Annotated in this window: 57 protein-coding genes and 2 pseudogenes; 33 read left to right on the forward strand and 26 right to left on the reverse strand. The window is 69.2% G+C overall.

The window, feature by feature from the left end:
* Positions 1 to 244 precede the first annotated feature (244 nt).
* The 8 genes from serB (at position 245) to QH470_RS29090 (ending at position 8,921) form a co-directional block, all read left to right on the forward strand.
* Entirely contained in the window at positions 245 to 1,501 is a 1,257-nt protein-coding gene (gene serB, locus QH470_RS29055; protein WP_280275551.1) for a phosphoserine phosphatase SerB, read from the forward strand.
* Between the two features lie 140 nt (positions 1,502 to 1,641).
* Positions 1,642 to 2,409, forward strand: coding sequence for a protease inhibitor I42 family protein (locus QH470_RS29060; protein ID WP_280275613.1), 768 nt, complete (start codon positions 1,642 to 1,644; stop codon positions 2,407 to 2,409).
* 191 nt (positions 2,410 to 2,600) lie between these two features.
* The gene (locus QH470_RS29065) at positions 2,601 to 3,377 is read left to right on the forward strand and encodes a peptidyl-tRNA hydrolase (RefSeq protein ID WP_280275552.1); all 777 of its coding nucleotides are present in this window, start codon (positions 2,601 to 2,603) and stop codon (positions 3,375 to 3,377) included.
* A 298-nt stretch (positions 3,378 to 3,675) separates the two neighbouring features.
* Positions 3,676 to 4,515, forward strand: coding sequence for an ABC transporter ATP-binding protein (locus QH470_RS29070; protein ID WP_280275614.1), 840 nt, complete (start codon positions 3,676 to 3,678; stop codon positions 4,513 to 4,515).
* A gap of 339 nt (positions 4,516 to 4,854) precedes the next feature.
* Positions 4,855 to 5,628, forward strand: coding sequence for an NUDIX hydrolase (locus QH470_RS29075; protein WP_280275615.1), 774 nt, complete (start codon positions 4,855 to 4,857; stop codon positions 5,626 to 5,628).
* A gap of 73 nt (positions 5,629 to 5,701) precedes the next feature.
* On the forward strand, positions 5,702 to 6,466 hold the full coding sequence (locus QH470_RS29080) for an enoyl-CoA hydratase-related protein (RefSeq protein WP_280275553.1): 765 nt from the start codon (positions 5,702 to 5,704) through the stop codon (positions 6,464 to 6,466).
* Between the two features lie 37 nt (positions 6,467 to 6,503).
* Positions 6,504 to 7,484, forward strand: a complete 981-nt coding sequence (locus QH470_RS29085) for a class I SAM-dependent methyltransferase (RefSeq protein ID WP_280275554.1) — start codon at positions 6,504 to 6,506, stop codon at positions 7,482 to 7,484.
* Between the two features lie 252 nt (positions 7,485 to 7,736).
* The gene (locus tag QH470_RS29090) at positions 7,737 to 8,921 is read left to right on the forward strand and encodes a THUMP-like domain-containing protein (protein ID WP_280275555.1); all 1,185 of its coding nucleotides are present in this window, start codon (positions 7,737 to 7,739) and stop codon (positions 8,919 to 8,921) included.
* A 9-nt stretch (positions 8,922 to 8,930) separates the two neighbouring features.
* Here the strand turns inward: QH470_RS29090 and QH470_RS29095 are convergent, their stop codons facing one another.
* A complete protein-coding gene (locus QH470_RS29095) occupies positions 8,931 to 10,346 on the reverse strand; it encodes an outer membrane protein assembly factor BamB family protein (protein ID WP_280275556.1) in 1,416 nt (471 codons plus the stop codon).
* Between the two features lie 216 nt (positions 10,347 to 10,562).
* On the opposite strand from QH470_RS29095, the gene QH470_RS29100 reads away from it, so the two are divergent.
* From QH470_RS29100 to QH470_RS29115, 4 genes are all read left to right on the forward strand, one after another.
* Complete coding sequence (locus QH470_RS29100; protein WP_280275557.1) at positions 10,563 to 11,318, forward strand: acyltransferase; 756 nt, start codon at positions 10,563 to 10,565, stop codon at positions 11,316 to 11,318.
* Between the two features lie 40 nt (positions 11,319 to 11,358).
* Entirely contained in the window at positions 11,359 to 11,898 is a 540-nt protein-coding gene (locus QH470_RS29105) for a DUF1697 domain-containing protein (protein ID WP_280275558.1), read from the forward strand.
* 202 nt (positions 11,899 to 12,100) lie between these two features.
* A complete protein-coding gene (locus QH470_RS29110) occupies positions 12,101 to 12,961 on the forward strand; it encodes a hypothetical protein (protein WP_280275559.1) in 861 nt (286 codons plus the stop codon).
* 85 nt (positions 12,962 to 13,046) lie between these two features.
* Positions 13,047 to 13,466, forward strand: a complete 420-nt coding sequence (locus QH470_RS29115) for a hypothetical protein (RefSeq protein WP_280275560.1) — start codon at positions 13,047 to 13,049, stop codon at positions 13,464 to 13,466.
* Between the two features lie 130 nt (positions 13,467 to 13,596).
* On the opposite strand, the gene QH470_RS29120 is transcribed toward QH470_RS29115, so the two are convergent.
* Entirely contained in the window at positions 13,597 to 14,895 is a 1,299-nt protein-coding gene (locus QH470_RS29120) for an NAD(P)/FAD-dependent oxidoreductase (RefSeq protein ID WP_280275561.1), read from the reverse strand.
* A 111-nt stretch (positions 14,896 to 15,006) separates the two neighbouring features.
* Here QH470_RS29120 and QH470_RS29125 point away from each other — a divergent pair, with 111 nt between their 5' ends.
* Positions 15,007 to 15,864 (forward strand): LysR family transcriptional regulator, encoded by an 858-nt coding sequence (locus QH470_RS29125; protein ID WP_280275562.1) that lies wholly within the window; start codon positions 15,007 to 15,009, stop codon positions 15,862 to 15,864.
* A gap of 4 nt (positions 15,865 to 15,868) precedes the next feature.
* Here QH470_RS29125 and QH470_RS29130 read toward each other — a convergent pair whose 3' ends face one another.
* The 6 genes from QH470_RS29130 to QH470_RS29155 form a co-directional block, all read right to left on the reverse strand.
* Positions 15,869 to 17,080 carry a cytochrome P450 family protein gene (locus QH470_RS29130; protein ID WP_280275563.1) on the reverse strand — a complete coding sequence of 404 codons (1,212 nt, stop codon included), beginning with the start codon at positions 17,078 to 17,080 and terminating at the stop codon, positions 15,869 to 15,871.
* Positions 17,081 to 17,112: 32 nt separating this feature from the next.
* Positions 17,113 to 17,739, reverse strand: a complete 627-nt coding sequence (locus QH470_RS29135; RefSeq protein ID WP_187687466.1) for a GTP-binding protein — start codon at positions 17,737 to 17,739, stop codon at positions 17,113 to 17,115.
* Entirely contained in the window at positions 17,714 to 18,064 is a 351-nt protein-coding gene (locus QH470_RS29140; protein WP_280275564.1) for a DUF742 domain-containing protein, read from the reverse strand. The genes QH470_RS29135 and QH470_RS29140 overlap by 26 nt, the downstream gene beginning before the upstream one ends.
* Positions 18,065 to 18,150: 86 nt before the next feature.
* On the reverse strand, positions 18,151 to 18,558 hold the full coding sequence (locus QH470_RS29145) for a roadblock/LC7 domain-containing protein (protein WP_280275565.1): 408 nt from the start codon (positions 18,556 to 18,558) through the stop codon (positions 18,151 to 18,153).
* Positions 18,558 to 20,123 carry an ATP-binding protein gene (locus tag QH470_RS29150; protein ID WP_400179348.1) on the reverse strand — a complete coding sequence of 522 codons (1,566 nt, stop codon included), beginning with the start codon at positions 20,121 to 20,123 and terminating at the stop codon, positions 18,558 to 18,560. Before QH470_RS29150 ends, QH470_RS29145 begins: the two co-directional genes overlap by 1 nt.
* Before the next feature lie 387 nt (positions 20,124 to 20,510).
* The gene (locus QH470_RS29155; RefSeq protein ID WP_280275567.1) at positions 20,511 to 21,458 is read right to left on the reverse strand and encodes an aminoglycoside phosphotransferase family protein; all 948 of its coding nucleotides are present in this window, start codon (positions 21,456 to 21,458) and stop codon (positions 20,511 to 20,513) included.
* Positions 21,459 to 21,588: 130 nt separating this feature from the next.
* On the opposite strand from QH470_RS29155, the gene QH470_RS29160 reads away from it, so the two are divergent.
* Positions 21,589 to 21,981 carry a DUF1707 domain-containing protein gene (locus QH470_RS29160; RefSeq protein WP_280275568.1) on the forward strand — a complete coding sequence of 131 codons (393 nt, stop codon included), beginning with the start codon at positions 21,589 to 21,591 and terminating at the stop codon, positions 21,979 to 21,981.
* Positions 21,982 to 22,042: 61 nt separating this feature from the next.
* Here QH470_RS29160 and QH470_RS29165 read toward each other — a convergent pair whose 3' ends face one another.
* Together QH470_RS29165 and QH470_RS29170 are read right to left on the reverse strand one after the other, a co-directional pair.
* The gene (locus tag QH470_RS29165) at positions 22,043 to 23,002 is read right to left on the reverse strand and encodes an electron transfer flavoprotein subunit alpha/FixB family protein (RefSeq protein ID WP_280275569.1); all 960 of its coding nucleotides are present in this window, start codon (positions 23,000 to 23,002) and stop codon (positions 22,043 to 22,045) included.
* Between the two features lie 66 nt (positions 23,003 to 23,068).
* Positions 23,069 to 23,854, reverse strand: coding sequence for an electron transfer flavoprotein subunit beta/FixA family protein (locus QH470_RS29170; RefSeq protein WP_280275570.1), 786 nt, complete (start codon positions 23,852 to 23,854; stop codon positions 23,069 to 23,071).
* Between the two features lie 193 nt (positions 23,855 to 24,047).
* Between QH470_RS29170 and QH470_RS29175 the strand changes: the two genes are divergently transcribed.
* The 7 genes from QH470_RS29175 (at position 24,048) to QH470_RS29205 (ending at position 31,130) form a co-directional block, all read left to right on the forward strand.
* Positions 24,048 to 24,833 (forward strand): class I SAM-dependent methyltransferase, encoded by a 786-nt coding sequence (locus QH470_RS29175; RefSeq protein ID WP_280275571.1) that lies wholly within the window; start codon positions 24,048 to 24,050, stop codon positions 24,831 to 24,833.
* Positions 24,830 to 26,353, forward strand: coding sequence for a 1,4-alpha-glucan branching protein domain-containing protein (locus tag QH470_RS29180; protein ID WP_280275572.1), 1,524 nt, complete (start codon positions 24,830 to 24,832; stop codon positions 26,351 to 26,353). The genes QH470_RS29175 and QH470_RS29180 overlap by 4 nt, the downstream gene beginning before the upstream one ends.
* Positions 26,350 to 27,612, forward strand: coding sequence for a glycosyltransferase family 4 protein (locus tag QH470_RS29185; RefSeq protein WP_280275573.1), 1,263 nt, complete (start codon positions 26,350 to 26,352; stop codon positions 27,610 to 27,612). The genes QH470_RS29180 and QH470_RS29185 overlap by 4 nt, the downstream gene beginning before the upstream one ends.
* Positions 27,613 to 27,652: 40 nt before the next feature.
* Complete coding sequence (locus tag QH470_RS29190; RefSeq protein WP_280275574.1) at positions 27,653 to 28,312, forward strand: AAA family ATPase; 660 nt, start codon at positions 27,653 to 27,655, stop codon at positions 28,310 to 28,312.
* A complete protein-coding gene (locus tag QH470_RS29195) occupies positions 28,309 to 29,070 on the forward strand; it encodes an ABC transporter permease (RefSeq protein ID WP_280275575.1) in 762 nt (253 codons plus the stop codon). Before QH470_RS29190 ends, QH470_RS29195 begins: the two co-directional genes overlap by 4 nt.
* Before the next feature lie 258 nt (positions 29,071 to 29,328).
* Positions 29,329 to 30,153 carry a GNAT family N-acetyltransferase gene (locus QH470_RS29200; protein WP_280275576.1) on the forward strand — a complete coding sequence of 275 codons (825 nt, stop codon included), beginning with the start codon at positions 29,329 to 29,331 and terminating at the stop codon, positions 30,151 to 30,153.
* 5 nt (positions 30,154 to 30,158) lie between these two features.
* On the forward strand, positions 30,159 to 31,130 hold the full coding sequence (locus QH470_RS29205; RefSeq protein WP_280275577.1) for a lysophospholipid acyltransferase family protein: 972 nt from the start codon (positions 30,159 to 30,161) through the stop codon (positions 31,128 to 31,130).
* A 44-nt stretch (positions 31,131 to 31,174) separates the two neighbouring features.
* Here the strand turns inward: QH470_RS29205 and iolB are convergent, their stop codons facing one another.
* The 9 genes from iolB to QH470_RS29250 all read right to left on the reverse strand — a co-directional run bounded on the left by iolB (position 31,175) and on the right by QH470_RS29250 (position 36,984).
* On the reverse strand, positions 31,175 to 32,041 hold the full coding sequence (gene iolB, locus QH470_RS29210) for a 5-deoxy-glucuronate isomerase (RefSeq protein WP_280275578.1): 867 nt from the start codon (positions 32,039 to 32,041) through the stop codon (positions 31,175 to 31,177).
* A 5-nt stretch (positions 32,042 to 32,046) separates the two neighbouring features.
* Positions 32,047 to 32,967, reverse strand: a complete 921-nt coding sequence (locus QH470_RS29215; RefSeq protein WP_280275579.1) for a Cgl0159 family (beta/alpha)8-fold protein — start codon at positions 32,965 to 32,967, stop codon at positions 32,047 to 32,049.
* Between the two features lie 58 nt (positions 32,968 to 33,025).
* On the reverse strand, positions 33,026 to 33,877 hold the full coding sequence (locus QH470_RS29220) for an endonuclease/exonuclease/phosphatase family protein (protein ID WP_280275580.1): 852 nt from the start codon (positions 33,875 to 33,877) through the stop codon (positions 33,026 to 33,028).
* A 56-nt stretch (positions 33,878 to 33,933) separates the two neighbouring features.
* On the reverse strand, positions 33,934 to 34,410 hold the full coding sequence (locus QH470_RS29225) for a carboxymuconolactone decarboxylase family protein (protein ID WP_280275581.1): 477 nt from the start codon (positions 34,408 to 34,410) through the stop codon (positions 33,934 to 33,936).
* A 139-nt stretch (positions 34,411 to 34,549) separates the two neighbouring features.
* Positions 34,550 to 35,125 (reverse strand): F0F1 ATP synthase subunit B family protein, encoded by a 576-nt coding sequence (locus QH470_RS29230; RefSeq protein ID WP_280275582.1) that lies wholly within the window; start codon positions 35,123 to 35,125, stop codon positions 34,550 to 34,552.
* Entirely contained in the window at positions 35,122 to 35,580 is a 459-nt protein-coding gene (locus QH470_RS29235) for a F0F1 ATP synthase subunit B family protein (RefSeq protein ID WP_280275583.1), read from the reverse strand. Before QH470_RS29235 ends, QH470_RS29230 begins: the two co-directional genes overlap by 4 nt.
* Positions 35,581 to 35,585: 5 nt before the next feature.
* Positions 35,586 to 35,846, reverse strand: a complete 261-nt coding sequence (gene atpE / locus QH470_RS29240; protein ID WP_280275584.1) for an ATP synthase F0 subunit C — start codon at positions 35,844 to 35,846, stop codon at positions 35,586 to 35,588.
* Positions 35,847 to 35,899: 53 nt separating this feature from the next.
* Positions 35,900 to 36,622, reverse strand: a complete 723-nt coding sequence (gene atpB / locus QH470_RS29245) for a F0F1 ATP synthase subunit A (protein ID WP_280275585.1) — start codon at positions 36,620 to 36,622, stop codon at positions 35,900 to 35,902.
* Entirely contained in the window at positions 36,619 to 36,984 is a 366-nt protein-coding gene (locus tag QH470_RS29250) for a hypothetical protein (RefSeq protein ID WP_280275586.1), read from the reverse strand. The genes atpB and QH470_RS29250 overlap by 4 nt, the downstream gene beginning before the upstream one ends.
* A gap of 508 nt (positions 36,985 to 37,492) precedes the next feature.
* On the opposite strand from QH470_RS29250, the gene QH470_RS29255 reads away from it, so the two are divergent.
* From QH470_RS29255 to QH470_RS29265, 3 genes are all read left to right on the forward strand, one after another.
* Positions 37,493 to 38,722 carry a cysteine desulfurase family protein gene (locus QH470_RS29255; protein ID WP_280275587.1) on the forward strand — a complete coding sequence of 410 codons (1,230 nt, stop codon included), beginning with the start codon at positions 37,493 to 37,495 and terminating at the stop codon, positions 38,720 to 38,722.
* A complete protein-coding gene (mnmA, locus tag QH470_RS29260; protein WP_280275588.1) occupies positions 38,719 to 39,837 on the forward strand; it encodes a tRNA 2-thiouridine(34) synthase MnmA in 1,119 nt (372 codons plus the stop codon). Before QH470_RS29255 ends, mnmA begins: the two co-directional genes overlap by 4 nt.
* Positions 39,838 to 39,968: 131 nt before the next feature.
* Positions 39,969 to 41,006, forward strand: a complete 1,038-nt coding sequence (locus QH470_RS29265; protein ID WP_280275589.1) for a methionine synthase — start codon at positions 39,969 to 39,971, stop codon at positions 41,004 to 41,006.
* Positions 41,007 to 41,012: 6 nt separating this feature from the next.
* Here QH470_RS29265 and QH470_RS29270 read toward each other — a convergent pair whose 3' ends face one another.
* Complete coding sequence (locus tag QH470_RS29270) at positions 41,013 to 41,378, reverse strand: hypothetical protein (RefSeq protein ID WP_280275590.1); 366 nt, start codon at positions 41,376 to 41,378, stop codon at positions 41,013 to 41,015.
* Positions 41,379 to 41,471: 93 nt separating this feature from the next.
* Positions 41,472 to 42,701 (reverse strand): AAA family ATPase, encoded by a 1,230-nt coding sequence (locus QH470_RS29275; RefSeq protein WP_280275591.1) that lies wholly within the window; start codon positions 42,699 to 42,701, stop codon positions 41,472 to 41,474.
* 129 nt (positions 42,702 to 42,830) lie between these two features.
* Between QH470_RS29275 and QH470_RS29280 the strand changes: the two genes are divergently transcribed.
* Positions 42,831 to 43,616 carry an ArsR/SmtB family transcription factor gene (locus QH470_RS29280; protein ID WP_280275616.1) on the forward strand — a complete coding sequence of 262 codons (786 nt, stop codon included), beginning with the start codon at positions 42,831 to 42,833 and terminating at the stop codon, positions 43,614 to 43,616.
* A 176-nt stretch (positions 43,617 to 43,792) separates the two neighbouring features.
* On the opposite strand, the gene QH470_RS29285 is transcribed toward QH470_RS29280, so the two are convergent.
* Positions 43,793 to 44,104, reverse strand: coding sequence for a hypothetical protein (locus QH470_RS29285; RefSeq protein WP_280275592.1), 312 nt, complete (start codon positions 44,102 to 44,104; stop codon positions 43,793 to 43,795).
* 423 nt (positions 44,105 to 44,527) lie between these two features.
* Between QH470_RS29285 and QH470_RS29290 the strand changes: the two genes are divergently transcribed.
* The 3 genes from QH470_RS29290 (at position 44,528) to QH470_RS29300 (ending at position 46,812) form a co-directional block, all read left to right on the forward strand.
* Positions 44,528 to 45,784 (forward strand): NsdA family TPR-like regulatory protein, encoded by a 1,257-nt coding sequence (locus QH470_RS29290; RefSeq protein ID WP_483243953.1) that lies wholly within the window; start codon positions 44,528 to 44,530, stop codon positions 45,782 to 45,784.
* A 52-nt stretch (positions 45,785 to 45,836) separates the two neighbouring features.
* A complete protein-coding gene (locus tag QH470_RS29295; protein WP_280275594.1) occupies positions 45,837 to 46,403 on the forward strand; it encodes a flavoprotein in 567 nt (188 codons plus the stop codon).
* Positions 46,404 to 46,656: 253 nt separating this feature from the next.
* Positions 46,657 to 46,812, forward strand: coding sequence for a hypothetical protein (locus QH470_RS29300; RefSeq protein ID WP_280275595.1), 156 nt, complete (start codon positions 46,657 to 46,659; stop codon positions 46,810 to 46,812).
* Positions 46,813 to 46,855: 43 nt separating this feature from the next.
* Here QH470_RS29300 and QH470_RS29305 read toward each other — a convergent pair whose 3' ends face one another.
* A complete protein-coding gene (locus QH470_RS29305; RefSeq protein WP_280275596.1) occupies positions 46,856 to 47,275 on the reverse strand; it encodes a PPOX class F420-dependent oxidoreductase in 420 nt (139 codons plus the stop codon).
* 176 nt (positions 47,276 to 47,451) lie between these two features.
* On the opposite strand from QH470_RS29305, the pseudogene QH470_RS29310 reads away from it, so the two are divergent.
* From QH470_RS29310 to QH470_RS29320, 3 genes and pseudogenes are all read left to right on the forward strand, one after another.
* Positions 47,452 to 47,670, forward strand: a pseudogene (locus tag QH470_RS29310) (DNA ligase LigA-related protein); the annotation flags it as partial.
* 131 nt (positions 47,671 to 47,801) lie between these two features.
* Positions 47,802 to 49,700, forward strand: a pseudogene (gene ligA / locus QH470_RS29315) (NAD-dependent DNA ligase LigA); the annotation flags it as partial.
* A gap of 77 nt (positions 49,701 to 49,777) precedes the next feature.
* Positions 49,778 to 50,275 carry a GNAT family N-acetyltransferase gene (locus QH470_RS29320; protein ID WP_280275597.1) on the forward strand — a complete coding sequence of 166 codons (498 nt, stop codon included), beginning with the start codon at positions 49,778 to 49,780 and terminating at the stop codon, positions 50,273 to 50,275.
* 27 nt (positions 50,276 to 50,302) lie between these two features.
* Here the strand turns inward: QH470_RS29320 and QH470_RS29325 are convergent, their stop codons facing one another.
* Positions 50,303 to 50,953, reverse strand: coding sequence for an ACT domain-containing protein (locus QH470_RS29325; protein WP_280275598.1), 651 nt, complete (start codon positions 50,951 to 50,953; stop codon positions 50,303 to 50,305).
* A 282-nt stretch (positions 50,954 to 51,235) separates the two neighbouring features.
* Between QH470_RS29325 and gatC the strand changes: the two genes are divergently transcribed.
* Both gatC and gatA read left to right on the forward strand, forming a co-directional pair.
* Complete coding sequence (gene gatC / locus QH470_RS29330; RefSeq protein WP_280275599.1) at positions 51,236 to 51,532, forward strand: Asp-tRNA(Asn)/Glu-tRNA(Gln) amidotransferase subunit GatC; 297 nt, start codon at positions 51,236 to 51,238, stop codon at positions 51,530 to 51,532.
* On the forward strand, positions 51,529 to 53,004 hold the full coding sequence (gene gatA / locus QH470_RS29335) for an Asp-tRNA(Asn)/Glu-tRNA(Gln) amidotransferase subunit GatA (RefSeq protein ID WP_280275600.1): 1,476 nt from the start codon (positions 51,529 to 51,531) through the stop codon (positions 53,002 to 53,004). The genes gatC and gatA overlap by 4 nt, the downstream gene beginning before the upstream one ends.
* A gap of 15 nt (positions 53,005 to 53,019) precedes the next feature.
* On the opposite strand, the gene QH470_RS29340 is transcribed toward gatA, so the two are convergent.
* On the reverse strand, positions 53,020 to 53,469 hold the full coding sequence (locus QH470_RS29340; RefSeq protein WP_280275601.1) for a MarR family winged helix-turn-helix transcriptional regulator: 450 nt from the start codon (positions 53,467 to 53,469) through the stop codon (positions 53,020 to 53,022).
* A 131-nt stretch (positions 53,470 to 53,600) separates the two neighbouring features.
* On the reverse strand, positions 53,601 to 55,016 hold the full coding sequence (locus tag QH470_RS29345; RefSeq protein ID WP_280275602.1) for an alpha/beta-hydrolase family protein: 1,416 nt from the start codon (positions 55,014 to 55,016) through the stop codon (positions 53,601 to 53,603).
* Between the last annotated feature and the right edge of the window lie 105 nt (positions 55,017 to 55,121).

Consider the following 55,121-nt stretch of genomic DNA (forward strand, 5'->3'; position numbering starts at 1 on the left):
GGCGGGGGGCCCCCCCCCCCCCCCCGCTCGCTCACACGTCAATGTTTCTCCCCTCGGGGGGCCTCCTCCGGGGGGCGGCCGCCCCCCCCCCCCCCCCCCGCGTTTCGGTTTTCGGGTGGCCGCCGAGGCGCCCGGACCGACCTGAGACAATGTGCGGGCCGCCATCGGCGGCCGAGCATGTCACGAGAAACGGAGTTTTCGCTTGAGCACGTCCGAGTCTGATGGCGGTACCCACGAGCCCTCCGTGGTTACGCAGGCTGCCGCCTCCGGGCCTGGCGCGGGTACCGCGGCGACGACCGTGCTGATCACCGTCACCGGTCCCGACAAGCCGGGCGTGACCTCGGTACTGCTGACCGCGTTGGCGCGCAACGGCGTGAGCCTGCTCGACGTCGAACAAGTCGTGATTCGCGGCCGACTGACCCTCGGCGTTCTGGTGAGTTGCCCTCGCGATCCGGAGGATCTGCAGGATCAGCTCGAGGACGCCATGGCCACGGTCGGCATGCAGGTCGACGTCGAGATCGGCGCGAATTCGGTGAGCGGCGCCCGGCTCTCGACCCACGCGGTGGTGGTGCTCGGCAGTCCCGTGACGGCGCGGGCGTTCAGCGTGATCGCGCGCAAGCTGGCCGAGCAGAACGTCAACATCGACTCGATCCGCGGCATCGCCGACTATCCGGTGATCGGTCTGGAATTGATGGTGACCGCGCCGACCGACCCGGCGGCGGAGACGGCGATGCGCACCGTGCTGTCGGTGGTGGCGGCGAAGGAGAACGTCGACGTCGCTGTCGAGCGCGCGGGTCTGGCGCGACGGGCCAAGCGGCTCATCGTGTTCGACGTCGACTCCACCCTCATCCAGGGCGAGGTGATCGAGATGCTGGCCGCGCACGCCGGCGTCGAGGACGAGGTCCGCAAGGTCACCGAGGCGGCGATGCGCGGCGAGATCGACTTCGCGGAATCGTTGCGGCAGCGGGTCGCGACGCTGGCCGGGCTGGACGAGGCGGTTATCGATGAGGTCGCCGAGGTCATCGAGCTGACGCCGGGCGCCCGCACCACGATCCGCACGCTGCGGCGGCTCGGCTTCCGCTGCGGCGTGGTGTCCGGGGGTTTCCGGCAGGTGATCGAACCGCTGGCGCACGACCTGGAACTGGACTTCGTGCAGGCCAATACGCTCGAGGTGGTCGGCGGCAAGCTGACCGGCAAGGTGATCGGCGAGATCGTGGACCGGCCCGGAAAGGCCGTGGCGCTGCGCCGTTTCGCCGCCGAGGCCGGGGTGCCGATGGAGCAGACCGTCGCGGTCGGCGATGGCGCCAACGACATCGACATGCTCAACGCGGCCGGGCTGGGCATCGCGTTCAACGCCAAGCCCGCACTGCGCGAGGTCGCCGACGCCGCGCTCTCGCACCCGTATCTGGATGCCGTGCTGTTCATTCTCGGTGTCACCCGCGACGAGGTGGAGGCCGCCGACGCTCGCGACGGGCTGCTGCGCCGGGTGCCGTTGACCTGAGTCTCCGTGAACGATTGCGAGAGCAGGGATTAGCTGGATGATCGCTCCGGCGCGGTGAAGATCGGCCGATGCGTGCCGCCGATACAGTCTGCCCTGAGTTTGCTCGAACGCCGGAACGATGACTGGAGAACAACGTGCGGATGCCCCTGCTGGTGTTGGTGTCGGGCCTCGCGCTGGTCGCGTGCGGAAACGATGATTCGGGGAACGCGGCGACGGATTCCGCTACGCCGCAGCCGGTTTCGTCGGACGTCCGGATCCCGCTCGGCGGGACGGCTCGCGTGCCTGTCCCGGCCGATGCCCGGATGGTGATCCTGGTCCCCTCCGCGTGGGGCGAGGCCGCCTCCGCGCTGCGCTGCACCGCTGTCGACACGACCACCGGACAGCAAGCCGGACTGCACCCGGCTCCCGCCGATCCCGGCGCCGCCGACTGGGTATCGCTGTGGGCGATCTCGGCGGCCCCGACGGCGACGCTGGAGATCGGCTGCACCGACCCGCAATCGAAGGTGCCCGCGGACGGTGTGCGGGACATCCGGGTGGAGCCGCGCGGCGCCTCCCCATCGCCCCCGGAGGCCGGGACGCCACTGACCGTCACCGGCGACTCCGACGGCAAGGAAATATCGCTCGCGCCCGGCCGCCGGCTCGAGGTGTCGCTCGCGGCCAACCCGAGCACCGGCTACCAATGGGAGCTGGACCCCCTCGACCCCGCCGTCCTCCAACAGACCGGCGACCCGGAATACCGCTCCGCCCCGGGCGCCGACACCGCCGTCGGCGTAGGCGGCACCTCGATCTGGCACTTCGTCGCCATAGCCCCCGGCAAGACCGAACTGCGCCTCGCCAACGCCCGCCCCTGGGAGCCGGGAATCGAACCAGCACAACGCTTCACCCTCCACGTGACCGTCACCGACTAACCCGCAAGCCACCATCCGCAGCGGGTCTTGACGTGACGGTCGCACGGTGGGCGGTGCTGGGTGATGGGAATTTCGGGGTGGGTGCGCTCGCTGTAGGGGCGGGGCGTTCGTCGGGCGGCGATACGCTGAGCAGGGTTGTTCGCGTGATCGGAGTGAGGGTTGGGTGTGGTGGGCGTACGGGGAGCCCTGGGATGACCGATTCGGTTGATGCCGTGACGCGCGGGCTGGACGCGGGATTCATCGCGCGGCACGCGGAATTGGCGCAGGGATACGGCGGTGGCGGCGACCCGGACGACCCCGCGCTGGTGCAGGCGATGCAGATGGTGCTGCACGTGCCCAAGGTCGACCCGCCGGAACGCAGCGCCCTGCTGGCGGCCGCCGCCACGGCGGTGGTGCGGCTGTGCCTGGACCCGCGGGTCGGTCCGGACGGGGAATGGGCCGACCGCTACCTGACGTGGAAGCGCTCCCGCATCCGCAAGGTAGCTCGGCGGGCGAGGGGCGCCCAGTGGCTGGCCGCGGGCGAGGTCGACGGCGTGACCGTCGAGGTCGGCGGGGCGCAGGCGCGTGCCCTGGTGCCCGGACCGGTCGGTGATATCGACCCGCGTATCCGGAAACTCCAGATCGGCGGCACCGACCTCGAGCCCGACGAGCCAGGTCCGCCCGATCCGGAACTTCCGGTGCTATGGGTGAATTCGGATCTGGGTATGACTGTGGGCAAGGCCGCCGCACAGGTCGGGCACGCGAGCATGCTGCTGGCCGGTGCGCTGCCGGTGGAGTGGGCCTACGCCTGGTCACTGCGTGGCTTCCGGTGTTCGGTCCGCGACGCCGGTCCGCGGCAGTGGTCGGCGTTGTGCGACGAGGTTCGCCAGGGTTCGGCGACCGCCGTCCGCGACGCCGGTTTCACCGAGGTGGCGCCGGGTTCGACGACGGTGATAGCCGTCCCGCCCGGCACCGCGCCGGCGGCCTGACGTACCTGCGCCGAGCGGTCGACGCGGCGGCGTGATTGCGGCAGTATCGGGGCACGACTCGCGGAGGTGCGACGGATATGACGACACTGTGGATAGTGCTCGGTATCTGGGTCGTGTGCTCGATTCCGGTGGCATTGCTGCTGGGCCGATTGTTCCGCCGCCCGCGTCCGCGCCCCGGTAGGAGTCCCGAATCACACCGTCACGACGACGATTTGGCACGCGGCCGGCCGCGCGGCCGACTATGACACTTAAGGTGCAAACCGACCACGTTGGGCGCGGTTCGAAGGCGTGGGCCAAGATGGAGCCCGTGCCGCAACCGGATCCCGATCTGCTCATCGACTTCAACGAGGTGACTGTCCGGCGCTCGGGTCACACCCTGGTGGGTCCCGTCAGCTGGCAGGTGGAACTAGACGAACGCTGGGTCGTGCTCGGCCCCAACGGCGCCGGCAAGACCTCACTGCTGCGGATGGCCGCCGCCGAGGTTCATCCGACGTCGGGCACGGCCAACCTCCTGGGCGAGGTGATAGGCCGGACCGACCTCACCGAACTGCGCCCGCGCATCGGGATGTCGTCGGCGGCCGTCGCCAGCCGGGTGCCGCTCGACGAGAAGGTTTGTGACCTGGTGGTGTCCGCGGGTTACGCGGTGATCGGGCGCTGGCGCGAGGAGTACGCCGACATCGACACCGACCGTGCCATCGACATGCTGGAAAGCCTGGGGGCCGAACATCTTTCCGACCGCGCCTACGGCACCCTGTCGGAGGGCGAGCGCAAGCGGGTGCTGATCGCGCGGGCCCTGATGACCGATCCGGAGCTGCTGCTGCTCGACGAGCCGGCCGCGGGCCTGGACCTCGGCGGCCGCGAGGAACTGGTCGAGAAGCTCGGCGATCTCGCGGCCGACCCCGACGCCCCGGCGACGGTGCTCGTCACCCATCACGTCGAGGAGATCCCGCCCGGCTTCACCCACGCGCTGCTGCTGAACGAGGGCAGCGTGGTGGCCCAAGGGCTGCTGGAGGAGGTGGTGACCGCGGAGAACCTCAGCGAGGCCTTCCGCCAGTCGATCACCCTCGACCGCATCGACGGCCGCTACTTCGCCCGCCGCTCACACCGCTTCGGCCGCCACCGCCACCGCCGCGGCTGAACGGGCTCGCGACCTTGCCTGCGCTCACCGCCGTGAGTGCACGAGATCGGCGTTGCACCGGTTTGTCTGCGTTCACTGCTGTGAGTGCACGGGATCGGCGTTGCACCGACCTTGCCTGCGCACACCGCCGCGAGTGCACGGGATCGAACCGGCCTGCCTGCGCTTGTCCGGCCGGGCTTGGGCCTATCGGCTGCGGACATCTGGACGGCTGGGTGGGTTTTGTACGGCGCATACCTGTCGGCGGGTGGCGACCAAGCAGGCGTTAGGGTGCGAGATGTGAGCGAGACTGTTGCCGAGCCCGATTCGACGCCGCCGGAGCCGAGGGACGCGTCCACGGTGATGCTGGTGCGCGACGGCGCGTCCGGTCCCGAGGTGTTCCTGCAGCGGCGGGTGCAGGCGATGGCGTTCGCCGCGGGGATGACGGTGTTTCCCGGCGGCGGGGTGGACCCCTCCGACGCCCAGGCCGAAATCGCCTGGGCCGGACCCGATCCGGTGTGGTGGGGCCGGCGGTTCGGCACCGACGCGGCACGAGCGCAGGCGCTGGTGTGCGCCGCGGTCCGCGAGACGTTCGAGGAGTGCGGGGTGCTGCTCGCGGGACCGACCGCCGACACCGTCGTCTCCGACACCGCCGTCTATCGCGAGGCCCGCGGGCGACTGGAACGCCGGGAACTGTCGCTGGGAACCTTTCTCGCCGAGGCGAACCTGGTATTGCGCGCGGATCTGCTGCGGCCCTGGGCGAACTGGATCACGCCGATCGTCGAGGAACGCCGCTACGACACCCGGTTCTTCGTCGCCGTGCTGCCGACCGGCCAGCGCGCCGACGGTGCGACGTCCGAGGCGCACGAGGTCGCCTGGCGCACGCCCGCCGAATCCCTGCGGCGCTGGCGCGCGGGCCACGACGTGCTGCTCCCGCCGACCTGGTCACAGCTGGTGATCCTCGGCGAATTCGATTCCACCGCAGACATTCTCGCCGCCGATCCGGTCATCGAGCCGATCCAGCCCGTGCTGGGAACGCTCGACGGCAAGCCCAGACTGCAATTCCCGCACAACGACCGCTATTTCGCCGATCTGCCCGACGCCTCCCGGCTCCAAGGCTCGCGCCGTCCGAGCTGAGTGGCGTCCCGCCGGTTCGGGTCCGCCCCACCGCCTCCGGAGCGGGCGTCGTTGCCCAGTAGGCTCCTGCCCCGTGGCCGAATACGTGACCGTGGACCGCGCCGAAGCGGGGATTGCCGTGCTGCGCTTCGCGCGGCCGCCGCTGAACCTGATCGACGTGCAGTCGGCGCTGGAGCTGGCCGAGGCCGCCGACCGGATCGCGGGGGACCCCGAGGTGCGGGCGGTGCTCGTCTACGGGGACGAGCGCGTGTTCAGCGCGGGAGACGAACTGGCGGAACTGGCCCGGCTCTCTCCCGACCAGGCGCGGGCCGTCGCCGGTGACCTGCAGCGGGCGCTCGGCTGCCTGGCCCGGCTGCCGCAGCCGACCGTCGCCGCGATCAGCGGGTACGCGCTCGGCGCCGGACTGGAACTGGCCCTGGGCGCCGATCGCCGGATCATCGGCGACAACGTCAAGCTCGGCCTGCCGCAGATCCACGCGGGCCTGATCCCCGTCGCCGGAATCCGGCGGCTGAGCCTGCTGATCGGTCCGGCCCGCGCCAAGGACCTGGTGTACACCGGTCGTTTCGTGGAGCCCGAGGAGGCCGCGGCACTCGGCCTGGCCGACGAGATCGTCGCCCCCGACGACGTCTACACCGCCGCCCTGCGCTGGGCGCGGCGCTTCACCGAGGGCCCGGCCCGTGCGCTCGCCGCCGCCAAACGGGTCTTCGAGGCCGGTACGCACGGCCACGATCGGGCCCGCGCCGAGTGGTCGGAGCTGTTCGAAACCGAAGACCGCAGCATAGGAACACGTTCCTATTCGGCGTCGGGTCCGGGTTCCGCCGAATTCGTGGGCCGCTGATCTCGGCCCGCCGATCGCTCGAGTACGCTAGCGGACCATGACCGCACGTCCTGCTGACGACCCCGCGCCGAACCCGCACGCCACCGAGGCGGAGGTCCAGGCGGCGCTTGCCGACAACAAGCTGGCCCAGGTGCTGTATCACGACTGGGAAGCGGAGACCTACGACGACAAGTGGTCGATCTCCTACGACGAGCGTTGCATCGAGTACGCCCGTGGCCGCTTCGACGCGGTCGCGCCGAACGCGCCGCTGCCGTACGAACGCGCCCTGGAACTCGGCTGCGGCACCGGCTTCTTCCTGCTGAACCTGATGCAGGCCGGAGTCGCGAAACGCGGCTCGGTCACCGACCTGTCCCCGGGCATGGTGAAGGTGGCGCTGCGCAATGCCGAGCACCTCGGCCTGGAGGTGGACGGCCGGGTCGCCGACGCGGAGACCATCCCGTACGAGGACGACACCTTCGATCTCGTCGTCGGGCATGCCGTGCTGCACCACATTCCGGACGTGGAATTGGCGCTGAAGGAGTGCCTGCGGGTGCTCAAGCCGGGCGGGCGATTCGTCTTCGCGGGCGAGCCGACCACGGTGGGCAACCTGTACGCCCGCAAGCTGGGCCAGGTCACCTGGAAGGTCACCACCGAGGTCACCAAGCTGCCGTTCCTGCGGGAGTGGCGGCGTCCGCAGGAGGAACTCGACGAGTCCTCGCGCGCGGCCGCGCTGGAGGCCGTCGTCGACCTGCACACCTTCGATCCGGCTCAGCTGGAGGGCATCGCCCGCGCGGCCGGCGCCACCCAGGTGCACGCCGAGACCGAGGAGTTCGCCGCCGCCCTGTGGGGCTGGCCGGTGCGCACCTTCGAGGCCGCCGTCCCCGCCGAGAAGCTCACCTGGCGCTACCGGCTCGCGCAGTACCGCGCCTGGCTGGGCTTGAGCTGGGTCGACGAGCGCGTCCTCAAGCACATCGTCCCCCGCCGCTTCTTCTACAACGCCATGATCACCGGCGTGAAGCCGCTCGCCTCCGGGAAGTAGTGCGTCCCAGCATCATTCGCCCGATAGGTGGGCCGTGAACGTGCCGTCGCGCCGCTCTCGGGAGGAAGGACTGTCGGGAGCTGCGGTCGCCCGGCTGGTGCGGATCGGCATCGGAAGTGGTTCGGCGGCTTCAGGGGCTGTGGAATCGGCGGAGAGAAGCGGGCAGGAGTGGACCGCAGCGGGACATCGGAGTGACTCGGTGAGTGGGTACGCGCCCGGTGGCTGGTCGGCCGTCGCGGAGGGAAAGCGGTAATGGGGTATCGGTTCTCGCCGGACGATGTCGCCTATTTGCGTAGTGGCCCTGGGTGTTCCGCATTGGGAGAGGTGGAGCGGCTCGCGTTGACGGCGGGGTCGCTGGTGGGCGATCTGGAGCGGGCGCGGCGTGACCACGGGGAGCGGGCGGCGGCACTCGTGGAGACCGTACGGTTGCGGCGGCGGGCCGCGGCGAAGCTGGAGCGGCCGGGGGAGTGGCTGCTTTCCGACGACGCCCTGCAACAGGCCACGCCGAGTGTGGTCGCGCGACACCGCGCACAGCGGCTGGCGGGCCGGGCCGTCCACGACGTGACCTGTTCGATCGGCGCGGAACTCGTTGCGCTGCAACAGGTCTGCCCGGCGGTGATCGGCAGCGACCTCGACGACGTCCGGCTGGCCATGGCCGCGCACAACCTGTCCGGGTCCGGGAACGTGCTGCTGGCCCGGGCCGACGCGCTCGCTCCGTGTACTTCCGGCACCGTGGTCGTCGCCGACCCGGCCCGGCGCGCGGACGGCCGCCGCACGCACGATCCCGCCAAGCTGCAACCGCCGCTGCCGGACCTGCTCGACGTCTATCGCGGCCGGGATCTGGTCGTGAAGTGTGCTCCCGGACTGGATTTCGACAGTGTCGCGCCGCGCGGGACATGGGACGGCGAGGTGGAACTGGTCTCGCTGGACGGCGCTGTCCGGGAAGCCTGCCTGTGGTCGGCGGGCCTCGCCGAACCGGGCGTCACCCGCCGCGCCACGGTACTCGGCTCCGATGGTTCCTCCTGGTCCCTCACCGACGCCGAACCCGACGACATCCCCGACCGTGCGCCCGGCGAGTGGATCATCGATCCCGACGGCGCGGTGGTGCGCGCCGGACTGGTCCGCCACTACGCGGCGAAACACGCTCTGTGGCAATTGGATCCACGTATCGCCTACCTCACCGGCGACAGCGTCCCCGACGGCGTGCGCGGCTTCCGCGTCATCGACCGCCTCGACTTCCGCGAGAAGCCCCTCCGCGCCGAACTGCACCGCCGCGACTGCGGCGCACTGGAAATCCTCACCCGCGGAGTAGATCTCGACCCGGACGCCCTACGCGCCCGGCTCAAACCCCGCGGCACGCACCCCTACACGTTGGTGATCACCCGAATAGGCCGCGCCCCTACGGTTTTCCTCTGTGAGACTCCGCCGCCCCGTTGAGTCGCCGTTCTACTCGTCCGGCTTGAACGCGAACAGCTCGCCGATGCGGGTCGTCACGACCACATCGCCGTTGGCGCTCACCGCGGTGCCGACGGTCGTGCCCTGGGCGCCGGGGAGGGCCATGGAGGCGAGGGTATTGCCGTCGCTGGTGTCGAAGGTGACCAGGCTCAGCGAGTCGCCGAGCGGGGCTACCGCGTAACCGGTGTTTCCGGCGGTCTGTACCGGCCGGCCGCGCAGTGGCAGATCCTTACGCTCCCAGGCGATCTCGGCGCTGTCGCCGTTGTCGCGCAGCGCCAGCAGGTGGCCTTCGTCGCCGCCGGGGATCAGCAGCCCGTCCTGCGCCGAGACCGCGCCCTGGGGCGCGAAGCCCAGCGGCTGCGTCCATTTCGTGTGCCCGTCGGCGGCGTCGACGGCCAGCAGGCGGCCGCTGTTGTCGCCGACGTACACCGTCTCGCCGTCGCCGGACAGGGTCGGGCTGGTGGCGCTGCCGTCGGTGAGGATGTCGACGCTCCACTCCTGCCGGATCTGCTTGTCCGCGTAGCGCAGCGCGACCAGCGCGCCGGTGGTCGCGCCGGGCCGTCGCACGGTGAGATAGAAGCGGCCGGAGTTCTGTTCCAGCGCCGACACATTCGCGACCGGGCACTGCGGACCGCCGGTGGGGCAGTCGCCGACGCCCTCGCCGTCCGGCGGCCGCGGCAGGCCCGGTTGGCGCAGGAAGTCGGGCTCGCCCAGGGTTTGGAAGGTGGCGGCCGCCAGATTCCCGGTCTGCCGTTCGACCACATCGATCTGTCCGGACTGGGTCACCGACAGCACGTTGCCGTCGCTGGTGAACTGCACCGACACCGGCACGCCCGCGACCGGGGTGCGCCAGCGCGGCTGTCCGAGCGCGTTGAAGGAGAACAGGCCGCCGTTGTCGCCGACGTAGACGTTGTCCAGCCCGTCGACCGCCGCGCCCGCCGCGGCGACGTCCGGCCCCATGGCATTGCAGAACCGCTTGCGGCCCGTCGGCATCTGCAGGGACACGATCGCGCCGGTGACGCCTGGCGTGCCGACACAGTCGGTAGCGAGGCGCGTGGTGACGAACATCTGCCCGCCGGGTCCGATGATTGTCGGCGTCGCCGCCGGTCCGCCGAGCGGCCGGGCCCAGCGCGCGACCAGGTGCCGCGACCCGGTGACCGGGCTGGCGCCGCTGTTGCGGGCGTCGTGATACGCCACCGGCCAGCCCTTGCCGGGGCCCACCTTGATGTCGTCCAATGTGGTGCTGCCGCATCCGGTCAGCGCGAGCAGGCCGCAGGCGCCCGCCAGCGCGGCCGCTCGGCGCGCGGTACGTCGTGCGCGCGCGGGACGGCGCGACGCCGCGCGGTGGTCTGTGGCTGTCCCCCGGTCGTGCTCGCTGCGCGGGGATCGCCGGTTGCCGCTTCGCACCTGCTGGACTCCCATCTGCTTGTACGGGCCTGCACGAGACTAGAACATCGACCCCGCTACCACCGGGCTGGGTGAGCCCGGCCGCGACCGTGTCCGCCGCCGGAATTTCTCCGAGGGCAGCGGGTGCCCGGGCGCGGGGCGAAAGTACCCTGGTACCTCGACGACGACACCGCTGGACGACCGCGGTCGCCCGCTGGACTCTAGGGAGCAAAGTTCGTGACGAGCATGTGGGGCGCACCGTTGCACTCGCGATGGCGGGGGTCGCGCCGGCGGGACCCCGAGCAGGCGCGTTTCCTGACCATGGCATCGCTGCGCTGGGTGCTCGCCAACCGCGCCTACACCCCCTGGTACCTGGTGCGGTACTACCGGTTGTTCAAGTTCCGGCTGAGCAATCCGCACATCGTGCTGCGCGGCATGGTCTTCCTGGGCAAGCGGGTGGAGATCCACGCGACGCCGGAGCTGAGCCGCATGGAGATCGGCAAGTGGGTGCACATCGGCGACGGCAACGCCATCCGCTGCCACGAGGGCTCGCTGCGCATCGGCGACAAGGTGGTGTTCGGCAAGGACAATGTCGTCAACACCTACCTCGACATCGAGATCGGCGAATCCACGCTGGTCGCCGACTGGTGCTATATCTGCGACTTCGACCACCGCATGGACGACATCACGTTGCCGATCAAGGACCAGGGCATCGTGAAGAGTCCGGTGCGCATCGGCCCCGACACCTGGATCGCGGCCAAGGTGACCGTGCTGCGCGAGACCCGGGTCGGCCGCGGCTGCGTGCTCGGCGCGCACGCGGTGGTCAAGGGCGACATCCCCGATTACGGCATCGCCGTCGGCGCGCCCGCGCGAGTGGTCAAGAACCGCAAGGAGGCGTGGGAGGCCGGAGCGGCGGAGCGCGCGAAGTACCTGGCGGCGCTGGAGGACATCGAGCGCAAGAAGAACGGGGTCGGCGCGCCGCAGGCCGGCTGACACTCCGAACCTGTCGGAGGTCGCGAGTACGGTCTGCCCCATGAACCGGTACGCCGCCCTGCTACGCGGGATCATGCCCAGCAACCCGAACATGCGCAACGAGAAGTTGCGGAGCGTGTTCGAGGGGCTGGGCTTCGAGGCGGTGGGCTCGGTACTGAGCAGCGGCAACGTGGTGTTCGGCAGTCCCGAATCCGATGCTGCCGCACTGGAATCACGCATCCAGAAGGCACTGAACGCCGAGCTGGGAATCGGCGGCGGCACCATCCTCCGCAGCCGTGCGGAGCTGCGCGCACTGGTCGATTCCGACCCCTTCCCGGGGCTGACCCACGGGCGCGGCACCTACCTCACGGTGACATTCCTGAAAGACCGCGCGGCGGCCGCACCGGACGCGCTCCCGGCGGGCCTGGCTCCCGCGGTACGCATCGTGGGGTACGACGAGGCGGCCGCGGCCGTGCTCGCCGTCATCGACAACACGGCGAGCACCACGCCCGATCACATGGCGTGGCTGGAAACCGTGTACGGCAAGGACATCACCACCCGTACCTGGCTGACGGTGCAGAAGGTACTGGCGAAGCTCTGACGCCTCGCCCGCGATATCCCCTCCGGCAACAGCTTTCGGGGACGTAGACATCGGCCGGTCCGGGCGGACCGATGGGAACACGGCCGGTACGGCGTGTAATCGATGATTGCCGAGGAGTGCACCTCGGGGGGCCGCGATCGATTCTCGATCGCGGATAGCGGTTGACCACTCATATCCATCGGGAATCGCAGGGGGAATCACGATGAAGGCCGTTCCGCGTGCTCTGCGCGCCATGCTCATCCTCACCATGTCCGCTCTCGTGGCCGGTTCCACCGCAGCCGCCACCCCGGCAACCGCCGAACCGGTCCCACCCTCACTACTGACCACCCCGAAACAGCTGAGCGTGAACACGCACGGCTCGATCCGCCAAGTCATTCCCGCCCAGGCGATTCCGGCCCCACCGACCCGAGGCGACGACCCGACCCGCCTGGACAGCCCTGGGTATTCGGCCGCCCCTGGGGTTTCAGTGGGTCCTGGTGGTCCGGTTAGCCATGGATATTTGGAGGGGGGTTCGATCGTCCCTGACGCTTCGGGTGGCCCCGGGGCCGCGGCGGCGCATGCCGGTGGGATCAAGCAATTGTTCGGTGCCGCAGGCGATCTCGTCGTGGCGACGGTGTCGAAGCGAGCGGGTGGCAGCACGGTGCGGCTTGCTCAGCGGATCGCGGGCATCCCCGTCGACGGCGCCCGTGTCGCACTGGCGCTGCGGGCCGACGGCAGCCTGTTGTCCGCGACAGGTGCGCTGTCGGAACGCACGAGCGGCGAATATTCGCCGGACGGAACCGTGCCCAGCGCCGCCGCGCGCCGGAGCGCCGTGGCGCAGGCGTCCGACCTGTCGAGGCGGCCCGCCGAAGAGGTACGGATACACGCGGAATCGGCGTCATGGTTCGACCCGACCCTCACAGACGACGGTGGTGAAAGCGACACTGACGCCGTCGACGGCCATGGCCACGGTCCCGACCACCGAGACCGCTGCGATGAGCGTGCGGGCCACGGAGAGGGGTGTGACCGGGTGCGCAAGGCCGTCGAGGCCGTCCGCATCCCGCTGCTCGCGAACCGGGTCTGAGGCTCCGGCCCGCCACGGGCCGGATTTCGCCCGCTTCGCCGCGGGCGTCGATTGGTAATATCTCCCGCAACCGAGAGGACCCCCAGTGACCACTGCCCCACTCGAAGACCGCGTGACCAACCTGGAGCGGCTGTCCGCCACCAATGCGTCCGCCTCCCAGGTGGCAGAACTCCGCGTCCGAGCCGACCAACGCCACGATGCCGTCCTGGAAGAATTCGGCCTGGTCCGCGGCGACATCGCCGCCCTCCAACAGGACGTCTCGGCGATAAAGCAAGACATCGCAACCATGCGGCACGATGCCGCGAACATGCAGCATGACATTGCGACGATCCTGGTCCGATTGGACGGCCACGATGCTCGATTCGATGCCATCGATACCAGGTTCAGTGGTGTCGAAGCCAGGCTCGACGCCGTCGAAGTCCGGCTCGATGGTGTGGACGCCACCTTGAAAACCCACACGGAGATGCTGAACAAGATCATTGCCTTGCTGTCTCCGCCGAATTAGTGCCATCCGGGACAACAGTTCTCGGTACGGCATGGGGTGCACACCTGTGTGCGGGCGCGAGAACTGTTGTCCGGTAAGCACGAACGAGCCCTCCGGCGCGTGGTGGCGGCGGAGGGCTCGGGAGTGACGGTCAAGCTGCGCGGCGTTCCGAATCCGACGGCGGCGGCACGGCGGCGGGCTTCTCGGCCTCGGTGAAGCCCGGACGGCCGGTACCGATGAAGGCCACCAGCCAGGACACCACCGCGACGAAACGGTTGCGGAAGCCGACCAGGTAGAACAGGTGGACCGCGAGCCAGGTCATCCACGCGAGGAAACCGGTGAACTTCACCTTGTCGTTGAGCTTGGTGACCGCGCTGAACCGGCTGATCACCGCCATGGAACCCTTGTCCCAGTAGACGAACGGAGTGCCCGGTTGCTTCTTGCGGCGAATGATGTCGGCGACGTGGCGTCCCTCCTGCATCGCCGTCGGCGACTGCCCGGGGTAGCCGTTGAGCGAGGTCATGTCGCCGATGGCGTAGATATCGGCGTGCCCGCCGACGGTGCAGTCCGGGTTGATCAGCAGCCGCCCGGCCCGATCGGTCTCGCATCCGGTGGCCTCGGCCAGCATCCGCGCGAAACCGCCGGCCTGCACACCGGCCGACCACACCACGGTCTCCGCGCCGATACCGCGCTCGACACCGTCCTTCGTCTTGACTGTCACCTTCCCGGCCTCGATGTCGGTGACGAACGTGTCCAGCAGCACCTCGACGCCGTTGCGGGCCAACGACTCCCGCGCGTACTCCGACAGGCTCCCCCCGAACGGCGGCAGCACCGCCGGCGCGCCCTCCACCAGCGACACCGAGATCTCCTGGTGGTAGTGCCGTTTCGCGAGTTCCTTGAGCTGGCCGGCGACCTCGACACCGGTCGGCCCCGCGCCGACCACCACGAAGCTCAGCAGCCGTTCCCGCGAGTCGGGATCGGCCGTCGCCGCCTCGGTGAACACGCGCTCGATCTGCGCGCGCAACCGCTTGGCGTCATCGATCGTCTTCAGCGAGAACGTCTTGCGAGCGAAGTCGTCGCGCCCGAAGTAGGACTGGTTGGCGCCGGTCGCGGCGATGAGCGAGCCGTAGCGGATCCGGCGCGGGCCGGCCGCCGTCTCGTAGGTGAGCACCGCGTCCTCGGCGTCGATGTCGACGACCTTGCCCAGGCGCACATCGGCGCCCTTGTGGCGGTGCAGAATTCCCGCGATCGGCGGCGCGATATCCGTGCTGGGCAGCACACCGGTCGCTACCTGATAGAGCAGCGGCTGGAACAGGTGCTCGGGCGTGCTCGAGATGAGTACGTAGTTGACCCCCGACTTGCTCAGCTGCTTCGCGGCGGCGAGTCCGCCGAAGCCCGAGCCGACGATGACGACCTCAGCGGTTTCGATCCCCGCATCCACGTGTTGCATGACAGCCTCCTTCTGTCATTACTAACCGTGATTCGTAATCCAGATGTTCCAGGGGTCAGGGCGCATAATTTAGATGAGTCTTATCTCGTTCGGTCATGAATGGAGATCTTGATGGAACTGCGGCAGCTGTCCTACTTCGTTGCTGTCTGCGAGGAACTCAGCTTCAGCCGAGCCGCGCAGCGGTGCTTCATATCGCAATCAGCTATAAGTCATCAGATCGCTCGGCTCGAACATGATCTTGGTGTGCAACTCTTCGAGCGCTCCACCCGATCGGTGGTACCGACAGACGCAACGATGCGGCTACTTCCCCTTGCGAAGCAAATGCTGAGCCTCGAATCGGCCATTCGCGCAGCTGTGCGGTCCTCCGGCCCGCGAATTCGCTTGGCCGCCAACATGTCCTTCGCAACAAGATCACTCTCGGCCATCGCGGGTGCGCGGGAGGCGCATCCGGGCGCGGAGATCGAGTTCGTGATCAAGCCGTTCCGGCAGCGCATCGCCGCGGTGGCGGACGGCGATTGTGATCTTGCCCTCATTCGCGGCCGGGTCGATCAGCCGGGTCTGACGGTCGAGCAACTCTGGGTGGAGGACCTCGTGATCGCCGTCTCGACGGCTCACCCACTGGCCGGTCGCGATGACGTGACGCTCGCGGAATTGGGAAACTATCCGCTGCTCCTGCCCCCGGAACAGGAACAGGTTCTGTTGCACAACGTGGTCCGGCGCGCGTTCGCGGACCTGCCCGCCCCGCCGACCTACGGCCCGCCGATCCCGCCGGACCACACCGCCACCATGGAACTGATCAACCGCCCCGACGCGTGGACCATCCTCTACGCCGACACCCCCGCCGAGGGCATCGCCGGACTGCGGCTCTCGGGCCGCCCGCTGCGGGTGCCGGTCTCGGCGGTGCTGCGCAGCGACCTCCGCCCGTCACCCATCCTCACCACGCTGCTGGCGGCATTGCACAGCGCGTGACGGTTTACACGCGCAGCGGCGGTGACTTCGGGAAGCTGACCGGCAGCGCCGTCAGTGCGCGATGGAAAGGCCCGGGCCGCCAGGTCAATTCGTCGTCGCGCACCGCCAGCTGCAACTCCGGCAGCGCGTCGAGCAGCTGATCGATGGCGTCCTGCGCGACCAGATAGGCCACCGAACGGGCCGGACAGGAGTGCGGCCCGACGCTCCACGCCAGATGCGAACGATTGTCGGTGAACTCGCGCACCCCGACTCCGGGGTCGTTGTTGGCCCCCGATATGCTGATGATCACCGGATGGTTCGCGGGCAGCCAGACATCGTCGATCAACACCGGCTGACGCGGGTAGGTGACGCAGTAGTTCGCCATCGGCGGGTCGGTGAACAGCACCTCGTCCAGCGCCTCGCGCGTCGACAGGCTGCCGCCCAGCAGGTTTCCCGCGAAGCGGTCGTCGGTCATCATCAGCAGCAGCGTGTTCACGATGAGGTTCTGCTGGGGTTCGATGCCCGCGCCGTAGAGGGTGATCAGCTGGTGGATCATCTCCGTGTCGTCGAGGCCGACCGGATGAGCCAGCAGCCGCGAGACGATATCGTCGCCCGGGTGGGCTCGCTTGAGCGCGACCAGCTCGATCAGCGCCTGGGTGAGCATCGCGTTGCCGCGCTCGGCCTCGACGAGCTCGAACATCATTGCCATACCCTGCGCCACGCGCTGCCCGATCTCGGCGGGGCAGCCCAGCATCACGTTGAGCACCTCGAACGACAGCGGGAAGGCGTAGTCGTGGATCAGTTCGGCCGAGCCGCTCTCACAGAACGTGTTGATCAGCCGGACCGCGATGCGCTCGACGGTGCTGTGCGTCGCGTGCAGATCCACCGCATCGATCGCCGCGACGTTGGCCTGGCGATACCGCTCGTGCTCGGCCCCCGCGTTGCGGAGCGCGTTCGCGCGCCACTCCAGCATCGGCATGATGGGGGAGTCGGCCGGCGCGGACTGCTGCCAGGCGCGGGGGTCGGCCGGAAAGTGCTCGGGGTCGTTGAGGATCCGCACCGCCGTCCGGTATCCGATGACGAGCGTGGCCGGCACGCCCGGCGCCAGATCGACCGGCACCAGCGACCCGTAGCGCCGCCGCATGTCCCGATAGGCCGCGTGGGGATCGGCGGCGAATTCGGGGACGTGCAGCGGAACCCGCGGGCCGTCGGTGTCGATCGGGGAGCCGTGGCGCACCGGGCACCCCTGGGCCTGTGCCGGTGGCCGGGTCAACCCTGCGACTCCAACCGCTGAAACAGGAATTCGACGAGCGTGATGAGCGACCGCAGGCACGGACCGCGGTCGCGTGCGTCCAGGGCCGTCAGCGGAGTGTCGGGCTCGAGGTCCAGCGCTTCCCGAATCTCATGCAGCGGAAAGCGTTGCGCGCCCTCGAACTCGTTGACCGCGACCGAGTACGGCACCCCGCGCTCCTCGAGCACCGCGAGCACCTCGTCGGCCTTATCGATGCGCCGGGTGTCGACGAGTACCAGCGCGCCGAGCGCACCGCGGGACAGCTCCTCCCACAGGGGTAGGAACCGCCGCTGCCCGGGTGTGCCGAAAAGGTACAGCGCCAGTTGGGGATTCAGCGTGATGCGGCCGAAGTCCATGGCGACGGTGGTGGTCACCTTGCCAGGCAGGTCGGCCATGTCGTCCACACCGATGCTGGCCTCGGTGATGGTCTCCTCGGTACGCAGCGGCCGGATCTCGGACACGCTGTTCACGAACGTGGTCTTACCGACGCCGAAATTACCCGCCACCAACAGTTTGACCGACCGGGTGACGGTTTCGGGCACGTAGTCGACGGTGCGTTCGGTGAGGGCAGACGGGCGCTCAGACGGCGAGAGCGCGGAGCCCATTGAGTACCTCCTCCAGCAAGGCGAGTTCCGGAACCTGGTCGGCGGGTGCCGGATTGACCAGATGGCCGCTGTCCAACAGATCGGATGCGATGATCTTGACCACCGAGGGCGGAAGATCGAGATAAGCGGCGATCTCGGCGATCGACAGGGCGCCGCGCCGGCTGCACACGCTCATCACCCGCCGCCCGTCCGGGCTCAGCCCCGGCGGCGGGTCCTGCGCCACCACGACCAGGGTGACGAGATCGAGCAGCCGGGTCGCGCGCGAGCGTCCACCCGTGCGCACATACGCCCGTACCAGGTCGGGGTCGCGACGATGCCTGCTCATATCACCGCCTCGCTCGGGCTCGGCGTCATCACGAGCAGGCGCCGGGCTGTGCCGTCAGTTCGCTCGCTGCGCGCTCCCATGGCCCGCTACCGCGTGCGCGGCAGGCTGCCGAGCTCGCGGCCCACCCGCGCCGCGAGCTCGTTCATCCGATGCGCGACCAGACTGACGTCCACCTGTGAGGTGGTGGATACGCCGATCAGCGCGCCTTCCCCGGCGGCGGTAATGAAGATCATCCCGTCGTCGTATTCGGTCATGTTCTGCCGCACCGAGTTCGCGGCGCCGCAGAATTCACCGAGCGCCTTACCCAGCGACCGCAGGCCGGAAGCCGCGGCGGCGAATCGTTCGGCGTCGTCGATGGAGATCTCGCCGATCTGCGCGATCCGCAGGCCGTCTTCGGAGAGCAGGACGGCGAAGCGGACGCCGGGAACGTTGAGGTCCTCGAGCATCCAGGCCAGTTTGTTGCCGTCACTGACGGCTGTACCGGGTGTGCCCATCAGGATGTCATCCCTTCGGTGTTTTCGTGCGTGGCGGAGGTGCGGCCGCTCTGGGTGCCGCTCTGCCACGCGGCGGCGATATCGGGGCGGGGGAGTTCGGTATCGGTGTCCGGCCCACGCGACAGCGTGGACACCGACACGGTCCGGCGCCGGCGACGCGGCAACCCGCCCGGGGTGATTTCGTGGACGGTCGATATGGATTCGGATTCGTCCTCGGCTTCGTTCGCTGTCACAAACTGATCATCCGTCGCTGCGGCGTGCGCGCCGCTGGTGGTCAGAGGCCGCGGGCCCGATGCGGTGGCCCGGATGTCGTCCGTCCCGCCCGTACGCAATCCCTCCGTCGTCACCGTGTGTGCTCCGCCCGTCATCCGGACGGGGGCCTGGCCGGAATCCGCGGTCTCCCGGTCGAATCCGTGTCGTGCCGACGGCGAGGTCGCCGGCTCGGGTGCCGCGGAGATCATCGGCGGCGTGCTGGTCTCGACCTCCGGAGTGGAGGATTCGCGCGGGGCCAGCAGCGCCTCGGGGACATAGACCATGGCCCGCATGCCACCGTAGGTGTTGGGTCCGTCGATGTACACGGTGAACCCGTAGCGGCGGGCCAGTGCGGCGATACCCGGGAAGCCCACCCGCGGAGCGGGTCCGAGCTGGTGGATGTCGACCACGCGCTCGCCGGCGAGTACCTGCCGGGCCTCTTCCATCTGTTCGGCGTTCATGCGCACACCGGCGTCGTCGACGATCACGGTGACGCCGTGGTGACCTTCCTGGAAGGTGACGTCGACGAACGAGGTGGGCGGCGAGTAGCGCAGCGCGTTGTCCAGCAGCGTGGCCAGCGTGTGCACCAGCGGCTCCACCGCGCGGCTGATCACGACGCGGTCGAGCTGGTGCGGCCGCACCCGGGTGAAGTCGCGAACACGGCCGACCGCGCCACCGACGACATCGGTGAGCGCCTGCTGCGGCCAGCGGCGACCGGGCAGGCCACCACACACGATCACGTAGGACTGCGCCTGCCGGATCATCTGCTGGACGCTGTGGTCGATGCGGGTCAGCGTTTCGTACACATCGTCACCGCGGTGCTCGCGCAGCGCGGTGCTCACCACCTGGCTCACGTCGGCGCCGAGGCTGACCACCGAGGTGCCGAAGGCACGCACCGCGGCACTGGTCGCCTCGCGGGCGGCGTTCTCGGTATCGGTGCGGGCCTTGGCCTCGGCCCGGGCGGCCGCCTGCTGCGCCTCGTAGTCGGCTTCGCGGCGGGCCCGGTCGCGGGTCTCGGCCTGCATCATGCGGAGATCACCGATATAGCGCTCGCCGAGCGCGTGCAGCAGCTGCCCTAGGCGGGTCTGCCCACCGGCGACCGGTATCTCCACCGTCACCTCGGACCGGCGTACCGCATCTGCCACGTAGGGCATGGTGCTGGTGGTGAACTGTTCGAGTTCGTCCTCTTGCCCGCGCAGTGCCTGTTCGGCCGTCTCGGCGCGAGAGCGCTGATGTACGGCGTAGTACGCCGCATACAGCGCCGCCGCGACGGCCAATATGAGAACTGCAGCGAGGATCCACGAAATCGTCACGGCGGTAGATTGATTCATCAGGTTCCCTTGTTGCCGGCTGCCCGGCCGCCTCGTCCTTCCTCAACTCGCCGACCACCAGACACCAGGGCCGGATGACGCTCACGTGGGCACCGGCTCGAAGTTGCTTACCGGACAGTAGGTTTCGATTTCGAAATCCTGCCCGAGCGGGCCGTATTCGGCCCCAGTGCCCGACGACGGCAAACATTATCAGTAATTTCGAGCAACAGCGACCGATTCGTTATGGACTTCCCGGTCTGCATGGAGTCGGTGCGAAGGTTGCAAATGCCTTGTCTGGTAGCCGATCACGGCAAATCCACCGCACCGCCAGGCGAGTCGCGGCCGGGCGGGCGATGAGCGGCCATTCGCTCGGGCACACCCGGCGACGTGTCAACTATCGGCGAGGGCGTGCGCGACGGCCAGATGCAGGCGCATGAGGTCCGGTTCGTCGTCTTCGATCGCCCACGCGATTTCCTCCAGGGCGCGCATGAATGCCCAGCCCCGGGCACGTTCCGGGTCGACCTCCAGGGCTCGCGCGGTGTGCCGGACGACCCGGCGGGCCTGCTCGGGCGTTGGTGCGCACTGCGTTTGGATCATGATCAGGAAGCCGGCGTCGAAGGCGGCCTCGCCCAGGTACGGCTTCGGGTCGATGAGCAACCAGGGTGCACGTTCGGCGGCCAGGATATTGCCCAGATGGGTGTCGCGGTTGACGATCAGCAACGGCCCGTCCGGGACGGCGAGCGTCTCGCACCAGGTCGCCGCCCGGTCGAGCAGGGCACGCGGAACCACCTGCGCGACTTCGGGTTCCGGGTGAATGAACCGTACCGTCCAGTCGGCGACCATGGCGGCCGCCTCCGGCAGCGCGGGAAACTCCGGGGGGATTCCAGTCGGCGGCCGCCGCAGGCGCCGATACAGCCGACCGGCCAGTTCGATCTTGTCGGCGTGCTCGGGACGACCCTCCAGGCTCGGGAACCCGGGCTGGTGGAGCAGCGGCGTGCCCGGCCGCGCCCATTCCAGCAGCAGCGCTCCGGTGGCGGCATCGAAGTCGTACAGCCGCACCGCGCCGTCGCCGCCGTAACAGAACAATCCGGCCGGTTCGCCGACATTCTCGTCGTCGACCACCGGAACCTTCAGCACCGCGACCGATCCGTCCGCGCGCCGCACCGGCGCCACGAAGGAATGCGTGCCCCCGCGAAACGAATCCCCGATCAGCTCCAGACCCCAGTCGGCGCGGAGTTTGTCCACCACCGCGGGCAACCGGCGTAACCACTGTTCACCCCGCTGTGCGAAGACGGTGCGAATTGTCGACTCGACCTCGGGCGGCAGCGCGATCGGCATCCGCCCAGCATTCCCGCCGAAGTTCGGGCCGCGCAATCGAATTCTTTCGCCGCCGCATGATCTCCCCGTGATCTGCGTGCGCGGGCGTGATCGGGCAGCGCCGACGGCCTTGTCGACTTAGGCTGACGGCGTGGGGAACGAGAACTTGCGGGCGTCCGACGCCGATCGCGAGAAGTATGTCGCGCGCCTGCGCCTCGCCATGGACGAGGGCCGGCTGAATCTGCCCGAATTCGACGAGCGGGTGCAGCAGGTCTATACCGCCCGGACGTACGGCGAACTGGAGCCGCTGCTGTCCGACCTGCCCGCCCAACGTCTTTCGCCACACGCCGAGCGGTCGCCCGGGAGCCGCGTGCCGACGTGGGTGCTGATCATGTGGACCCCATGGATCTTCGTCAATCTGCTGTGCGTCGTGATCTGGCTGGCCACGGGGATGGGCTACTTCTGGCCGTTCTGGGTCGAGATCCCCTGGGGCCTGGCGCTCTGCATCCCCACCGCGATCGGCCTCATCACCAACCGCCGCTGAAAAGAGCCGGACATGCGAACGGCCCCCGGGCATCTGCCCCGGGGCCGCTGACGACGGTGGATCAGCCCTTGTGGGTCTTGACCGCCTCGGTCAGCTGCGGCGCGACGTTGAACAGGTCGCCCACGATGCCGTAGTCGCTGATCTCGAAGATCGGCGCCTCTTCGTCCTTGTTGACGGCGACGATGGTCTTCGAGGTCTGCATACCGGCCCGGTGCTGGATCGCGCCGGAGATGCCCAGGGCGACGTACAGCTGCGGCGAGACCGTCTTACCGGTCTGGCCGACCTGGAACTGGCCCGGGTAGTAGCCGGAGTCGACGGCGGCACGCGAGGCGCCGACCGCGGCGCCCAGCGCGTCGGCCAGCGGCTCGACGACCTTGTGGAAGTTGTCCTCGCTGCCGACACCGCGACCGCCGGAGACCACGATGGTGGCCTCGGTGAGTTCCGGCCGGTCGCCGCCGGCGACGGGCTCGCGGGAGGTCACCTTGGTGACGCCCTCTTCCTGCGCGGGGACCTCGAAGGTCACCTTCTCGCCGGCGCCGGCCTGCGGTGCGGCCTCGATCGCGCCCGGGCGCACCGAGATCACCGGCACGTCGCCGGTGGCCTTGTAGTCGACGGTGAAGGCGCCACCGAAGATGGAGCCGGTGACCGAGCCGTCGGACTTGACGTCGATGACATCCACCAGCAGACCCGAGCCGATGCGCGCGGCCAGGCGACCGGACACCTCCTTGCCCTCGGCGGAGGCCGCCACCAGCACGGCGGCGGGGGAGGCGGACTCGACCAGGCCGGCCAGCACGTCGACCTTCGGGGTCACCAGGAAGCCCTCGACGTCATCGGACTCGGCGACGTAGATCTTCTCGGCGCCGGCCGCGGTCAGGGCGTCGGCCAGCTTGTCGGCGGTGCCGGCGGCGCCGAGCACGACGGCGGCCGGGCTGCCCAGCGAGCGGGCGGCGGTGAGGAGTTCGGTGGTGACCTTCTTCGGCGCACCGTCGGCGTGCTCGACGAGCACGAGTACTTCTGCCATTTGTTCTCTTCTCCTAATGAGATTCTCGTCCGGCGGTCGAAAGCCGGCGCAGCGTACGGGCGCGAATCAGATGACCTTCTGGCCGACCAGGTACTGAGCGATCTGGTTGCCGCCCTCGCCCTCGTCGACGATCTTCTCGCCCGCCGTGCGCGGCGGCTTCGGGGTGACACCGGTGACCACGGAACCCGCGTTGCCCACACCGACGGTCGACGGGTCGATGCCCAGGTCGGCCAGGGTGAAGGTCTGCACTTCCTTCTTCTTCGCGGCCATGATGCCCTTGAAGGACGGGAAGCGCGGCTCGTTGATCTTCTCGGTGACCGAGACGATGGCCGGGAGACTGGCCTCGAGCTTGAACACGCCCTCGTCGGTCTCGCGCTCGCCGGAGATCTTCTCCCCGTCGACGCTCAGCTTCCGCAGGTGGGTGAGCTGCGGGATGCCCAGGTACTCGGCGATGATGGCCGGCACCGCGCCGGAGCGGCCGTCGGTCGCCTCGTTGCCGGCGATCACCAGCTCGACGCCCTCGATCTGGCCCAGCGCACCCGCCAGGACCCACGCGGTCTGCACGGCGTCGGAGCCGTGGATGGCGTCGTCCTTGACGTGGATGGCCTTGTCGGCGCCCATGGACAGCGCCTTGCGGATGGCCTCGGTCGCGCGCTCCGGTCCCATGGCCAGCACGGTGACCTCGCCGCCCTGGGCTTCCTTGATCAGCAGCGCCTCTTCGACGGCGCGCTCGTTGATCTCGTCCAGGATCGCGTCGGCGGCCTCACGGTCGAGGGTGTAGTCACCGTCGGTCAGCTTGCGCTCGGACCAGGTGTCGGGAACCTGCTTGATCAGTACGACGATGTTCGGCATTGGTCTTCGTCGACCTCCTGTTCTGGTGGCACGTGAGGTGGGGTCGCACGATCGGGGTGGCCGTACGTCCACGAAAAGTCTTCGTGCGGGACATTACCCTACGTTAAGTTACTCGTGGGTAACTTAGGGTGTGATGTTCTGCATCACTACTCCGAACGCAGGTGTGATAGGGACAACCGCTAACGTCGGTCGAATGAGTGAGGCCGTTTTCTCCCCGGCGAACGGGGAGTCCGCCGCGGTGGATCCGCTACCCCTGACCGGTGAGCGGACGGTGCCGGGCATCGCGGAGGAGAACTACTGGTTCCGCCGCCACGAGATCGTGTACGCGCGGCTGCTGGAACGCTGCGCCGGCCGGACCGTGCTGGAGGCCGGATCGGGAGAAGGCTACGGCGCCAACATGATTGCCGGGGTGGCCGCCCGGGTGATCGGACTGGACTACGACGTGAGCGCGGTCGAGCACGTGCGCGCGGCCTATCCGCGAGTGGAGATGATCCAGGGCAACCTCGCCGAGCTGCCCTTCGACGACGGCTCGGTCGATGTGGTGGTCAATTTCCAGGTCATCGAACATCTCTGGGATCAGGCGCAATTCCTGCGCGAATGCCTGCGGGTGCTGCGGCCGGGCGGTGAACTGCTGATCAGCACGCCGAACCGGATCACCTTCTCGCCGGGGCGCGACACCCCGCTCAATCCCTTCCACACCCGCGAACTGAACGCCGCCGAACTCGCGGAGTTGTTGGTGGACGCGGGTTTCCGGGTCGACCTGATGACCGGCGTGCACCACGGTCCCGCGCTCGCCGCGCTGGATGCCAAGTGGGGTGGTTCGCTGATCGACGCGCAGATCCAGCGCGCGCTGGCGGGGGAGCCCTGGCCCGCGGAGCTGGCCGCCGACGTCGCCGCGGTGCGGATCGACGATTTCGCACTGACGCCCGAGGATATCGATGCGAGCCTCGATCTGGTCGCCGTCGCGGTGAAGCCTTGACCGCAGTACCCGGCCAGTTCACCCTGGTGCTGCACTCCCATCTGCCGTGGCTGGCCCATCACGGCCGCTGGCCGGTCGGCGAGGAGTGGCTGTACCAGTCCTGGGCGGCGTCCTATCTGCCCGTCGCGCGGGTGCTGAGAACCCTTGCCGCCGAGGGCCGTTCGCATCTGCTGAGCTTCGGTATCACGCCGGTGCTGGCGGCGCAGCTCGACGACCCGCACAGCCTGGCGGGCATGCATCACTGGCTGGGCAACTGGCAACTGCGCGCCGACGAGGCGGCGATGGCGGGCAATGTCGCGCTGGGCGCGCACGAGCACCGGCTGGCTGCGGCGGCGCTCGCCGATTTCGAGCGGCGCTGGCGGCACGGCGGCTCGCCGGTCTGGCGGGAGTTGATCGATGCCGAGACCATCGAACTGCTCGGCGGGCCGCTGGCGCATCCGTTCCAGCCGCTGCTGGATCCGCGGCTGCGCGCCTTCGAGCTGACCGAGGGTCTGGCCGACGCCCGGCACCGCTGGGGGCACACCCCGTCGGGCATCTGGGCGCCGGAATGCGGTTTCACGCCGGGCATGGAGAGCGGGTACGCGGCGGCCGGTGTGACGCATTTCATGGTCGACGGCCCGGCGCTGCGCGGGGACACCACGCTGGGGCGGCCTGTGTGGGATTCGGAGGTGCTCGCCTTCGGGCGTGACCTGCAGGTCAGCTACCGGGTGTGGTCTCCGAAGTCCGGCTATCCGGGTCACGCCGCCTACCGGGACTTCCACCACTACGACCACGACACCGGTCTCAAGCCGAGCCGGGTGACGGGCAAGCAGGTCGCGGGTCCGGACAAGGCCCCCTACGACCCCGAATTGGCCGCCGCCGCCATCCGTACCGATGTCGAGGACTTCGTGGGCACCGTGCGGGAGCGGCTGCTCGCCGAGTCCGCGCGGATCGGCCGCCCCGCGCTGGTGGTGGCCGCCTTCGACACCGAACTGTTCGGGCACTGGTGGCACGAGGGTCCGCAGTGGCTCGAGCAGGTGTTGCGCGCGCTGCCCGAGGCCGGGGTCACCGTCGGCACGCTGGCCGACGCGCGGGCGCAGGGTTTCGTCGGTGAGCCCGTCCAGCTGGCGGACTCCTCGTGGGGTTCGGGCAAGGACTGGCGGGTGTGGGCCGGAGACCCGGTGCGGGACCTGGTGGAGCTGAACGCCGAGATCGTCCGGCTGGCCCTGGACACGCTGGACAAGGTGCGCTCGCAGGGGCACAGCCTGCGCGATCCGGTGGCCGACCAGCTGCTGCGCGAGGCGGTGCTGACCGTGTCCAGCGACTGGGCGTTCATGGTCAGCAAGGACTCCGCGGCCGGTTACGCCCGCGACCGCGCGCACCAGCACGCGCACGCCGTGCGCGAGATCGCCGCCGCGGTCGCCGCCGGACAACTCGCCAAAGCCCGGCAGTTGGCGGCAGGATGGTACGCGGCCGACGGTTTGTTCCCGGCGCTCGACGCGCGCCGGCTCGCCGCGTCCGATACAGAAGGACCCGCATGAAGATTCTGATGGTGTCGTGGGAGTACCCGCCGGTGGTGGTCGGCGGGCTGGGCCGGCACGTGCATCACCTCGCCACCGAACTGGCGAGCGCCGGGCACGAGGTCGTGGTCTTGGCGCGTCGCCCGATGGGCACCGACTCCTCGACCCATCCCACCTACACCTTCATCGAGGACCGGGTGCTCGTGGTCGCCGCGGCCGAGGACCCGCCGTGTTTCGACTTCGGCGAGGACATGCTGGCGTGGACGCTGGCGATGGGCCACGCGATGGTGCGGGCCGGGATCGCGCTGAGCAAGCCGGGGATCGCCGAGGGCTGGACCCCGGACGTCGTGCACGCGCACGACTGGCTGGTCGCGCATCCGGCGATCGCCCTGGCCGAGCACTACGACGTGCCGCTGGTGTCGACCATTCACGCCACCGAGGCCGGCCGGCACAGCGGCTGGGTGTCCGGGCGGGTGAACCGGCAGGTGCATTCGGTGGAGTGGTGGCTGGCTCGCGACTCCGACGCGCTCATCACCTGCTCGGCGTCGATGCAGGACGAGGTGGAACGGCTCTACGGTCCGGAACTGTCGCCGGTGACCGTGATCCGCAACGGAATCGACGTGGGCGCGTGGAGCTTTCGCGAGCGCGCCCCGCGCTCCGGCCCGCCGAGGCTGCTGTATGTCGGGCGGCTCGAGTACGAGAAGGGCGTGCAGGACGCGATCGCCGCGCTGCCGCGCATCCGGCGCGCGCATCCCGGCGCCACGCTGACCATCGCCGGTGTCGGCACCCAGTTCGAATGGCTGCGCGAGCGCGCCCGCGCCCACCGGGTGGTGCGGGCGGTGAACTTCACCGGGCGCCTGGACCACACCGAGCTGCTGGGTTGGCTGCACGGCGCCGACGCCATCGTGCTGCCGAGCCGCTACGAGCCGTTCGGGATCGTGGCGCTCGAGGCCGCCGCCGCGGGGACGCCGCTGGTGACCTCCAATGCGGGCGGGCTCGGCGAACTCGTCATCGACGGAGTCACCGGTGCGTCGTTCGAGCCCGCCGATGTGAACGGGCTGGTCGAGGCGGTCTGCGCGGTCCTCGACGACCCGCCCACCGCCCAGGCCCGCGCGCACGCCGCCCACGCCCGTCTGACCGCCGACTTCGCCTGGGACGTCGTCGCCGCCGAGACGATCCAGGTCTACCAGGCCGCCAAACGCCGCGTCCGCAACCCGCTGGGGCGTCCGGTCGTCGTGGAACGTCCACTGCCGGAACGGGATCCGAACAACCCGTACTGAGTTCTCCGAACGCTCCGTCGGCCGCGGTGCGTGCCGACCGGTGGACCGGACGGGAGCCGTTGCCGACGTTGGTGGCAGAATTTCGGAGGCGCTGCTGGGCGCGCTGGACCTCGACGGGCTCGGCGGCCGCAAGTGCGGTCAGCTCTCCGGCGGTCAGCGTCGCCGCGTCGATATCGCTCTCGGGCTGGTGCACGGGCCGCGGCTGATCTACCTGGACGAGCCGACCACGGGGCTCGATCCGCAGAGCCGCGCCAACCTCTGGGAGCACATCCGCGCGCTGCGGGCGCGCGGCACCACCATCGTGCTCACCACCCACTACCTCGAGGAGGCCGACGCGCTGTGCGATCGCATCCTCGTCATGGACCACGGCCGGATCGTCGCCGAGGGCGCGCCGGACGAACTCGAGCGCCGCATCTCCGGCGATGTCGTGAGCATCGAAATAGCCGATGCGAGAGCGGATCTCGCGCTGGAGGTGGCCGAATCGGTGCTCGACGTGCGATCGCGGGTGCGAGCCGAGGGCGCCGGGGCGACGATGCTGCACCTGACGGTCGAGCGCGGCGACGCCGCCGTGGTGCCGCTGCTGCGCGCGCTGGACGAGCACGGCATCGCCGCCGACGCGCTGACCGTCAAGCGCCCCAGCCTCGACGACGTGTTCCTGACCATCACCGGGCGTTCACTGCGAGAGACGAGCCGATCATGACATTCCTGCGCGACACCGGACTGATCTTCTGGTCCCAGCTGCGCTCCAACCTGCGCAATCCGGTCTGGGTGCTGATCGGGCTGTCGCAGCCCGTGTTGTATCTGGTGCTGTTCGGTCCGCTCGTGAAGGGCATCGCCCCGTCGCTCGGGCCGGGCGCGGATCCGTGGGAGGTGCTGACTCCGGCGCTGGTCATCCAGATCGGGTTGTTCGGTGCGATCTACGTCGGCTTCGGCCTCGTCATGGAATTGCGCGCGGGAGTCGTGGAGCGGCAACGGGTTACGCCCGCGAGCCGCGCGGCGCTGCTGCTGGGGCGGGTGGTCAAGGACATGGTGGTGCTGATCGTGCAGGCGTTGCTGCTCGTCGCGGTGGCGGCGCTGGCGTTCGGGCTGCGGCCCGATCCGCTGGGGCTGGTGCTGTCGGTGCTGCTGATCGCGGTGATGGGCGCGGGCCTGGCGGCGGCCTCCTACGCGGTGGGTCTGTGGGCGCGCTCGGAGGACACGCTCGCCTCGATCCTCAACACGCTGTCGGTGCCGCTGATGCTGCTGTCGGGCATTCTGCTGCCGCTCAGTGTCGGTCCGACGTGGTTGCAGACCATCGGAAAGGTGAACCCGTTCTCGCGCACCGTCGAGGCGGCGCGGGCCTTGTTCCGTGGTGATCTCGGCGCCTCGGAGGTCTACTGGGGGACCGGCCTCACGCTGGCGGTGGCGCTGGTGCTGCTGGTACTCGGCGCCCGCAGCTTCGCCCGCGAGAACGCCTGATCATGGCCGGCGGCGCAGTCGGGATACGCCGCCACGCATGCCCGTCCGGTCGCGACGGGCATGCGCGTGCGAGTCGGTGCGTCGGCCGGTCGGCATTCGGGGCGCGGCGCGGTCCAGTTGTGCAGCAGGCAAACTGAGCGAACCCGGCGCATCGGGACGGTGAACGGCGAGTGTGACCGCCGTCTCGTTCACCGGACTGGCATCGGCCGGACACGCGATGGTAGCCGCGACGCCGATTCGGACTGGCTTCATCGGGACATGACAACAATGTCCGTGCTGACAGCGCCGGCCCGCACGACGGACACGGGGGTGGAGCCGCCGCGGTACTCGCTGGTCGTCTCCGCCGACGCGGAGCACCGCCGGGCGGCACAGCGGCTGCGTTACCGCGTCTTCGCCGCCGAGCCCGGATTCCACATCCCCGAGAGCGCCGACGGACTGGACGCCGACCGCTTCGATGAATACTGCGACCACCTGCTGGTGCGCGACGACCCGACCGGCGAATTCGTCGGCTGCTACCGGATGTTGCCGCCGCATCAGGTCGTGGCCGCGGGCGGCTACTACACCGCCACCGAATTCGACCTGGCCGCAATGGATCCCGAGGGGCGGCGGATCGTGGAGATGGGCCGCGCCTGCGTGGTCCCCGAGCACCGCAACGGTTCCACGCTGACCCTGATGTGGGCGGGCATCCTGCACTACATCCAGCTCACCGGTTACGACTGGGTGATGGGCTGCGTGTCGGTGCCGATGCAGGACAGTCCCGGCGATCCGGCCGGTGTCAACGTGCGCGGCGTCCGGGATCTGTTGCTGGACAAGCACGGCGGCGATCCGGCCCGCAGGGTGCGACCCTATCGCCCGGTGGTCGTGGACGGGCGCCCGCTCGACGAGCTGCCTGCGCCCGCGCGCGCGAAACTTCCGCCGCTGTTGCGCGGCTACCTCCGGCTGGGTGCGGAGATCTGCGGCGAGCCCGCGCACGATCCGGACTTCGGCGTCGCGGATTTCGTGGCGCTGCTCGGCCTGGAAACCATCAACCGGCGCTACCTGGACCGCTTACAGAGCGCCGCGAACACCTTCGACGAACGGTGAGATAGATGCCCGCTCTGGTTGCGCCCGGAACTTCCGCGCTGTCGTGCCCACCGGCGGCGCCCGTGCATGCCTGGATGCCGTCGAGCCCGTGCGGGCCCCGCTGCGTCGACGTGCCCGACGCGGCCGGGACCGTGCGGATGGCGGTGCGCGTGGCGAGTGTGTTCGCGCTGCTGGCCAGTTTTCCCGTGCTCAATCTGGCTACCCCGCGTAGTCGGCGCACCGGGCTGCACAAGCGCTATGCCCGTATGGCATTGCGGTGCTGCGGAATAGGTTTGCGGATTGTCGATCAGCGCGTCGGGGCACCGGCGGGACCGCGCGCGGCCGGCGGCGGGCCACGCGCAGTCGATGAGGGGCTGCTCGTGGTCGCCGGTCATGTCGGGTGGACCGATGTGCTGGCGCTGGCGGCGGTGCAGCCGATGGGGTTCGTGGCGCGGGCGGACCTCATCGACTGGCCCGTGCTGGGCAGGCTCGCTCGGCTGATGCGGGTGATCCCGATCGAGCGGGAACGCCTGCGGCAGTTGCCCGATGTGGTCGCGACGATGTCGCAGCGGTTGTCGGCGGGGGAGCGGGTCGCCATGTTCCCCGAGGGCACCACCTGGTGCGGCCGGGCGCACGGCCGCCTGCGGCCCGCCCTGTTCCAGGCGGCGCTGGACTCCGGCGCGCCCGTGCAGCCGATCCGGGTGCGGTACCTCGACCGCGACGGCGAGCTGTCGACGGTGCCGGGTTTCGTCGGCCTGGACACCTTCGTCGATTCCGCCCGCCGCGTGTTGCGCTCCAAGGGCGTCGTCGCCGAGATCGTTCTCCTTCCCCTCGAACACCCCGGCCCCGACCGCCACGAACTGGCCCGGCGATGCGAGCGCGCGATCCGCGGCCGGGAAACTGTCGACATCGATGCCCACGCGACCGCGGTCGGCACCGGCCCCACCCGCGACATCGTGCCGGACCGAACGGCCGAACCCGCCCTGCCCGCACGGTAACCGCGCCGTTCACCGGAGTGCGGTCGATGCCCGACGGCTTCGACTCAGCGGCGAATGTCTGTCGTGCCCAACGGAAGCCGCGGGTCGATGGGCGTATCGCGCCAGGTGTCGCGGAGCCAGGCGTGGGCCGGGTCGTCGCAGCTGCGCCAGGCGCGTTCGGGGCCCGACATGATGTTGAGGTAGTACATATGGTGGCCGGGGGCGGCGATGGACGGGCCGTGGTAGCCGTGCGGTACCAGCACCACGTCGCCGGTGCGGACCTCCTCGAGGACATCGATCGGTCGAGTGGCCGTCCCGTACACGCGGTGGTAGCCGAATCCAGGTGAACCTCCTGCGCCCGAGGCGAATTCGAAGTAGTAGATCTCCTCCAGCGGCGTCTCGTGCTCGGAGTGCTCGTCGTGCTTGTGCGCGGGATACGACGACCAGTTGCCGCCCGGCGTGAGCACCTCGCAGGCGAGGAGGGCATCGGCGTCGAACGTGTCGGTCATCGCGAAATTGTGCACCTGGCGGCTGGCGTTGCCCGCGCCGCGCAGCTCCACCGCGACGCCCGCGGCCGGCACGTATCGGAACGGCAGCGACCGCCGGGCCACCGCGCCACCGAGGGCGACCCGCCCGGTACCGGTGACGGTGTAGTCGCTGTCGCGGCCGATATACGCGAAATCGGTGGGGCCGTCGAAAACGCTGCTGCGGCCGGATAATTCGTGCGCCTCGCCGCCACAGGACACCAGGAACGATCCTGACAGCGGCACCACCACGATCTCGTCTTCGCCGCTGTGCGCCCGAAGCGACTGTCCCGCGGCCAGTTCGGCGACGTGCAGGCTGCAATGGTCCCAACCGGCGGATTCCCGGGTGACCGATACGGTGTACGGGGCGGCGGCACTGCCCGCCGGAAGGTAATACCTGCTGCTCATCGCGGTCACCGCACCAGCGATACGGCGGTGTCGACGGCCCGGGCGACATCGCCGTCGCGCGGATACAGCAGGGCCCTGCCCACGACCAGCCCCCGCACCCCCGGCAGCGCAAGGGCCTCCGCCCACCGCGCGTAGGTCTGCCCGGGCGCGGACTGCGGATCGCCGCCCAGCAGCAGCGTGGGCAGGGTGGTGGCGTCCACGACCCGCGCCATGTCCTGGACGACGGGCAGCTTCAACCAGGTGTAGGCGGACGTCGACCCGAGACCCTGCGCCAAGTGAATGCTCTTGATGACCGCGTCCGGGGACAGGTCGTTGACGACCGCGGTGCCCGGACCGCCCGGCCGCGTGGACAGGAACGGCTCCACCAGGGCGACCAGGCCGAGGGCGGCGAGGTCATCGATCGCGGCCGCGCACGCCGTCATCGTCGACAGTGTGCCCGGGTCCGTCAGGTCGAATCGGTTGAGCATCTTCGCGCCGTTGAGTCCGGCGGCCGCGGTGGCGCGGGCGGTGTAGCCGGTCATCCGGTCGTCGAGTTCGAAGGTGGCTCCGGCGAGGCCGCCGCGGTTCATGGAGGTGAACACGACCTTGTCCTCCAGCGCGCCGAGTAATAGCAGGTCCTCGATGATGTCGGCGGTGCCCAGCACGCCGTCCACCCCGGGCCGCCGCAGCGCCGTCACCAATCGGCCGAGTAGATCGGTGCGGCTGTTCATCGCGAACGGGTCGCCCGCCGCCGACAGCGCCCCGCGCGCGGGATGGTCGGCGGCGATGATCATCAGGCGCCCGTCGCCCCGCACCAGTGGTCGGCGGCGGCGCTCGGCGAAGGCGCGAGCGACGGCGCCCGGATCGGCCGCCCGCAGGTCGGTCAGCTCGGCGGGAGTACGCACCGGGGTCGCCGGTGGTCTCGTCCGATCGATGGTTTCGGTCACTGCGGGCCCTTCCGGTCGGCCACGGCGCGAGCGGCATGTGTCAGGACATGATTATGTGTCAGGACATATGATGTACGCCCCGACGGCCGTCCCGACCGATTTCGACATCGACGACCACGCCGTAGTGGTCACTCGGGTGGACACCATCGGTGGGCTGGTCGAAAGCCAGTGTCGCGGAGCGGATCTCGCAGCGGGCGCGGGGGTGTGCGTGCCAGGAACCGGTGAACACGTAGTCGATCCGGCGGCGATGGCCGGGCTGGCGGACGATCTGATCGAGCAAGGCGGCGGCGTTGGCGTTGTCGGAGCTCCAGGTGTGGCCCGGTCCGTCGCCGGCGACCTCCCAGGCGTCGTGGTAGTGCACGCTGCGTCCCGAAAGTGACTGGCGGCCGGTGAGATAACGGATGCTGGCCGCCTCGGGCGCGGCATTGAAATCACCCGCGATGATCGTCGGCAGCTCGGTGCGGTGGCGGGCATCGAGATCGCTGAGCGCGACGGCCTGCTGTTCACGGACGGCTTCGGCATCCAGCCGCCACGACGCGGTGGCCGAGATGAACAGCACCTCGCCCTCGTCCGGCAGCGTGACCCGGGCCGCCAGCGTGCACCAGGGCACGTCCGCCGCACCGGCCAGGCGCAGGTCGAGCACCTCCACGATCCGATGTGGCAGGCGCGAGGCTATCGCGTTGCCGCCGTAGCGATCCGCGAAGGGCGGCGTGTACGCCATGGCCTCGGACTGATGAGTGCCGTGCAGCCCGGTGCCCTCCAGCAACTCGGCAAGGTGGTCGGCGTCGAGGACTTCCTGCAACGCGACGATATCGGGGTCGAGGCGGCGCAGCTCCTGGTTCAGCAGGCCGAGTCGCCGGGGATCGCCCTCTCGGTTCTGGACGTTGATCGTGAGGATCCGAAGGTGCACAGGGGAACTCCAGCTTCTGGTGCGAATGGTGGTGTGAACGGCCGACGACGCGGTCCTCAGACGACGTACTGCCCTGCCCGGTAGCTGCCGCCGTGCTGCCGGGTGAGGACGTTGAGGCGGTTGAAGGCGTTGATATTGGCGATGAGCGCCACCAGCGCGCCGAGTTGCTCCTCGTCGTAATGCTCGGCGGCGTTCGCCCACACTTCGTCGGTCACCCCGTCGGCGGAGTCGGCGAGGCGAGTGCCCGCCTCGGCCAGCGCCAAGGCCGCGCGCTCGGCGGCGGTGAACACCGTGGCCTCGCGCCAGACCGCGACCAGGTGCAGGCGCACCGCGGTCTCCCCGGCGTGCGCGGCCTCCTTGGTGTGGATGTCGACGCACGCGCCGCAGCCGTTGAGCTGGCTCGCGCGCAGCCGCACCAGTTCCTGCGTGGACCGCGGCAGCGCCGTTTCCCCGAGCGCCGCGCCCGCCGAGACGAGGTACTTCAGCGACTTGGCCGTAACGGGGTTGTCGAACAGGTTCATGCGAGCTTCCATGACGGACTCCTACGTGTTGCGAATCGGTACACCCCTCCGACGGGACAGCCCGGCCGGATGTGAGGTGCGCCAGGCCCCGGCCTCCGGGACTACGCCGTCGGCGGTCCCGGATAATTCACAGCACGGTGTTCGAAGCCGGTTATGTACGGCCGGCCGAGCGTTCCGGATTCCCTGCGCGCACGGCTGGGCAAGTCGCCGACCTGGGCTGGGTTGCCAGTACGGCGAGGAAGCGGTCGATGCTTTGTGACCGGGCGAGGGCGGAACGCTGGTGGTCACGCACGATGGATTCGGCGCGGTCGATCACGGCGTTGGTGAGTTCGTGGGTGAGATCGTCTTCGAGTTGCCGACGGACCTGTGCGAGGTTGAGTAGTCCCTGTCGGTGTACCCGGTCGGCTTCGAGGGCGGCGGTTTCGCGCAGTGAGCGGAGGATTTGCTCCGCGTCCTTGCGTGCCTCGCGTCGGATGGCGGCCACTTCGGTTCGTGCGTCGGCGATCGACTGGGCGAAAGCGCGTTCCGCGGCGGCGAGTTCGTCTACTGCCTGTGCGCTTTCCTCGAGTTGGCTGCCGACGGCGTCCTGTGCTCGCCGCGCCATAGTCCGTAGCTGTGGCGCAACCCATTTCGCGAGCACGCCCACAATGACCGTGAAGCCGAGGAGCTGGCTGAGGAAGACCGGCCAGTCCCAGGTGATGTCGTAGATGCCGCCGGTCTCGCTCATCGGTGTCCGCCTCCGGTCAGTCGCTCGGCGAGGTCGGCGGCGAGTGGGTCGATTTGTGCCTCGAAGCGTTGTGCCGTCTCGGCGGCGTGGGCTCGCAGTCGGCTGGTGGCGGCGGCCACCATGTCGTCACTCTGTGCCTGTGCGCGCTCTCGGGTCGTGGTCACCATGGCCTGTCCCTCCTTCCGGGCGTGCTCGCGCAGTTGTGCCGCATCGATACGGGCTTGTGCGAGCGACGTGTGGTAGCTGTCCTGGGCGGCTGCGAAGGTGTCGGCGGCTCGTTGCCGATGGGCGATGGTGTCGGCGACGCGGGATTGCCGTTGCTCGAGAATGTCGCGGAGAGGCGGCACCACGAACAGCCGGATGACGGCGAACACGATCAGGAAGATCGTCAGCTCGACGAAAAATGTGCCGTCCGGGATCAGGAAGTTTTCTTTCGCAGAAGTCTTCTCGGTCATGCGCGCTACTTGCCCGGCGCCGCGAAGGCGAACAATGCCATGAACGTCAGATTGATGAAGTACACGGCGTCGACGAGGCTGACCGCCATCAGATAGTTGCCGCGCAGCTTGGCCTCGGCATCCGGTTGCCGGGCGATGCCGTTGATCAGGGCCGAGCCCGCCATTCCGTTGCCGTAGCCCGCGCCGATGGCGCCGCCGACCATCATCAGTCCGCCTGCGACCAGCGCTGCCGCCTGGACGATCGTCTCATTGGTTACCGCAGCCATGGGTATTCCTTCCGTTCGAACGACCCGCCACATGCTTGTGGGGGCGTTGGCTTTCAATGGTTTTCGTGCTCGCTCTCGGTGGCTTGACCGAAGTAGAGGATGGTCAGCAAGGCGAAGATGAATGCCTGAATGAATCCGACGAACAGGTCGAACAGTTTCCAGATCGCGTTCGGTCCCCAGCTCAGCCAGGCCGGTAGCAGGGCGATCACCGAGATCATCACTCCGCCGGCGAACATGTTGCCGAACAACCGCAGTGCGAGTGACAGCGGTTTGGCGACTTCCTCGATGACGTTGATGACAATCATCGGGCCCCAGCCCATATGCCCTTTGAGAACCTGCTTTACGTGCCCGATCGGGCCGCGCCGCGCCATGCCCGCTGCCTGATAACAGACGAAGACGAACAAGGCCAGTGCATAGGTGAAGTTGACATCGGCGGCGGGCGGCGTGATCAGCTCGCCGTCGCCGTACTTCACCGGCAGTACGGACAGCCAGTTGGACAGCAGCACGAAGACGAACAACGTCACCGCCAGTGGTAGGACGAACGGCGCAACCCGTAGTCCGACGGCGGTTTCCACCTGCGCGCGCATCTGAACGGTCACGGTCTCGAAGAACAACTGCACGCCGCGCGGAACCCCCGACGTCAACCGGATGCGCAGAGCGATCGCGAGCCCCACCACGACGGTCGCCGCGACCGCGGTGGCGACGATGGTGTCGACATGGAAATCGCAGCCGAGCACGTGTGCGGTCTCGTGGTGTCCCACTTCGATTTTCGTCATCGCGCCCCCCGCAGTACCGACACGGAGTTCCATAGCAGAGCGCCGAATTGAACCGTCACCAGGCCGAACAGGATGCCCAGCCCGTCCGGCCGCGTCAGGACGCCGACGATCAGCGCGAAAGCGCTGACCACGAACAGCCGCATTCCCGCCAGCGCCGTCGAACGGCTTCTGCCGGAGGCGCTGTCGCCGTCCAACCGCACCATGCCGATCCGCGTGAGCCACGCGTTGATCAATCCCAAAACGATTCCAGCGCAGATGAATACACCCAGCGGCAGCCGATCCTGCGTTCCGGCCGTCACGAGAACCACTGTTCCCGCTAGGACGGAGGCGACGATCGGGCGACGGGCCACATTGACCGGCATATGCCCTCCCTCGGCGAAGCGTGATCGTGGATGACGAAGTCGCAGTCCACATCTCGAGGCCATTCTGTCCTACTACGGCTCGTAGTACAAGAGCGGACAAATAGTGCATATCGGACAACCGAAACCATCGCCGCCGGCCTCTTTATGGTATGTGTATACCATAAAAAGCGTGAGGGGGTGCAACACGGCGGGCAGGGCGGATCACCGGCGCACCTCGACACGAGCAACGCGCCTGCCGCATCCGGATGGCTGGTACCGGTGTGCCTGTCGGCGGAGGTCGCTGCCGGGCGGGGCGCCATGAACAAACCTGGCGCTACATCCCCGCCGCCCGGGTCGAGCCCACCTTCACACCGTGAACCGTCCTGGTCGGAGCGTGCTCGCCGCCGATCCAGGAATACAGATACGTGATACCCGTGTTGTGGATCTCGGGTAAATCGTAGAAAAACGTAGAAGGCAGGGGTGGACCCCGAAGATGACCAGGTCAGCGGTGGTATAGGCTTTGTCGGTCATGAAGTCGGCTTTCCCGGGTCCGGTCGGTGCGGTGCCCAAGACGGTCTACCTCGATCACGCGGCCACGACACCCATGTTTCCTGGCGCGGTCGAGGCGATGACGGCTGCCCTGCGCGGGGCGGGTAACGCGTCGTCGCTGCACGGTTCCGGGCGGTCGGCGCGGCGGCAGCTGGAGGAGGCGCGGGAGTCGATCGCGGCCGATCTGGGCGCGCGGCCGTCGGAGGTCATCTTCACCTCCGGCGGGACGGAGAGCGACAACCTCGGCGTGAAGGGGATCTACCGGGCGCGCCGTGACGCCGATCCGCAGCGGAGCCGGATTCTGGTCAGCGCCGTCGAACACCACGCGGTGCTCGATGCCGTCGAGTGGCTGGAACAGCACGAGGGCGCGCGGGTCACGCTGCTGGAGGTCGACGGAACCGGCACGGTATCGCCGCGCACGCTGCGCGCGGCGCTGTCCGAGCACGCCGCGGAGACGGCGCTGGTCACCGTCATGTGGGCCAACAACGAGGTCGGCGCCATCGAACCGATCGAAGAATTGGCCGCCGTCGCACAGGAATTCGATATCCCGATGCACAGCGACGCGGTGCAGGCCGCCGCGCAGCTGCCCATCGGGTTCGGCGCCAGTGGCCTGTCCGCGGCCAGTTTCGCGGGCCACAAGGTCGGCGGACCGCACGGCATCGGTGTGCTGCTGCTGGGCCGGCAGGTGCCGTGCGTGCCGATGATCCACGGCGGCGGCCACGAACGCGACCTGCGGTCGGGCACCTCCGACGTGCCCGCGGCGCTCGGCCTGGCGGCGGCGCTGCGCGAGACCGTGACCAGATTGCCCACGCGTACAGACGAATTGGTGCGGCTGCGGGACGCGCTGATCGCGGGTGTGCGGACGGCGATTCCCGACGCCGTCCTCAACGGCCCGGAGGGCGTGCGCCGCCTGCCGGGCAACGCCCACTTCACTTTCCCCGGCTGCGAGGGCGATTCGCTGCTGATGCTGCTGGACGCCGCCGGGATCGAATGCTCCACGGGCTCGGCCTGCAACGCCGGGGTCGCCGCGCCCAGCCACGTGCTGCTGGCCATGGGCGTGGAAACCCGGCAGGCGCGCGGTTCGCTGCGATTCTCGTTGGGGCACACCACAACCGAATACGACATAGCGAGACTGCTGGAAGTGCTGCCGCCGGTGGTGGAGCGGGCCAAGGCGGCCGGGCTGGCCGGTGCGAAAGGAGGTACGCGATGAGAGTGCTCGCAGCGATGAGTGGCGGTGTGGATTCCGCCGTGGCGGCCGCCCGCGCGGTCGAGGCCGGTCATGAGGTGGTCGGCGTGCATCTGGCGCTGTCGGCGACGCCCGGAACGTTGCGCACCGGGTCGCGCGGCTGCTGCTCCAAGGAGGACGCCGGCGACGCCCGCCGCGCCGCGGACGTGCTCGGAATCCCTTTCTACGTGTGGGATTTCGCCGACCGCTTCAAGGAAGACGTGATCGACGACTTCGTCGCCGCCTACGCCGCCGGTGAGACCCCGAACCCCTGTCTGCGCTGCAACGAGAAGATCAAGTTCGCCGCGCTGGCGGACCGGGCGGTGGCACTCGGCTTCGACGCGGTCGCGACCGGCCACTACGCGCGGCTCGAGGACGGCGTGCTGCGCCGGGCGGTCGATGCCGACAAGGACCAGTCCTACGTGCTGGCCGTGCTCACGGCCGAGCAGCTGGGCCGCGCGATGTTCCCGGTGGGCGACACCCCGAAGCCGCAGATCCGCGCCGAGGCCGCCGAACGCGGTCTCGCGGTGGCGGACAAGCCCGACTCGCACGACATCTGCTTCATCCCCTCCGGCGACACCCGCGCGTTCCTGGGTGCCAAGATCGGCGTCCGGCCGGGGGCGATCGTCGATTCCGACGGGCGCAAGCTGGCCGAACACGAAGGGGTGCACGGCTTTACGATCGGTCAGCGCAAGGGGCTCGGGTTGCCCGGGCCCGCGCCGGACGGCCGTCCGCGCTACGTCACCGAGATCGATCCGGATTCCGGCACCGTGCGGGTCGGCGGCGCCGAGGACCTCGAGGTGTCCACGGTGCTGGCGGAGCGGCCGATCTGGACCTCCGGCGCCGCGCCGGACGGGCCGATCGAGTGCGTGGCCCAGGTGCGCGCGCACGGCGGCACCGCGCCCGCGGTCGCGGAGGCGGTCGACGGTGGCCTCGTGGTGCGGTTGCGGGAGCCGCTGACCGGGGTGGCCCGCGGCCAGGCCGTGGTGCTGTACCGCCCGGACCCGGCGGGCGACGAGGTGATCGGCAGCGGCACCATCAGCGGCACCGCCCGCGCCGAGGCGGATCTGGTGCGGTCGACGCCCGACTCGGCCCGCTGAGGCGGGTGCGCCGTAGGCTGTGGGTATCGCGTCCGGACGCGCGGTGACGTCGACGTCCGCGGTCCGCGACGATTCCGCAGTGGCGCTTCGCGCGCGCCGACATCGCAATCGAACGAGCTGGATGGTGCACGGTGACCTCGGGTGAACAAGTACTGCAAGGCGGCATCGCGACCGGTGTCGGGTCCTGGCCGGGCACCGACGTGCGCGAGGCGGCGGCGACCATCGTCGGCGAACTGGGCAACCTGCCGCACCTGGTCGAATTGCCCGCCCGCGGAGCGGGTTCGGATCTGATCGGGCGCGCCTCGGCGCTGCTGGTGGACATGCAGTTCGAGACCTCGACCCGCGCCTACCGGATGGCGCCGCGGCCCGGCTCGGTCTCGCGGCGCGCGTTCGATCTGCTGCGCACGGATCTCGACGCGCTCGAAGAGGCTTGGGAGACAGCGGGTCTGGCCGGGACCGGCCGATCCGTGAAGGTGCAGGCGCCGGGCCCGCTGACGCTCGCCGCACAGGTCGAACTCGCCAACGGACATCGGGTACTCACCGATCCCGGTGCGGTGCGCGATCTTTCGGCGTCGCTGGCCGAGGGCCTCAGCGAGCACGTCGCCGAGGTCGGCAAGCGGCTCGGCGCGAATGTCGTGGTGCAACTGGACGAACCGTCGCTGACCGCGGTGCTCGAGGGCGCCATCCGTGGCGCGAGCGTACTGCACACCGTGCGCGCGGTGCCGGAGCCCGAAGCCCTCGACATCCTCGAAACCGTCGTGACCGCGCCGGACGCGCCGGTCCTGGTGCACACCTGTGCCGCACCGCCCGCACTCGGCCTGCTGCGCGGAAGTTCCGCCGCCGCAATCGGTTTCGATCTCGCCGTGATCGGCCCCGCCGACCTCGACGGCGTCGGTGAACTGCTCGATTCCGGCAAGCTCCTGGCTCTCGGGCTGGTGCCGACCGCCGCCCCGGCCCGCCCCGTCACCTGGCGGGAGGTCGCCGAGCCCGGCGTCCGGTTGATCGACCGACTCGGCTTCCCCCGCCGCCTGCTGCGCGAGCGGATCCTCGTCACGCCCGCGTGCGGGCTGGCCGACGCCTCGCAGGCCTGGGCACGCCGCGCCCTCGAGCTGGCGACCGAAACCGCCCGGATCTTCTCTCAGGAACCGGAGTCGATCACCTTCGAGTGACGGCCGTCAGCCGCCGAAATAGGGGCGGGCGCCCGGGTGGCCCAACTGCCAGTTCTGCGGTTTGCCAGGCGGATACTCGACCGGGATCTGGTCGCCGGGGGAGGGCCACTGGTTCACGTCCCACGCGAACCGGCCGTAGACCGTCTCGCCGCCGACCGACGGACCCGAGATCGTGCCGGTGATGGTCACGTATTGATTCCCCTGCGCGGCCGGGCGCGGACTGACCCCGGTCACGTGCAAGGTCCCCACCTCGGGCTGCGGTCGATTCGAGCCCGCCCCGCCCCTCGTCCCGCCGCCCCGCCCCCGCCGATACGCCATGACCAGCGCCACGAGCACCACGACAGCGGTCACCAGAAACGCGATCTCCAACATGCCACCATGGTATGCGGGCGCGCCTGCGGCTACGTTGCTCAGCGGGGTCTCGCGGCAGTCCCGCGCCGCGTCCGCTCGCTGTTCACGCCTGGGTCAGTGCGTGGTCAGTTCGGTGGCGCCCTGGGGTGTGCGGCGTAGTTGCCAGACGGCGGTGCGGCGGGATTGGGAGCGGCCGTTGCCGCGGTCGATCAGGGTGCGGTTGCGGGTGGTGAAGATCAGCTGGGCGCCGCGGGAGTTGGTTTCCGGGTTCTGGAACAACTGGATCAGGCGGTCGGTCGCGTCGCCGGTGAGGTGGGTGTCGATATCGTCGACGGCCAGCACCCGGCCGGTGTCCAGGGCGTCCAGTATGGGCGGGAGCAGGCGCAGCAGGGCCAGGGTCGCGGTGGACTCGTCGGTGATGTCGAACGCGGCATCGATGCCCTCGTGCACCAGGCCCAGGCCGACGCCGCGGCGGGCCACCATGCGGGAGTAGAGGGTGTCGCGGGCGGCGCGCAGGTTGCTCAGTTCGCGTTCGAGCCCGGTCGGAGTCAGTCCGTGGGTCGCCCGCAATTGCTCGGCGCGGGCGGGCGAGGCCAGGCAGGCGTCGAGTTCGCTTGCGGCACCGGCGATATCGCCGTCCAGGTCGCGCAGATAGTCCGCGTACAGCGGGTCGTTCTCGGCGATCAGCAGATCCTCGATGCCGAGATCGGCCGACCGCAACAGCGTGAGCAGCCGCGCGGCGTTGCCCTCGGAGCGGGAGATGTGGCTGCCGAGCTGGTGTGCGATCGTCTGCGTATCCTGTTGCCCCCGTTGCACATCCAGCTGCGCGGAGAACCAGCGGTACGCCGGGACCAGCGCCTCGGCGTACATCTGGCCGGTCAGGCTGAGCAGCAGCGCGTTCGGGCGCACCAGCGGCGCCAGCGCCCCGATGCCGTAGCGGACCGGCTCGAACAGCGGGCCGAGCCGCACGTCCGCGCCCTCGCGCTCGAAGACGATGCGCTTGCGGTTGTGCGGGTGGCTGTGCAGCCATTCGGCAGTGACATCGGCGTTGTCGAGGCGGAATCCGTAGGTGTAGGGCACGCCCTCGGCCACGAACGTGGCGACGAATTCCGATGGCCGGTCGGCGAATCCGAGATGCGGCGACCGCACCGGGCCGGCGTAGGGATCCCAGCCGGTGACGGAGTTCAGCACCGCGTCGCGCATATGACCCAGCGCGTCGATCAGGCTGGACTTGCCGGTCGCGGCGGTGCCGTGCACCGCGGTCACCGGTGCGGGCAGCGCCCCCGCTCGGCTGCCGACCAACCGCAGCTCCTGCGTCTCGGCCAGCGATCTGTGGTTCGTCACCTGAAAACTCCGCAACACCCGTGCCATCCTGCCGTCCGCCTCGCCTAGCCGCGACAGCGGCATTGACATGCAACCAAACGGATGCCTATTGTGAAAGGCATCCAAATGGTTGCCTATGGAGGTGGCGAAGTGGACGAGGTGTTCAAGGCGCTGGCCGATCCCAGCCGACGCCTGCTGCTGGACAGCCTGAACGCGGACAACGGGCAGACCTTGCGCGAACTGTGCGCCGGGCTGGACATGACCCGCCAGGCGGTCAGCAAGCATCTGGCCGTGCTCGAGTCGGCGAACCTGGTGACCACCCGCCGCCGCGGCCGGGAAAAGCTGCACTACCTCAACGCCGAACCCGTCAACGCCATCGCCGACCGCTGGATCAACCGCTACGACCGGGGGCGCATAGCAGCCCTCGCCGACCTGAAAACCGCACTGGAGGGCACGAACATGAGCGAAGAATTCGTCTACACCACGTACATCAAGACAACGGACCGCAAGCTGTGGCAGGCACTCACCGACCCCGCCTTCACGAAGCAGTACTGGGGCGCCTCCTTCGACACCGACTGGCAGCCGGGCTCGGTCATGACCTGGTACGAAAAGGATTGGAAGAGCACCGACCCCGAGCAGGTGGTGCTGGAAGCGGAGCCGTACCGCAAACTGTCCTACACCTGGCACACGATGAGCCTCGAACACGCGGACGCGTTCGGTATCGACCACCAGACGGCGCGGCAGTGGATGACCGAGCCACGCTCCAAGGTGACGTTCGAGATCGAGCCCATGGGTGAGATCGTGAAACTCACTGTCGTACACGACGGTTTCGAACCGGACAGCGCGCTGCTGAAGGCGCTCAGCGGCGGCTGGCCGAGCATCCTGGCCAACCTGAAGACACTGCTGGAGACCGGCGAGGTGTTGCGGTTCGAGTGAATTGCCGATGACCGGCGGCTGATTCGCGGCGGGCGGCCTGTGGAATCCATCCCGGGCACGCCTGCCACGCCGCGATGTCCCAATTACGAACCGCTGGTCCGCGGGGCAGCACACTCCGACCACGCTGCCGTAGATCACTACGAGTGCTACGAGCGCCAACCATGCCGCTGTGGTGCTCATGTTCGTCTCACCTGGCACGAGAGCATGGCCCAGCGAGCAAAACTCATTCGGGGAGTGGCAGTTTCGACGTCCACTATGCACATCAGTGCGTGTAGCTGGATCACGTCCAGGTGGCTGGGTGAGGGCGTGATCACGGCGTCGACGTCGGCGGCGCGCACCTGATCGACCAGCGGGATTGCGGATGGGTCGGGCCAGTACAGTGCGTAGCCGAGTCGCCGTGCGAGCTGGCGGATCCGGGCGTTCTCCCACTCTCCCCACGGACTGACGGCGAGGTCTACCCACGCGAATGCGGTCGGGTGTGTCCTCATGGCCGTGCTGCTGTCGTGTCCGTCGTGGTGTGTGTCGAGCGGTCGTCGAGCACACGCGTACCCGACCATGGGCACCGTTCGCGGTCCTGTACTCGGTGAGAGGCGATCTTGCCGTCCACCAACGGGATGAGGCCATCACACAACCACGATGGGCAGGCCACGCTGACCAGCTCGCCGGTGTCTGCCGACATGTTTCCAATACCGCACTGAGACAACAGAATCCATGGCGTGTTGCCATCGCACATCTCGGATGCCTTCCGTGTAGATCCAGTGGGAAGCACCCGGCTGACGAAGGTCTATGCAAGATCCGGAGTGGGAGGAGAGCAGCGCCGCCGGGCGCACCTAGAAGTCTGGCGACGGAGGTCACCCCGGAGTAAGTTCGTCAAAGGTGTTGAAAGGTGTTGAATCGGCCGTCGACGAGACCTGGGAGAACCGCAAGTCCGGCCGAACGCGTCAACCATTCGGCGGTGGGTGGATGAAGGTGGGCGTCCGCGTTCACCTGTCCCGGAAATCCTGGCGGACTTGTTCTCCGCGCGGTTCGGTTACCGGGTGACCACCTATGACCTCGGGTTCGGGGACACGCCGGCGGTTGACCGGGCACTGGTGTACAACCCATCGTTGAAGGTGACTATCGAAGCAGTAGCAGACCTCGGGAGAGCCGACGTGGACCGTAGAAAGTTCCTCATCGCCGCGCCGTTCGCTGCGGCTGCGGCCATCGGACCGTCTCGTGATTGGCTGCTGAACACGCTGGATCAGTTGCCTGACGGAGGGCAGCGGGTCAGGCTCGAAGATGTCACCGCTGTGAAGAATATGTTCTCCCACTTCCAGGAGATGGACATTTTCCAGGGTGGAGGCAGCGGCCGACTTGTTCTGGCTGCGTACATGAACGAGCACGTGTATCCACTGCTGCGGCGGACGTTCACAGAGGAAGTGCGGCGAGCGCTTTCCGGTGCGGCGGCTGAGCAGACGTACTTGCTCGGATGGATGGCGTTCGACAGCGGTGAGCACGGTGCGGCTCAGCGATATCTCGTTCAGGCGTTGCGGTTGTCGGAGGAGTCGAAGGACGCCGCGCTCGGTGCTCATGTTCTTGCTGGAATGGCCGATCAGGCGTCGCTACTCGGTCACCCCCAGGAAGGCCAGCGGCTCGCGCAGGCCGGTCGTCAAGGGCTTGCGAAGGCGAATTCGCCTGCGTGCCTTGCGGATCTGTGGACTCTCGAGGCCCGTGCGCTAGCCATGATGGGTGACAAATGCGGCACCGCGCACGCGATCAACGAGGCAGAACGCGTTTTCGACAAGATCGATCCGAACGCCGAGCCGGAATGGGCACGCTTCATCGACCCGGCATACATCTGCGGGGAGTGGGCGAATGCCTTCCGTGATCTCGGACTGCCGGAAAATGCGGAGCCCCATGCGCGCCGGTCGATTGCCTACGCGCGCAGCCAGAATCGCGCCCGCCGCGGCGCGCTGTCCCACGCGGCGCTGGCAGTCACTCACATTCAGAGCCGAGACCTCGACGCTGCGTACGTCGCGGCGGTCCGCACCGTCGACTTGTCCCGGAAGGTCAAGTCTTCACGGTCGGTGGAGGCAGTCCGCGACGTCCAGCGGCAGATGAGGTCGTTCGGGCCGCATCCGCTGGTCGCGGACTTCAACGAGCGTGCCCGCGTGCTACTGGTTGCGTAGCAGCGGGTACGCGGAAGCGGTCCATCCGTTGCCATGAACGACGATGAGGGACATGAACGAGCAGGGAAGCCCTGTCCTGTATGCCATCGTGACCGGTTCGCCCGCGGCGCGTGATGTGGGCAAATTGGTCGAGCTGGCTCAGGGGGACGGCTGGGACGTATGCGTGATCGCTTCGCCGGACGGCCGCCGATTCATCGATGCGGACGCGCTGGCGGCCAAGACCGGATATCCCGTACGCAGTCAATACAAGGAGCCCGGCGCACCTGACGTACTGCCACCCGCCGACGGAATGATCGCCGCACCCATCACCTGCAATTCGGTCGCCAAATGGGCTGCCGGAATTTCGGACACCCTGCCCCTCGGGCTTCTCGTGGAAGCGGTAGGGAAGGGCCTTCCCGTGGTGGCTGTACCGTTCTCCAACCGAGCACAGATGAGCTTTCCCGCAATCCGGACCGGCATGCGCAATCTGTCGGAATGGGGCGTAACGGTGCTCACGGGCGACGAGCACGAGCCGGGCACGGGGGAGCGGTTCCTCCCTCGGTTTCCTTGGGTGACTGCGTGGCGCGCTCTACTCGAGCATCCTCGACTTACCGTGCCGGGCGGGAGTGCTGGTCGGTAGCGCAGTCGGTATGCCACGCGCTTCGCGCCAGTGAGTGTGTGTGCGGCCGTGAACCCGCTGGCCGGAACGTTGGGAAATCGGGTTGGACTCCAATAGATTGGCAGTCGTGAGCGATGGTCTGCGGTTCGTTTCGACGGTGGCGGAACTTGATGCGCTGCCGCTGATGTCGGTGATCATGGCCGCCAGGCCCGCGCGTTCGGTGTATCAGAAATGGATTGATCAGCAGAGTGGGACGCCGAGTTGGGTTCGGACCATGAGTAGCGATCGATACACGTCCGAGGAGTTGGCGGTCGGGCCGTTTCCGTTGTCGGCGCCGCAGCGGTTCTGGTTCGTGGTGCTCTACGACCCGTCCGAGCATGGTCATCCCAATGACTGGGAGACGGCCGACTCGGCGGCGCCCGCGCCGTGACGTAGCGCGGTGCGCCGCCGTGGTCGGCGAAAAGCTTTGCGGCTCAGGGCAACATGCCGTAGACGCGGGTGGGGGTGATGCGGGCGAGGACGCGGCGTTCGGTGACCATGGCCTGGCGGTATTCGTCCCAGTCCGGGTGCTCGCCGCTCGCGGCGCGGTAGTAGTCGACCAGGTCGTCGACCGCGGCGTCGTGGGGGTCGGCGGCTACCGCGGTCAGCTGCACGTCGCCCTCGAGGACCGCGTATGCCCAGAAGTCGTCGCTGGTCACATGGATCGCCGCCCAGGGCTCGCGGCGTAGGTTGACGTACTTCGCGCGGTCGGCGGTGATCGAGATCCGGATCACGCCGTCGTCGCCCACCAGGTGCAGCACATTGGACTGCTGCGGTCGGCTGTTGCGGCGGATGGTGGTCAGCACCGACCTGCGGTGTGTGCGAGCGAAGTCGAGTGCCTTACCGAGTTCCATCTGGCCTCCAGATCGCGGTGTCCGTGCGGTCACCGGTAGGGCTTGATCATCTACCGTCGCACCCCGGTTGTCGACATGATCGATGCCGGGAGACCGGGCGGTTTCCCGGACGCGAGGGCTGCGACGTGCCCGAATGTGCCCCGGAGGTGTCGGTCGACTCCGCTAATCTGCGTGCTGTGAGCGAATCCGGGATCGAGAGCAGCGAGGCGACAGCGGACGAGCGTACGCAATGGCAGCAGCTGGCGGAGGAGGTGCGTGAGCACCAGTTCCGCTACTACGTGCGCGACGCGCCGATCATCTCCGACGGCGAGTTCGACAAGCTGTTCCAGCGGCTGCTGGCGCTGGAGGAGGCCCACCCGGACCTGCGCACGCCCGACTCGCCGACCCAGCTGGTCGGCGGCGGCGGAGGCCCCGAGGTGAACCCCGGAGGCCCCCACCAGGGGGGTTTTTGGGTGGGCACAGGAATTGGCGTGGTGGGGTTTGGGGGGGGGGGGGGGCGGGGGGGGGGGGGGGGGTGGCGCCCCCCCCGCTCCTGCCCCCGCCCGACTCGCCGACCCCGCTGGGCGGCGGCGGCTTCGCCACCGAGTTCACCGCGGTCGACCACCTCGAGCGGATGTTGTCGCTGGACAACGTCTTCGACGAGGAGGAGATGCGGGTGTGGGTGAGCCGGGTGGAGGCGGAGACCGGCCCCGACATCCACTACGTGTGCGAGGTGAAGATCGACGGCGTCGCGCTCAACCTCGTCTACGAGGACGGGCGGCTGACCCGCGCGGCCACCCGCGGCGACGGCCGCACCGGTGAGGACGTCACGCTCAACGCCCGCACCATCGACGACATCCCGGTCCAGCTCGCCGCGAGCGACGAATTCCCGGTGCCGCCGCTGCTCGAGGTGCGCGGCGAGGTCTATTTCCGGCTGGAGGATTTCGAGACCCTCAACGCCGCGATCGTCGCCGAAGGCAAACCGCCCTACGCCAATCCGCGCAACACCGCCGCCGGTTCGCTGCGGCAGAAGGATCCGGCGGTGACGGCGCGGCGCCGGCTGCGGATGATCTGCCACGGTTTCGGCCGCATGCGCGGTTTCACCCCGGCCTCCCAGTACGAGGCCTATCGCGCGCTGGCGGCGTGGGGCCTACCGGTGTCGTCGCACACGGTCCGGGTGCAGGGCGCCGACGCGGTGGTCGAGCGCATCCGGTACTGGGGCGAGCATCGCCATGACATCGAGCACGAGATCGACGGCCAGGTGATCAAGGTCGACGAGATGGTGCTGCAGCGCCGCCTCGGCTCCACCTCCCGCGCCCCGCGCTGGGCGATCGCCTACAAGTACCCGCCGGAGGAGGTCACCACCAAGCTGCGCGATATCCAGGTCAATGTCGGCCGCACGGGCCGGGTGACGCCGTTCGCGGTCATGGAGCCGGTCACCGTGGCGGGGTCGACGGTGTCGATGGCCACGCTGCACAACGCCGCCGAGGTCCAGCGCAAGGGCGTGCTGATCGGCGACACGGTCACCATCCGCAAGGCCGGCGACGTGATCCCCGAGGTGCTGGGCCCGGTGGCCGATGTGCGCGACGGCTCGGAGCGCGCATTCGTGATGCCCACGCACTGTCCGGAGTGTGGCACCGAACTGGCGCCGGAGAAGGAGAGCGACGCCGATATCCGCTGTCCCAACCAGCGGTATTGCCCGGCCCAGTTGCGCGAGCGCGTATTCCACGTCGCGGGGCGCGGCGCGTTCGACATCGAGGCGCTCGGGTACGAGGCGGCCGTCGACCTGCTGAAGTCGGGCGTCATCGCCGACGAGGGCGACCTGTTCGATCTCGACGAGGAAAAGCTGCTCACCACAACGCTTTTCGTCAACAAGAACGGCAGCCTGTCGGCCAACGGCAAGCGCTTGCTGCAGAATCTGGACAGCGCCAAGGATCGTCCGCTGTGGCGGGTGCTGGTCGCCCTGTCGATCCGGCACGTCGGCCCGACCGCGGCCCGCGCGCTGGCGGCCGAACTCGGCAGCATGGAGCGCATCGAGAACGCGACGCTGGAGGAGCTGTCCGCGGTCGACGGTGTCGGCCCCACCATCGCGGTCGCGGTGAAGGAATGGTTCGCCGTCGACTGGCACCGCGCCATCGTGGCGAAGTGGGACGCCGCTGGGGTGCGGATGGCCGACGAGCGCGACGAATCCATCGAGCGCACCCTCGAGGGCCTGTCGATCGTGGTCACCGGTTCCCTGCAGAGCCTCTCGCGCGACGAGGCGAAGGAGGCCATCCTGGTCCGTGGCGGCAAGGCCGCGGGCTCGGTGTCGAAGAAGACGGCATACGTCGTGATCGGTGATTCGCCGGGCTCGAAGGCGGCCAAGGCGGAGGAACTCGGCGTGCCCATCCTGGACGAGGACGCGTTCCGCCGATTACTCGAGGGCGGTCCGCCCGCGCTGGAGTGACCCGGCGCGGGCAGCGGCATCCGCACCGGATGCTGCGGCGGGTCGTGCCGGATAGGACAAGCGAAAGGTGTTGTGTGATGGTGGATTTCGACGTCGAGATCCGGAAGGTGCGGACCGAGGAGTTCGCGACCGTGGGCGCGCTGACCGTCGAGGTCTATGTCGGTGAGGGGCACGTGGACGCCGAAAGCCCCTACGTCGCAGAGCTGTTCGACACCGCGACCCGCTCGGTGTCCGCCGAGGTGCTGGTGGCCGTGCGCGACGGCGAGGTGCTCGGCTCGCTCACCATCGCCCGCTACGGGACCGACTACGCCGACATCGCCCGCCCGGGCGAACTGGAGTTCCGGATGCTCGCGGTCGCCAAGCGGGCGCGCGGCGCGGGTGTCGGCACCGCACTGGTGAACCGCGTCATCGACATCGCACGCGCCGAGGAACTGTCCGCGGTCGTGCTCACCACCATGCCGTCGATGCCCGACGCGCGCCGCATCTACGAGCGGCTCGGCTTCGCCGGTGTCCCCGAACGCAATTGGCGGACCGCCACCGGACTCCCGCTGACCGTCATGCGGCTAGCGGTGTGAGTGCCCGAATCGGCCCAGCACTCAGGCTCAACCGAGGACGGTGGCGATTATCCCGGTGAGGTAGCCCAGCCGCGCGACCTCCGACGGCCGGAACTCCGGCCCGCCCGGCCGGCCGAGCAGCAGCACCTTGCCGGTGTTGCCCAGCGGGGCCGCGGAGAGCTTGGTGTCCATGTCCTTCCAGATCTGCGGCACCCAGTCGGCTTCGCCGTCGAGGGCGGCGGGCTTCTCGAGTGGCATCCACGGCACCGTCACCGCCTGGGTCTGCGGTGCGCTCTGGCTGCCCACCACCCGGTAGGCGCCCTGCGGGCCCATGTCGATCACGGTGCTCCAGCCGACGCGCAGTACGCGGGGCACCCCGTCGACGAGCACCTGTAATCGGTCGTCGCGGGCGCTGGCCACCTGATCGATCAGCTCCAGCTCGCGATGGGTGTCGAGGATGCCGGAGTACGGCCGCAGCGAGTCGACCCGCACATCGGCCAGGGACTCGGCCGCGGTGATCAAGGTATCGGGTAGCGCGCCCGAGGGAACCTCCACCACGAGATCGTCGATCGCGTAGCCGGCGCCGCGTTCGACCACATCCAGCGAGAGGATGTCGGCGCCGACGGAGCCCAGTGCCAATGCGAGTGAACCGAGACTTCCCGGGCGATCCGGAAGTTGCACGCGAAGCAGGAATGACACGTGCGTTCCTTCCTTTCCTGTGCGACCGAAACTTTCGGACGGATACCCCCGTCTCGCAATACTTACACTCGCGGGTCTCGGCCACCGACTCGAAGTCGCCGGAGTGATGTATGCCACTGCCATTGTGGGTCGGTTGGCGCTTCCGTGCCAGCGGTATCGGCGGGAGACCAGAGTTCGGTTCATAGACCATAGTTCAGTAGCAGTAGAGTGGCCTCTGCACAGATCCCCGGCACGCACCCGTGCCCGGGAGAACACCTCCCACCTGCCGAAAGGGGTCCCGCGGTGCCCGCCATCTCCCGCGACGAGGTCGCACACCTCGCCCGGTTGTCCCGGCTCGCCCTGACCGAAGAGGAGCTCGACCGGTATGCCGGGCAGCTCGATTCGATCCTGAGCCACGTGCAGGTCATCGCGGAAGTCGCCGCCGACGTGCCGGCCACCGCCTCGCCGAACCCGACCACCAACGTGACCCGCCCGGACACCGTCGTGCCCGGCCTCACCCCGGAGCAGGCGCTGTCGGGCGCGCCCGCGGTCGAGGAACAGCGCTTCATGGTCCCGCAGATCCTGGGAGAGGGCGAATGAGCGACAGCGAGCTGACGAAGCTGAGCGCGGCCGAACTGGCGGAGCGGATCCACGCTCGCGAGGTGTCCTCCGTCGAGGTCACCGAGGCGCATCTGCGGCGCATCGCGGACGTGGACGGCGAGTACAACGCGTTCCTGCACGTGGCCGGTGAGCAGGCCCGGCAGACCGCCGCCGAGGTGGACCGCGCGATCGCCGCCGGGTCCGTGGCCTCGCCGCTGGCGGGAGTTCCGTTGGCGCTCAAGGACGTTTTCACCACCACGGACATGCCGACCACCTGCGGGTCGAAGATCCTCGAGGGCTGGGTCCCGCCCTACGACGCGACCGTGACGGCCAAGCTGCGCGAGGCCGGTATCCCGATTCTCGGCAAGACCAACATGGACGAGTTCGCGATGGGCTCGTCCACGGAGAACTCGGCCTACGGCCCGACCCTGAATCCCTGGGATCCCCAGCGCATTCCGGGCGGTTCCGGCGGTGGATCGGCGACGGCGCTGGCGGCCTACGAGGCTCCGCTGTCCATCGGCACCGACACGGGCGGCTCGATCCGTCAGCCCGCCTCGATGACCGGCACCGTCGGCACCAAGCCGACCTACGGGACGGTGTCGCGGTACGGCCTGGTGGCCTGCGCCTCGTCGCTGGACCAGGGTGGTCCGTGCGGGCGTACGGTGCTGGACACCGCGCTGCTGCACGAGGTGATCGCGGGCTACGACCCGAAGGATTCCACCTCGCGCAACGCCCCGGTCGCCCCGGTGGTCGAGGCGGCGCGCCAGGGCGCGCGGGGCGATCTCAGCGGCGTGAAGGTCGGTGTGGTGAAGGAACTGCACTCCGACAGCTACCAGCCGGGCGTGCTCGCCTCCTTCGACGCGGCCGTGGCCGTGCTGAAGGATCTGGGCGCCGAGGTGATCGAGGTGTCCTGCCCGCACTTCGAGTACGCGCTGCCCGCCTACTACCTGATCCTGCCCAGCGAGGTGTCGTCCAACCTGGCCCGGTTCGACGCCATGCGCTACGGCCTGCGCGTCGACGACGACGGGCAGCACAGCGCCGAGCAGGTGATGGCCGCGACCCGTGAGGCCGGTTTCGGCCCGGAGGTCAAGCGCCGCATCATGATCGGCACTTACGCGCTGTCGGCCGGGTACTACGACGCCTACTACGGTCAGGCGCTGAAGGTGCGCACGCTGATCGCGCAGGATTTCGACAAGGCGTACGAGCAGGTCGACGTGCTGGTGTCGCCGACAAGTCCGTTCACCGCGTGGAAGCTGGGCGAGAAGGTGGACGACCCGCTGGCGATGTATTTGTCGGACCTGTGCACGCTGCCGACCAACCTGGCCGGGTACTGCGGGATGTCGGTGCCGTCGGGGCTGAGCCGCGATGACGGCATGCCGGTCGGCCTGCAGATCATGGCGCCCGCGCTCGCCGACGATCGGCTGTACCGGGTGGGCGCCGCCTACGAGGCTGCGCGCGGACCGATCGCGTAAGCGCGGCAACGGTTCTCAGGGCCGCGGCCAGGGGCGGCCGTCGAGGCGTTCGATGTCGGTGTTGAACCGTTGCAGGTACCCGGCGAAGGCGGCGACGTCGTCGGCCGACCAGTCCTCCATCACGCGCCCCAGGCCGTCGACGTTGGCCTTCCGCTCGGCGGCGAGGTTCTGCTCGCCCTTGTCGGTGATCCGGAACTTGCGCGCCATGCCGCCCTCCGGATCGGGGATGCGCTCGACCAGACCGCCCCGCACCAGCGCGGCGGTCTGCCGGTTGAGGGTGGACGCGTCCAGGCCGAAGGCGTCGCTGAGCTGACCGATCGACATCGGCCCGGTGATGGCCAGGCGACTCAGCAACAGGTAGGCGCTGCGTTCCAGGCGGGTGTTGTCGCGGCGGTATCGCGGGTTGAGGGTGTACCGGCCGAGCAGCATGGTCTCGAATTCGACGAGGTCCGTGGGCTTGTCCATGCCGTCCTTCCGCCTGTTCGCGCTGCCGGTCCGCGGGGACCGGTATAGCACGGGCACCCTTGCCCGGGCCGATGATGTGCGCGATACACATATTATGTGCCGTGCACACCGGCCCCGGCGGCCCGGTGCCGTCAGCAGCTCCCGAGGGCGGTCCCCTGGTCGGTGCCGTAGCGGTGGCCGTGGCCCGGCGGCGGGCCGAGGGCCGTCAGCAGATCGGCCGTGGTCTGCACGAAGCCGAGCACCGGCAGCCACCGCGGATGCGGCGCGTCCGGCCGGGTGCCGGTGAGATCCGGTGCGCGCCAGAGCAGTTCGGGTGTCCATTGCACCACAGGGTCGGAGGAGTTGGCGAGAATCGTCGCGCCGGCGCGGTGTACGCGCCCGGCGGGCGGTCCGGCCCACAGCGCGGCGCAGACCCGGCTCCGCTGGTCGGCCTCGTCCGCGAAGATCGCGCTGCCCGCGGTGGCGCCGAGACTCTGGCCGTAGACGTACAGGCGGGGTTTGTGCGCCAGCGCGGCGATCCGCCGTTCGACCGCGGTGAACAGGGCGCGGGCGGAGTCCTCGGCGGAACGGCGGCCGAAGAGGAAGGTCGCCCAGCTCGGCGCGGCCGAGTACTGCAGACCGACCAGTGCGACATCGCCGCCGAATCGCCGCTCCAGGCCGTCGGCGGCGTGGGAGTCGATCCAGCCCGATCCGGTGGGCACCGTCACGACCAGATTGGCGCGTTCGAAGCCGCCGGACCGTTCCAGTTCGCGGATCGCCAGGGCCACGCGGGACTGGAGATCGGGTGCGGAATCGAGGCCGACGTAGGCCCGCACCGCGCGCGAGGTGACGGTCCCGGCGACGAATTTGCGGCCTTCCGTGCCGAGTGACTCCCAGCCGACCACCGACGCCGCGCTGCCCGAGCGGGTCATCGAAAGGGGTTGCGTCAGGGTCGAATCCGGGCCGGTGTCGGCGGCGGCGACCGAGCGATTCCGGTCCAGCGCGGTCGGCAACAGCACGAACTGGGTGGCCAGCGCCGCGGCGAGAACCAGCCCGGCGCTGCGGCGGCGGCCGATGCGCCCGGCGCACCAGCGCAGGCCGCGCACCGTGCCGACCAGGATCAGCACGATCAGCGCGGCGCCGGCGGCGCAGCGGGACCAGTGCCCGAAGGAGATGGCCGGTACGTCCATGGCGGTCCGTAATGCGTTCTGCCACTGCTGGGCTCGCACGAGGCACGCGATGACCACCAGCGTGCCGGTGAGTGCCACCGGCATCCGGGCGCCGCGGAGTTCGCGGTTGATGTCGAAGCCGCGGCGTCGCGTGAGCGCGCGCAGCACACCGGCGGCTGCGAACAGCATGGTCACCAGCAGGGCGGTCAGGATCGCCTGGGCCGTGGCGGTGCGGGGTAGCAGGCCGGGGGACAGCGAGACGGCGGTACCCAGGGTCACGGCCAGTGTGGTCCCGATGCGGGGCGGAGTGCGGAAACGGCGGAATGCCCGGTGGGTCGTGGGCGGGCGGGGCACGAGCCGGACCCGGCGGCCCTCTGGTCTGGCAACGATCGTGGACATGCGAAATCCTCAGTGCTGCAGTGGAATCGGTGATGTCGGCGCGATGCGCCGGGCGGACGGTGGGCACGCCGAAGACGCCGTGCCACCCGTCGGTGGTCAGGTACC

Source organism: Nocardia wallacei (genome assembly GCF_029868745.1).
In the GTDB taxonomy this organism is placed as follows: domain Bacteria; phylum Actinomycetota; class Actinomycetes; order Mycobacteriales; family Mycobacteriaceae; genus Nocardia; species Nocardia wallacei_B.

What these genes read in the sequence shown, in the direction of transcription:
- QH470_RS29060 (WP_280275613.1), top strand. Translation starts at nt 1,642, where the DNA reads ATGCCCCTGCTGGTGTTGGTGTCGGGCCTCGCGCTGGTCGCGTGCGGA.
- QH470_RS29065 (WP_280275552.1), top strand. Translation starts at nt 2,601, where the DNA reads ATGACCGATTCGGTTGATGCCGTGACGCGCGGGCTGGACGCGGGATTC.
- QH470_RS29070 (WP_280275614.1), top strand. Translation starts at nt 3,676, where the DNA reads ATGGAGCCCGTGCCGCAACCGGATCCCGATCTGCTCATCGACTTCAAC.
- QH470_RS29075 (WP_280275615.1), top strand. Translation starts at nt 4,855, where the DNA reads ATGCTGGTGCGCGACGGCGCGTCCGGTCCCGAGGTGTTCCTGCAGCGG.
- QH470_RS29085 (WP_280275554.1), top strand. Translation starts at nt 6,504, where the DNA reads ATGACCGCACGTCCTGCTGACGACCCCGCGCCGAACCCGCACGCCACC.
- QH470_RS29090 (WP_280275555.1), top strand. Translation starts at nt 7,737, where the DNA reads ATGGGGTATCGGTTCTCGCCGGACGATGTCGCCTATTTGCGTAGTGGC.
- QH470_RS29105 (WP_280275558.1), top strand. Translation starts at nt 11,359, where the DNA reads ATGAACCGGTACGCCGCCCTGCTACGCGGGATCATGCCCAGCAACCCG.
- QH470_RS29110 (WP_280275559.1), top strand. Translation starts at nt 12,101, where the DNA reads ATGAAGGCCGTTCCGCGTGCTCTGCGCGCCATGCTCATCCTCACCATG.
- QH470_RS29120 (WP_280275561.1), bottom strand. Translation starts at nt 14,895, where the DNA reads ATGCAACACGTGGATGCGGGGATCGAAACCGCTGAGGTCGTCATCGTC.
- QH470_RS29125 (WP_280275562.1), top strand. Translation starts at nt 15,007, where the DNA reads ATGGAACTGCGGCAGCTGTCCTACTTCGTTGCTGTCTGCGAGGAACTC.
- QH470_RS29135 (WP_187687466.1), bottom strand. Translation starts at nt 17,739, where the DNA reads ATGGGCTCCGCGCTCTCGCCGTCTGAGCGCCCGTCTGCCCTCACCGAA.
- QH470_RS29140 (WP_280275564.1), bottom strand. Translation starts at nt 18,064, where the DNA reads ATGAGCAGGCATCGTCGCGACCCCGACCTGGTACGGGCGTATGTGCGC.
- QH470_RS29145 (WP_280275565.1), bottom strand. Translation starts at nt 18,558, where the DNA reads ATGGGCACACCCGGTACAGCCGTCAGTGACGGCAACAAACTGGCCTGG.
- QH470_RS29155 (WP_280275567.1), bottom strand. Translation starts at nt 21,458, where the DNA reads ATGCCGATCGCGCTGCCGCCCGAGGTCGAGTCGACAATTCGCACCGTC.
- QH470_RS29165 (WP_280275569.1), bottom strand. Translation starts at nt 23,002, where the DNA reads ATGGCAGAAGTACTCGTGCTCGTCGAGCACGCCGACGGTGCGCCGAAG.
- QH470_RS29170 (WP_280275570.1), bottom strand. Translation starts at nt 23,854, where the DNA reads ATGCCGAACATCGTCGTACTGATCAAGCAGGTTCCCGACACCTGGTCC.
- QH470_RS29175 (WP_280275571.1), top strand. Translation starts at nt 24,048, where the DNA reads ATGAGTGAGGCCGTTTTCTCCCCGGCGAACGGGGAGTCCGCCGCGGTG.
- QH470_RS29185 (WP_280275573.1), top strand. Translation starts at nt 26,350, where the DNA reads ATGAAGATTCTGATGGTGTCGTGGGAGTACCCGCCGGTGGTGGTCGGC.
- QH470_RS29195 (WP_280275575.1), top strand. Translation starts at nt 28,309, where the DNA reads ATGACATTCCTGCGCGACACCGGACTGATCTTCTGGTCCCAGCTGCGC.
- QH470_RS29200 (WP_280275576.1), top strand. Translation starts at nt 29,329, where the DNA reads ATGACAACAATGTCCGTGCTGACAGCGCCGGCCCGCACGACGGACACG.
- QH470_RS29205 (WP_280275577.1), top strand. Translation starts at nt 30,159, where the DNA reads ATGCCCGCTCTGGTTGCGCCCGGAACTTCCGCGCTGTCGTGCCCACCG.
- iolB (WP_280275578.1), bottom strand. Translation starts at nt 32,041, where the DNA reads ATGAGCAGCAGGTATTACCTTCCGGCGGGCAGTGCCGCCGCCCCGTAC.
- QH470_RS29225 (WP_280275581.1), bottom strand. Translation starts at nt 34,410, where the DNA reads ATGGAAGCTCGCATGAACCTGTTCGACAACCCCGTTACGGCCAAGTCG.
- QH470_RS29230 (WP_280275582.1), bottom strand. Translation starts at nt 35,125, where the DNA reads ATGAGCGAGACCGGCGGCATCTACGACATCACCTGGGACTGGCCGGTC.
- QH470_RS29235 (WP_280275583.1), bottom strand. Translation starts at nt 35,580, where the DNA reads ATGACCGAGAAGACTTCTGCGAAAGAAAACTTCCTGATCCCGGACGGC.
- atpE (WP_280275584.1), bottom strand. Translation starts at nt 35,846, where the DNA reads ATGGCTGCGGTAACCAATGAGACGATCGTCCAGGCGGCAGCGCTGGTC.
- atpB (WP_280275585.1), bottom strand. Translation starts at nt 36,622, where the DNA reads ATGACGAAAATCGAAGTGGGACACCACGAGACCGCACACGTGCTCGGC.
- QH470_RS29250 (WP_280275586.1), bottom strand. Translation starts at nt 36,984, where the DNA reads ATGCCGGTCAATGTGGCCCGTCGCCCGATCGTCGCCTCCGTCCTAGCG.
- QH470_RS29255 (WP_280275587.1), top strand. Translation starts at nt 37,493, where the DNA reads ATGAAGTCGGCTTTCCCGGGTCCGGTCGGTGCGGTGCCCAAGACGGTC.
- mnmA (WP_280275588.1), top strand. Translation starts at nt 38,719, where the DNA reads ATGAGAGTGCTCGCAGCGATGAGTGGCGGTGTGGATTCCGCCGTGGCG.
- QH470_RS29270 (WP_280275590.1), bottom strand. Translation starts at nt 41,378, where the DNA reads ATGTTGGAGATCGCGTTTCTGGTGACCGCTGTCGTGGTGCTCGTGGCG.
- QH470_RS29285 (WP_280275592.1), bottom strand. Translation starts at nt 44,104, where the DNA reads ATGAGGACACACCCGACCGCATTCGCGTGGGTAGACCTCGCCGTCAGT.
- QH470_RS29295 (WP_280275594.1), top strand. Translation starts at nt 45,837, where the DNA reads ATGAACGAGCAGGGAAGCCCTGTCCTGTATGCCATCGTGACCGGTTCG.
- QH470_RS29300 (WP_280275595.1), top strand. Translation starts at nt 46,657, where the DNA reads ATGAGTAGCGATCGATACACGTCCGAGGAGTTGGCGGTCGGGCCGTTT.
- QH470_RS29305 (WP_280275596.1), bottom strand. Translation starts at nt 47,275, where the DNA reads ATGGAACTCGGTAAGGCACTCGACTTCGCTCGCACACACCGCAGGTCG.
- QH470_RS29320 (WP_280275597.1), top strand. Translation starts at nt 49,778, where the DNA reads ATGGTGGATTTCGACGTCGAGATCCGGAAGGTGCGGACCGAGGAGTTC.
- gatA (WP_280275600.1), top strand. Translation starts at nt 51,529, where the DNA reads ATGAGCGACAGCGAGCTGACGAAGCTGAGCGCGGCCGAACTGGCGGAG.
- QH470_RS29340 (WP_280275601.1), bottom strand. Translation starts at nt 53,469, where the DNA reads ATGGACAAGCCCACGGACCTCGTCGAATTCGAGACCATGCTGCTCGGC.
- QH470_RS29345 (WP_280275602.1), bottom strand. Translation starts at nt 55,016, where the DNA reads ATGTCCACGATCGTTGCCAGACCAGAGGGCCGCCGGGTCCGGCTCGTG.